The following is a 57,671-nucleotide window of genomic DNA, read 5'->3' as shown; positions in this document are numbered from 1 at the left end:
GGTAGCCTCACCGCAATTGATCATGGAAAACGCCACCGAAACCGAAGTCGCAGACGCCGCCAAACACCTCCGCAGCCTGACCAGCGGCCTCAACGAAGTCCTCTTCGGTCAGTCAGAATTGATCGATTTGGTCATCACCGGCATCCTAGCGCGCGGTCACATTTTGCTCGAAGGCCTGCCGGGCTTGGGCAAGACCGAATTGGTCAAAGGCCTGTCGAAATTGCTCCATCTCGACACCAAACGGGTTCAGTTCACCCCGGATCTTCTTCCAGGTGACATTACCGGGAACCCGGTGCTGCAGGAAGTCGATGGCCGCCGTGAGTTCGTATTCCAACCCGGTCCGCTTTTCACCAACATCGTCCTCGCTGACGAAATCAACCGCGCATCGCCGAAAACCCAGTCGGCTTTGCTGGAAGCGATGCAGGAACGCCGGGTCACGGTCCTTGGTAAAACTCACGAGCTTCCCAATCCGTTTTTCGTCCTCGCTACCCAGAACCCGATTGAGCTGGAAGGCACCTATCCGCTCCCGGAAGCCCAGCTTGACCGGTTTCTTTTCAAACTGGAGGTAACCCGCAACAGCGTCGATACACTGGAGCGGATCGTTTCCCACCGGGAACTCGGCACGGAACCGCAGGTCGACCCCGTGATGTCGGCGGAAACCTTGGGATCCCTGCTGGCATTGGTGCGGCGCATCTATTTGCCCCAGGTCGTAGCCAATTACATCGCCCGACTGGTGGACGCAACCCACCCCGGTCAATCGGCCGCCTCCGCGGGCATTCGATTTGGCGCCAGTCCGCGCGCCGCGCTTGCGCTCGCTTCCGCAGCCAAGGCCCGTGCGGTGATCGCCGGCAGGGTGAATACCAGTTTCGAAGACGTCAAATCCGTCGCGCTAGCGGTCCTGCGACATCGGATTGTGCTCGATTACAATGCTCGGGTCGAAGGTCACACTCCCAACGATCTGGTTCTGAAGCTATTGGAAGAGATTCCTTTTCAAGCCAACGCGACTCCCAAAACCCTGACAACCGCCTGAAGCGCCCATTCCCCGCGTTGCATGATTCTACACACTACTATGCGCCAGATTCTTCTCCTCCTGCTCTTTGCCATCACCGCATCTGCTCAGGAAACCTTGATTCGCGAGACGATGGCGTCGAAAACCGACACCTACGTTGAGGTCGAAGCGCTGTTTTCCGGAGCCTCTCCCGGTGGCTATGCTCCGATTCGTGTCACGATCGTTAACAATCAAAAGAGCAGCAAATCCATTGAGCTGAGCTTCGAGACCCATTCCAATTACATCAGAGGCAATTCAGCCTCCTCAGATTTTTCCATCACGGCCCCGGAAAATAAAACGGTGGTGAAGGAGCTTCTCGTTCCCTTAGTCCCACCTTCTTCGGAGCGTTCTAGATATTCTTATTCAGGGGGCTATCTTTTTATCAACCTTGAGACACATCTCACTGGAGATTTTGGAAATGCGAATAATTCGCTGAACTTGCAATTAGCCACCAATCAACCGGCCGTTTTGCTGAGCGAAGCACTCTACACTCCAAACGGCTCCAGTCTGGATAATGCCACGAGATCCAGCGCCTCCTCGGGAGGATACACATCAGGGGCTGCCTCATTTGCCACCCGATTCGATCCCAAGCAGGTTTCCGACAACTGGCTCGCTTATTCCGGCTGGGATAGCATCCTGATGCTCGCCAGTGAATGGTCGCAAGTCTCGGCAGGAGGCCAAACTGCAATTCTTGCATGGGTCCGGATGGGGGGACAGCTCGTCATTTACCAGGACCATTCCGGAAGCGCCGATGCTCTAGGACTCCCGGTCGATGATCCAGGCATGGGATTCATTTCCCTCCAGCCGAATCCGCCAGGGCTCCACCTTCCGGCGGAAGAAACCATTGATTTGGTCGGTGTGAAATCGGGGGCGCAACCCGGACACTCGGTTATTCAGGATGCTTACCGGAGCAGTTGGCCACTGCAGAATCGGTTTGGCATCAAACTGTTCCGATATGGGCTTTTCATCGTTGTTTTGCTTATCTTCGGGATTCTCGTCGGCCCGGTAAACCTTTTCGTTTTTGCAAAATCCGGCAAACGGCATCGGCTTTTCATCACCACTCCCATCATTTCGCTTGGGGCGAGTGCGGTGATGATTTTTCTGATCATCCTGCAAGATGGATTCGGCGGAAATGGAAGTCGCATCGTGTTGATGGAAGTCCGTCCCGATGATGGCCAGAATGCCGCCTACATTCACCAGGAGCAATTCTGCCGCACAGGGGTGCTCGTAAGCTCCGGATTCACCATGGACACACCGGCTTTCATCAGCCCCGTGCCGATCAAAAGCTCCCGGTGGGCACGGTATACCGAGGATTCCAGTGGTGATTTCAGCATTCAACCGAACGGCTCCAAGATGGAGCTGAGTGGTGACTGGTTCCAAAGCCGCTCCGAGCACGGGCATGTCCTTGCTGCGGTGGTCTCAACCCGCGGCCGCATCGAAGCAACCGGCAGCCCGGATTCGATGATCTCAACCTTCGATTTCCCCATTCAGAAATTCTACTATCAGGACGAAAATGGCGCTTGGTTCCGGAGCGCAAACATCAGCACCGGAAAAAAATTCCAGCTCACACCGGTCGATTTCAGCATGGTCGATCCCGAAATTCAAAAAATTGCCGCCAGCTTTGAGGGCAACCTACCGAGCACTTTCATCCGTTTGACCAAACGCCGTCAGCATTATTTCGCCGTTACTGCGGATGCCCCGGGAATTGCCACCCATTCAAGTATTCGATGGAAACAAACCACGACCATCATCACCGGACCGATTGCCACTCCTTGATCTCATTTCGAAATGTCCGCACTACGCGTTAACAATCTCTACCGCTATTTCGGCCAGCTCAAAGCGGTCAATGGCGTGACCTTTGAAGTCCCCCACGGCTCCGTGTGCGGATTTGTCGGTGCCAATGGCGCAGGCAAAACCACCACCATGCGGATACTCGCAACGCTGGATCACCCCACTGTCGGCACCGCCGAAGTCTGTGGAATCAATGTCTTGCACCATCCAGCAGAAGTCCGCCGCCTGATTGGCTGGATGCCCGATCATTTCGGAAATTATGATCACATGACCGTGATCGAGTACCTCGATTTCTATGCGCGTGCGCTCGGCTACAAAGGCAAGGAAAGACGGGAACGCGTCCAGGAAGTCATCGACTTCACCGATCTCGGGCCGCTTACGGAACGATTTTCGAACAAACTGTCGAAGGGGAACACCCAGCGTCTCGGTTTAGGCCGCGCCCTGCTACACGATCCACAGGTGCTCATCATGGACGAGCCAGCAGCCGGACTGGATCCAAAAGCCCGGGTCGAGCTGAAACACCTCATTCGGGTGCTCGCCAAGGAAGGCAAGACGATCTTCATTTCCTCGCACATCCTCTCCGAGCTTGGCGAAATGTGCGACTCGCTGCTTTTCATCAACAATGGTCGTATTGTTCACCACGGTGATGCGGAATCGCTTAAAAATGGTTCCGAAACCCAAGGCGGATTCCTCTACGATGTGCAGGTCGATGGCGACCCTCAGGCACTCTCCGACTGGTGTGTGCTGCAACCGACAGTTGAATTCCTTGAGTCCCGAAAATTCGGTGGGCGCATCCGCATCAACGCCGAGTCACCTACCCAAGTCGCTGATACCCTTGCCAGGATGATCAAGGACCAGGTCCGGGTTACCGAATTCCATCGCGAACAGAGAAACCTCGAAGATGCCTTCATCGACATCCTGGGACGCCTCGAACAGGGCCAACCCGCAGTCACCCCTCCTCCCCTCCCATCTTCAACCACAAACGCCTCGATCTCATGACCTCAAACGATTTCCCAGATCGGCTGCCACCGATGCTGGTTAAAGAGCTGCGCCAAGGGATGCGCACCATTTCTTTCCTTGGCGTTTTCATGGCGTTGCAGATTATTTTGTGCCTGATCCTTCTCTCCGCCACACTCGGATCGACGACCGGGGATTCGATTGGGAATGTCATCTCCATCACCATCTTTACCATCCTCTCGATCGCGGTTCTGATCTTGCAGCCACTGCGGGGCATCAATGCGATCTCCTCGGAAGTGAAAAGTAACACCTTGGAGATCATGTCATTGACCCGATTGAGTGCCACTCGGATCGTGTATGGCAAATGGGTTGCCATCGTCAGTCAAACCGCGCTGTTGATGAGCACCATAATTCCATACCTCATCCTGCGCTATTTCTTTGGTGGCATGAATTTATTTGGCGAGTTGTCCTTGGTATTAATCATTTTTGCAACCTCTGCCGCACTTACCGCCGCTACCGTTGGCATATCAGCCACATCATCGGTCATCCTGCGTAACATCTTGCCAATTCTTTTCGCAATCATGGCGGTCATTGCATTATTCCAGTTTTTATCTTTCTCCATAGCAGGCCCAGGGATGAGCCTATTTTACGTATTTGATTCCGGCGAATATCTTATTCCTATCATCAGCTATCTGGCAGCCATCACTTATATCGGTTGGTCCTGCCTCAAAGCCGGATCCCTGATAATCGCCCCATCTGCCGACAACCTCAGCACCTCCCATCGGCTGATCGTCATCGGTCTATCTGTCGTAGCTTTGGGCTTGTCGACCTTGGACCAGTTTAACGTCGAAATGATTCCCATCATGTTTGCCGTGATCATGGGACCAGCCATTGCGATCGCACTTTCTGAATCATCCATCGTGATCGCCCCAGTTCGAGAAGCCCTTCAAAAGAAACGCTACGTAGGCAGACTTGGAAGCAGCTTCCTATTGCCTGGCTGGCAGTCAGGAATTGTTTTTACCATCGTAATCTCCGCAATCGCCCTTGCTGCCATCTTTATTCGACCAAGTCCACTTTACCTATTGGATCGCGAATTGAATGCCACCCTGATGATCATCGTGAGCGCTCTATTTCCTGCCGTGATCTGCAATCTACCACGCAATACCGAAACCAACCGATTCGACAAATATCTATTATATTCACTAGCTACGACCATTCTTGGCATTGTCATACTGGCTCTAGCAGCGGCATCAGGTGATAACATTAAATGGGTATTCATCTGGAATCCCGTGGTTTTGATGAGCGAAATGGATAAAAGTTCCGAAGCAGGTATTATTGTAGCATGGATCGGTATTTATCTCTTCATTTTATTTTTGTTAGCAATTCGAAATGCGAAGCAACATCGGCTTATCACGGAGCAAGTGAACACAACCCCTGAAGTTTGATGGAGCCTTCCATGTCCTTGTCAGCTGCCCACTCCCGCGCCCTCGCCGCATCCGGTCGAGTCCGATTGCCACTCCGCTCACGCGTTTGGCGTGGACAAGCGGGTGAGTTTGCCGGCGGTGGAACCGGATCCTCAATGGACTTCCAGGATCACCGGGCTTACTCACCGGGCGATGATCCGCGCCACATCAACTGGCAGGCATACGCCCGCACTGGCAGCTACACCATGAAACTCTTCCGGGAAGAGGTTCGCCCGGTCGTCGACTTGATTTTGGATGCTTCGGAGTCGATGTTTTTCACTCCAGAAAAACTGAATCGCACCGCTGAGTTGTTATATTTCTTCGCCGAATCCAGTTTATCAGCTGGGGCCTCGATTCACATTCACGCAGTTCGCGGGGATGCGAGCCTAACACTTGATCCCGCAACCCTTCGAAATCACTCTTGGCTCGATAAAATCCGCGCCCTGACGCCCACCCAAGGCGATCACAGCAATCCCGCGGCCCCTGAGATGCAGCGCCTGCCGCTTCGTGCGAATGCCATCCGCGTTTTTCTATCAGATCTCCTCTTCCCGGCTGATCCCGAACCCATCCTGCGGCATCTCGGGCAGCGCCAAGGCTCGCTGATGATATTCGCGCCATTTCTTCAATCCGAAGCCACACCCGACTGGTCGGGGAATTACGAATTCATTGATGCGGAAAGCCAGGGTCGACATCCGCACCGGATCGAACCCGCCATTCTCAAGCGCTATCGAGAATCCTACAGCAATCACTTCGCCATCTGGAAACAACAGTCCAATCGCCATCAAACACCCTTCGCACGAATTCCGTGTGAACTCGACCTGATCACCGCACTGTATCAGGCAGCCCTCCCCATCAACGCCCTGGAGTCCGTCTGATCGCAGACTCACGATCCACCATGCTCACCAATCCTCTCGGTCTACTTGCGTTGCTCGGAATCCCAGCAGTACTGGCGATTCATTTTCTCCAGCGCAAATCCATCGAGCTACCCGTATCCACCTTATTTTTGTTAGAGCGCACCCAGCGGGATGCTATCAGCGGCAGACGCTTTGATCGGTTGATCCCGTCCGTTCCACTTTGGATGCAGTTGTTAGGCGTCTTGCTGCTCACATGGCTGCTGGTTGAGCCACGCTATAAGAAAGAAAACTCGGTCCAAAGAGTAGCAATCGTCGTCGATTCATCCGCGTCCATGTCAGTCTTTCGCGATGATGGGATCAAACGATTAACCGATGAGCTGCCTGCAATCCAAGGATTGGCATCCGCAATGGAAATCACCGTTCTGGAATCCGCGCCGGATCGACCGAGAATTTACACCGGCACCTCACTGGATGACATGGCGAAAGCGCTCAAGAAGTGGTCACCCAAAGAAGGAATGATCGACCCCACACGGTCGATCCGCCTGGCGCGATCACTCGTCTCCAGTGAAGGTAGTGTCATTTATTTGACCGACACCCCTGCCGAGGAGCTGCCATTCGAAGCCCGGCTGCTTTCAGTCGGCAGGCCAGTGGAAAATGTCGGTTTCACAGGCATCACTTTTGCCAACGAACAAGGTGCCCTTGTGTGGCGGGCAGTGGTCAAAAACTATGGCAAATCTCCGGCAACCCGGACATGGAAAATCGTCACAGCCGATGGGTCCACCGAGCCTGCTTCACTGAAGTTAGCTCCCGGCGGAATTACCACGATTCAGGCAGCCTTTCCAACCGATGCAAAAGAAGTCCGGCTTGAGCTATCGCCTGACGATTTCCCGCTGGATGATTGTTTGCCAATCGTAAAACCCGCGCCAAAACCACTCACCCTTTTCGCTGCGACATCACCTGCTTTTGCGGACCTCGGTGAGAAATTGGTGAACTCGTTGGAAGCCACCTCCTCCAGCAATGATGCGACCTCAGCCGACATCATGCTGGCAACCTATGATCCACTCGATCCCACTTTGCCTGTGGGAAATGCGATTGTATTTGTCGAGGACAGCACTGCCACCGGCACCTATCTGCGTGGAGGAATCCTTGCGGAAGCCTCACCTCTCATGGACGGCTTGAACTGGCAATCCCTGCTGGTCCGCGAGACGATTCAGTTAGATCGTCAACCCACCGATCAGGTTTTGCTGTGGCAGGAAAAACGGCCACTGATTTTCCTCCGTCATCTTCCCGCCACGGAGAGCCGACCAGCAGCCAGCCAATTGTTCTTCAACTTTGATCTCCGGCTTTCGAACGTCGAGCGGCAACCAGCCTTCATCGTCCTCCTGCATCGTTTTGCAGGTGCGGTGCGCGACGCCAAGGTCGCACCGGCATCTCTCAATCTGGAAACCAACCAACCGGTAAAACTCACCCTTGATCCGAAGCAACTGGCCACCATCACCCAAACTTCACCTGATGGGAAGGTGCTTTCAAAAACATCTTCGGAAACGCTGCCAGCATCGTTCACCACCCCACCCGCTCCAGGTTTTCTGACCCTATCCCAGGCCGATGAAACCCTGCTCTCCGCTTCATTGCACTTCGCCGATACCCGCGAAGCTGACTTCACCGCTTGCTCCGCTACCGATACTCTAACCGAATCTAACCAGGCGGCGATTGATAGGCACACCAAGGAGGATCCATACTGGCGAGTCTGGTTCATTCTCCTCATCGCAGCCGTGCTTGTAGCCTGGAAATTTGTTCAAACGAAATCTACGGAACCTACCGTAGCAAGTCCTGTCGGCGGACGGTGAAATCATCCACTTTTGCTCCATGTTCAAATCACCCGAATTTCTGCTACTGATCCCTGCCCTGGCCTTGCTGGGGTGGTTTTGGCGCGGGCTGCGACTCTACTCACCCCTGCGTGCCCTGATTCTGCTGGTGGCGGTCATTGCCTTGGCGGATCCGGTCATCAACAAGCAGCAAAACTCGCTCGATTTATATGTCCTGCTCGACCGATCCGACTCGACAGAAGACCTCATCGACAAAGGGTTGCCCGAATGGCAGCGACTGCTGGAAAGTTCCAAGCCGAGCCGCCGGGACAATCTGCATTTCATCAATTACGGGGCTGAAGTGGTTGAAGCCGGAGCGGACGGTTCATCATTCACCGGCTCGCGAAAATTGACACGCACCGGCCTCGCTCTCTCATCGATTGCAGCGCAGGCTGATGAAAACAAACCATCGCGCGTCTTGCTTTTCACCGATGGTTATTCCACGGAACCGATTACCGAGGCGGCCTTGCTGCTGAAAAAGCGCGGGATTCCTCTCGACTACCGATTGATTCGTGAAGAGGTGGAAAATGACTACCGGCTGGCACGTCTGAATTTGCCGGAACGTGTTCAGGTCGGCGAGCCGTTTTTGATCTCGATCACCGTGCGCGGCAAAAATGACGCAACCTTTCCGCTTACGCTAAGTCGAAACGGCCAGGTGCTGAGTGATGGAACCGTCAGCCTGAAAAATGGCTCCGCTACGGTCGAGTTCACCGATCGCATCTCCAGCTCGGGTGCCTACGAATATCAGGCAGAGATCATGCCGGAAGGTGACAAGTATTCAGGGAATAACAAAGCCAGCCGCTATATCGAAATCACCGGCGGCCCAAGACTCCTGTTAGTCACCCGCTATCAGGATGATCCCATCGCCAAGGCACTCTCTGCTTTGGACTTCTCCGTTCTAACTGTTAGCGATCTAACAAAACTGAAACCCGGGATGCTCACTGGCATGCGGGCAGTGATCCTCAACAACGTTCTGGCCAATGAAATTCCTGCAGATTTCATGAAATCACTCAATTTCTTTGTGCGTGAACAAGGCGGTGGCTTGCTCATGGCAGGAGGCAAACATTCGTTCGGCTCAGGGGGCTACTTCCATTCTCCTATCGACGAACTGTTGCCAGTCTCGATGGAGTTGAAAAATGAACATCGCAAACTTTCAGTTGCTCTTGCGATTGTCATGGATCGGTCCGGTTCGATGGCCGTGAATGTGGATTCCAGAAATACCAAAATGGATCTTGCGAACGCCGGCGCGGCCAATGCCATTGAACTGTTAGGCCCGATGGACCAGGTAACCGTCTTCGCGGTCGATTCAGAACCAACTGCAGTGGTCCGGCTCACAACGATTGGAAACAAGCAGGATTCTATTGGAGCCCGGGTTCGCAAGGTTCGCTCTGCGGGAGGTGGGATCTTCGTTTACACCGGTCTCAAAGCCGCATGGGAGGAATTGCGAAAATCCGATTCCGGAACTCGTCACATCATTTTGTTCTCCGATGCGAATGACTCAGAGGAACCGGGCAGTTACAAGGAACTCATCGCAGAAATTGTCAAAGATGGCGGCACGGTTTCCGTCATCGGACTTGGAACTCCAACTGACCAGGATTCGGCTTTTCTCGAAGACATTGCGAAACTCGGCGGCGGTCGGATCTACTTTTCCGATCGACCGATGGATATTCCCACAATCTTCTCGCAGGAAACGGTCACCATCGCCCGTTCCGCCTTTTTGGACAGCCCGGTCGGCACCCAGGCCACCGGTCGCTGGGCAGAAATCTCGCCCAAGCCATTTCAATGGTCGCCACAAGTCGATGGATACAACCTTTCCTACGCCCGTCCGGATGCCACGGTGTCTTTGGTCTCCAAGGACGAATACAATGCACCATTGGTCGCCCATGCTCGCCGCGGTCTCGGTAGAACCGCAGCGGTTTCATTTCCTCTGGGTGGGGATTTTTCCCAAACGGTTAGAGAATGGCCCGGATATGGCGATTTCCTCCAAACCATGGCCCGGTTCTTGATGGGTCAGGAAATTCCCCCCGGCGTGGCACTTCGCCAGCAATTGGACGGAACGAGGCTCACCCTGGATTTGCTATACGACACCGACGAATGGACGCAGAAGCTCGCCATCGCTCCACCCAAAGTGCGTTTGCAGGATGATACCGGAAATACTCCGTTCGACCTTCCATGGCGGCGAATTTCTCCCGGGCACTTTTCCCTCTCCCGGGATCTCGATGAAGGAAGCGTCGTGCGGGGCGCGGTCCAAATCGGAGAGTATGCAATCCCGTTTGGCCCCCTAAGCGTCGGTTCATCCGTCGAGTGGGCGTTTGACAAAGATCGGCTCGGAGAGCTGCGAACGACTTCCAGGCAAACTGGTGGCCGGGAATTGTTAGATCTCTCAAAAGCCTGGGAACGCCCCCCATTCATCGCCGAAACCAATCTGCGGCTTCCTTTCAGCATTGCTTTGTTGCTGCTGCTGGTAGGAGAAGCACTGGTCACTCGCACTGGCTGGCACCTCCCCGAGTTCGCTCTCCCGAAACGGGTCCCGAAAGTTAAAACGCCAAAACCAGCGAAAGCCCCGAAACCCGCCAAGCCGAAGTTCGCTGCTCCCGTGCAAAAACCGAAGGATGACGTGACGACTTCCGAATCACCACCCGATTCCGAACGGCGATCGCGCTTCCAGCGTGCGAAAGACCGGAAATAACCAGCTCGGCACCGGGCAAAATCAGAATCGTTCGTCGTTGGAAAAATCCTGGAATCAGGCCATGGTCAGCCATGCGCCTGATTTTTGCCCTCCTTGTGCTGCCGTTCCTCCTCCTCGGATGCAAACGTGAAGCTGACAATACACTGCGTGTTGGCATGGAGCTGACCTATCCTCCGTTCGAGACTCAGGATTCGGCTGGCAACCCCGCAGGAGTTTCAGTCGATATTGCCAAAGCCCTTGCTGCGGATCTTGGCCGACCTTTGAAGATTGTTCCAATGGAATTCCAGGGACTAATCCCAGCCCTGAAAACAGGAACCATCGACATGGTGATTTCATCGATGACCGCGACCGACTCCCGCCGTCAGTCGATCGATTTTTCCGAGCCATACGCCTTCACCTGCCTGGCACTTCTGGTCGCTAAAGATTCAAATATTCAATCGGTAGAGGATCTGAAAGCGCCAGGACGTCGGATCGCCGTGAAATCATCGACCACCGGCGAATCCTGGGCCACAGAGCACCTGCCCAATGCCAAACGGACAGCTTTCAGCGATGATGCTGCCTGCGTGCTGGAAGTTGCCCAAGGTCGTGCGGATGCTTTCATCTACGATCAACTTAGTATTCTACGCTATCACAAGAAAAACCCGGACACCACCCGTGCCATTCTGCAGCCATTCACCGAAGAAGGCTGGGCGGTGGGGATCGCCAAAAACCATCCGGAGCTTTTATCCCAAACCAATGCGTTCCTCACCAAGTTTCGCGCTGATGGCGGATTGGAAAAGCTTGTTGAAAAGTATTTGGCCCAAGAAAAAGCAGAAATGGAATCACTGAACCTTCAGTTCCCGCTGCGATAACCGGCAAGATCCTTCGACCTTGCATCCTTTCTGTAAAGTCTTCAGAATTCGTTGATCATGAAACCCAATCCTGTCGGCTGGTTCGAAATCTACGTGGAAGACATGCCCCGTGCGAAAGCGTTTTACGAGGCCGTCTTCGACACCCAACTTGAGAAGCTCGATACACCTGGTATCGAGTTGTTAGCCTTCCCCATGGAAAAGGAAACCTCCGGCGCACCTGGTGCCTTGGTGAAAATGGAAGGGTTTTCGTCAGGGAGAAACAGTGTGCTGATTTATTTCACCTGCCAGGATTGCGCGGTCGAAGCCGCCCGTGCCGCCGCCAATGGAGGCAGCATTCACATGGAAAAGTTTTCGATCGGACCGTACGGATTCATCTCGCTGGTGTTTGATAGCGAGGGAAATATGATTGGCCTTCATTCTCTCACCTGAGCGAACTTTCAACACTGTGTCATCAGGATTGGACGGACCCGGCAGGATCGTCTAAAGATCCGGCATGAATCGCCGAAACCTCATCGCAGCCGTCGCGATACTCGGTGCATTTTCCCTGCTGGCCACCTTGCTTTTTCAAAGTCTTGGCCAGAACTGGGACTGGTCGAAACCGTGGGAATACCGCGGGATTCTGTTTCGTGGCTGGATCGTCACTTTGCTTCTCTCGCTTGGCGCGTTATTGGGAAGTTTGCTGGTGGGACTGATTCTGATGCTTGGCCAACGCAGCCCGTTGCCTGCAATCAGATGGACATGCAGACTGTTTCTTGAGTTTGTTCGCGATACGCCGCTGCTGGTTCAGCTTTTGGTGGGTTACTTCGTGATCTTTGCCCCGCTGATGTCGCGCTCACTTGGAAGTATGGGATGGGATGACAAATTGGTCATCGGCATCATTCTTCTATCACTTTTTGAGGGAGCTTACCTCGGTGAGATCTTTCGTGGTGGCGTCGCAAGCATCCACCGCACCCAATGGGAAGCCGCTCGTGCGGTTGGGTTCAATCGAACTCAAACGTATCGCTATGTCATTTTCCCTCAGGCGATGCGTCGTGTTCTACCGGCGACCGCCGGGCAGTTCGTTTCCCTGATCAAGGACTCATCGCTTCTTTCAGTCATAGGAGTGCAGGAATTCGCCTATCAGGCGAAAGTTTATACCTCTCAAACCTACGGCGGACTGGAAGCATACGTTCCGCTCGCACTTGGCTACCTGATTCTAACAGCTCCAGTGGCAATCCTTTCTCACCGACTCGAACTCAGCTACCGCGATGAAACTTGAAATCACCGCGCTGACCAAACGCTTCGATCGCCACGTCGCGCTCGATTCACTCCATCTCGATTCCGAAGTTCATGTGCTATGCCTGATCGGACCATCAGGCGGAGGGAAAAGCACCTTGCTCCGCATCCTAGGAGGACTCGAGACTCCGGATTCAGGATCGATCCAAATTGATGGAACGCCCATTCCAAGCAGTCGTGAAGAGCTACTGCGATATCGCCGGCAAAATGGATTTCTTTTCCAGTCCTTCAACCTGTTTCCCCACCTATCAGCGCTTCAGAACCTGACCCTTCCATTGCAAAAAGTGCACGGACTGGAAGCCGCTGAATCAAACGCCATTGCGGAAAAATCGCTGCAGCGATTCGGTTTGTTAGATCATGCACACAAACTTCCGACCCAACTTTCCGGCGGTCAGCAGCAACGGGTCGGCATTGCGCGAGCAGTCAGCATGAAACCGAAAATCTTATTCCTGGATGAGCCGACTTCGGCACTCGATCCGGAAATGACGGGTGAAGTGTTAGATTTGATTCGTGAACTCGCTGAGGAAGGACAGAATATCATTCTGAGCACTCATGAAATGGGATTCGCCCGTGCCGTGGCCGATCGCATTGCTTTCCTTGCAGCTGGAAACATTCAGGAATGCTCAACTCCCTCAGCGTTCTTTTCCTCACCTGAATCGCCGCTTGCACAGCGATTTCTCTCACGGGTGATGAAGTATTGAAGGTGACTGGCTCAATGTTGAGGCAATGGCCGCTTCAGGTGTTGCACTGCGAGAATATCGTCACGCAACTTATACAATTGGCTGTGCCGAATATCGAACGGCATGAGCTTCCCGCCGTCTGAAAAAAGTGCTTCTCCACAGCCGAAGCAAATCAGGATATGCTTTGGCACCTCACCTTCTTTCCAGAATACCGCGTAGTCAGGGTGAAATCCGCCACAGGTTTTCGGGCCGGTGTATTTTTTGTAAGTCCGTGGATCGCCGAGGATTTTCTTTAACTCCGCTTGCTTCTTCGCGGCGACCGGAGGGAGATAAAATGGATAGCCGTGAATCCGGATCGTCTTGGATTTTGCCAACTCCGATTCCATCAATTCCTTTTCTTTGGTCTGATGCGGCAGGCCCTCGTAAACCATGAGTTCATCGGCAGCACGCAGGCCCTTGCGCATTTCGTCGCCATCGCGCACCGCCACGACTTTCCCGATCGGCACCGTGTGAGCACAAGAAGCAAAGAGATAGCCGACCAGTAAAACCCCAGCCAAGCGCAGGAGACGTGTCCAATTTTTCATGCGCACAGACTAGAACCATTCTGCTGCGAGCTCAATCGAAGTCTTTTGAACTCTCGTGATAAATTTTCCCGCTTGGTGCGCTGTCATTAGCAAAGACCGCTTTTGCATGTCCGCTCACCCGACAGAAACCGAATGGAAATCCTGGCTCGCCGATCACACGGCCAGGTTCCTTTTGTTTGCGCGGCAACAAACACGCTGCAGTCATGATGCGGAAGACGTTCTCCAGGATGCCTTGGTCGAATCCTGGAAACGAGCTGGTGGACAGCCCGAGCCCGCGTTGGTCTTCGCCACGATTCGGCGTCGGGCCATCGACTTGTCCCGCCGGATCGACAAACGGACTGAACGTGAGATTGCCGCCGATGCGGAGCGTCCGCGCTTGATCAGTCCACATGCGGATCGCGAAGAAGCCGCATTTTTGGAAAATGCCATCCTTCACCTTCCAGAAAATCAGCAGGAAGTGGTCACCCTCAAAATCTGGGGTGGCCTGACATTCGCAGAAATTTCCGAAACGCTGGAAATACCCGCCGGAACGGCTGCTTCCCGCTACCGCCTTGCCCTAGATGCCCTCCGCCAAAACTTAAGCTCTTCCCTGATATGAAGACTCCGGAATTCCCAGATGACGACGAATTGGAAAAATTGCTCCACGGCTTGAAGCCCGCGCCTGCTAGCCCGGAACTGCTCAGTCGCTTGCAAGCTGCCCGCCCGCTGCCGAGAACGCGGAGTCTCCGACTTTGGATTGCCGCCCCACTGGCTGCAGCCGCTGCCTTGGCTTTCGCCTGGCTGAGCCTTCAAGGCAGCCCAACGTCGCCATCCAAAACGACCGCCAAGCATGACTCCGTTTCTCCGGAGGTCGCAAAATCCGCCGAGATGCTCCAGGCCGTAAAGAGCGAACAAACCCTGCTCGGCATGGAAGACCTGGGGGTCACGAACGATCCCAAGCAAGGTCCGGTGCGACTGATCCGGACGACTTGGGTCGATGAAATTACTTATGCCAAACCCGGCGAGGCCCCCGAATTCAGTAAATCCTGGATACGCTCCGAAATCGTGCCGGTTTCCCTACCCATTTTCTAACAACCCAACCTAACAACCAAATACCATGAAACGCATCGCCATACAGTTATCACCTCTACTGGCCACCATCCTGCCATTGATGGCTCAGGAGCCAGCAAAGCACCAGCCGGAACCGGATGACCTTTTGAAGGATGTCATTTTTAAACAAATCCATGAGAAGCTCGATACTGCTGTAAAAAATGGCGATCTCCCGGACGACGTGGAATTGAACCAGCAAATCCGGGAAAAAATCATAGCCGCGCTGCAAGGAATCGATATGAAGGGTGATGCGGTGGATGTGAAAACCTTCCAGATCACAGGGACTCCTGAAGGTGTTGCGAAGCCGATTCAATACCGGCTTGGTTTCGACATCGGCAACGCACCAACTTCCGGCCCACAAGCCCAACTTGGAATTTCGGTCAGTCCCGTGACACCGACGTTGTCCCATCAGCTTCCCATTCAACCGAACACAGGACTGGTGGTGGATGCGGTCTCCGAAAACAGTGCCGCTGCGAACGCCGGAATTACGACAGGTGACGTAGTTGCAAAACTGGATGATCAGATTCTCATCCATCCGGACCAGCTTCGGGTCTTGATCCAGAATCACAAATCCGGAGACGAAGTAAAACTCACCTGTTACCGCGCGGGCAAAGAGCTGGAATTATCAGCGACACTCACCGAGCAAGCTGCGGCAGATATGTCGATGGGTTGGGGGCCTGCCCGTGCCATTCAGACTCTCCAGCTGGATCCTCAAAATCGTGCATTCATCAAATTGCTCGACCAACAAAAAGAGCAAATGAAAGCGCTTCGGCAAGGGATTGATATTTCGTCGAGCGATCACACCGAGGAGCAGTTGATGGATTTAAGCAAACAAGTTGCCGCACTCCGCGAAGCGCTCGATAAACTGACCCAGGCTCAAAAAGAAAACTAATTCGGCTCAAATCACGAACCGCAAAACCGGCGACAGAAAGTCTCCGGTTTTTGCATTGTACGCTGGAGTCGTTACCAACAGAGCTTTAGCGTCGCTCAATGATCAGCGCCAACGTCATCCCGGACCGCATCGCGGAAACTCTCCGACGGTTTCCGCCTTTTTCGATGTTGCCTGCGGAGCAAGTCGTCGCATTAGCGAGCCGGGCGAAGGTGCGGATGGCTGCTGCTGGCGATTGTATCTGGGAACAAGGTGAATCTCCCGGTGACGAGGCACTTTTTGTGGTGCGGGGGCGCGTGGAATATCTGTGGAAAGTGGAAGATCGTTCCGAGCGGGTCGATGTCCGGGACGTAGGCGATGTGCTTGGATTTACCGCTTTGATGCGATCCGAGCCGTATCGGGTCACGGCGAAGGCGGTGGAGGATTGCCTACTTTACAGTCTGCCGTGGGTGGAGTTGTTAGAACGACTGAATCAAAATGACGAAGCTCGCGACTACGTGCGCCGTCACTTGTTCTGGATTTCCCGGCTTGGTTCACCAGTGACTCTGGAAGAACCTGCGGATTCCTCAGTCGCCGGGCGGACGAAAAATATTCTGCAAGGTCATTTGGCGGGTGCTCAAATCATCCGCCCACGGCCGATCGAACGACTCCTAACGTGCTCACCTGGCGACTCGATTTTCCAGGCAGCCTCTCTGATGTCGGCCAAGAAAGTGCCGTCGATTCTGGTCACCGATGAACAGCGCCATCCGGTTGGCATCGTCACCAGCACGCGGTTGGTTCGCGCCTCAATCATCGATGGCCTCCCGGTGGAAACTCCGGTTTCCAAAGTGATGGCAAGTCCGGTGGTGACCGTGTCCAAAAACTCATCCGGCATCGCCTCTTTATTGCTCATGCTGCGGCGCAGGATTGGGCAGGTTTGCGTGACCGAAGATGGGACGCCAAACTCCCCCGCCCTCGATGTTTGCAGCCACAAGGATCTGTTAGCCCAAAGTGGTCACCATCCGACAGGCTTACTGCGTGAACTGCAGCAGGCACGCAGCCCGAAACGATTCCGGGAATTGTGTGACGACATCCAGTCGATCGTGCAGAACTATCTGGAAGCAGGTGTTTCCGCCATCTATGTGGGTCACATTTGTGCCGAACTTTATGATGAGCTGAACCAGCGGTTGATGGTTCTGGTGAATGAGGAAATGACCGCAGAAGGAAAGCCACTGCCTGAAATTCCGTGGGCATGGATGTCGGTAGGAAGCGACGGACGGCGCGAACAAATTCTCCGCACCGATATGGACAATGCGCTGGTGTTCGCGAGCACGGGCTCATCAGCTAGTGATAAAGTCGCCAGGGCTCAGTTTCTCGATTTTTCAACGCGGGTGATCGACCTCATGACCGAGGCCGGTTTCGCCCGATGCCAAGGCGGTGTCATGGCAATGAACCCGCGCTGGTGCCGGACTTCCGAAGAATGGTTGGATGAGCTCCGCTCAGCAGAGAGCTTCCGCCAAAAGGACGGTCTGCTGCGTGCAACGATCCTGTACGATCTCCGCCACGTCGCCGGTGATGCGTCCCTTTGCGATGAATTGAGATCCGCGGCGTTCACCACGGTGTCGGGAAATCCATTTGCCCAGCGACGGCTCGCGGAATCGATCGTGAATACCGCACCACCCTTGAACTTCATCGGTCGTTTGGTGGTGGAGAAATTCGGGGGCGGCCGCAGTGAACCATTCGACCTGAAGAATCGTGGCATGGCACCGCTCCGGGATGCGGCCCGCCTGCTGACACTCAAGAATCACATGCACCGCCGCTATTCAACTGGTGGCCGATGGGATGAATTGCGACGGTCTGTGCCCAAACTGAGTGAAATCGCAGGCCTCGCCCGCGATGCCTATGATTTCCTGATGAAGATGCGGACGCTCAACGGACTGCGCCGTGGTGATTCCGGACGTTTTATCGACCCCGGCGAACTGACCAAACTCGAACGCGCCCAACTGGCGAATGTGTTCGATGTCGTGCGCATGGTCCAGACAACGATCCGCAACGATTTCAACCTCGACCAAAGACTCTGATGTTTGGCTTCGGGAAAAAATCACTGCCGGATTTTGCGGAAGCATATCTGGCGAAAACATCATCCAAACGGCCCGCCAAGGCGATTCCGTTAGAGCAACTGCGGTTCGCTGTGATCGACACGGAAACGACCGGATTTGAAATCGGCCGCGATCGACTTCTGTCCATTGGATTGGTCATCGTGGCAGAAGACCGGATTGAGGTAGAACAAAGTGGTGGATGGCTGATCCAGCAATCCGATGTTCCCTTGAATGATGCTGTCCGGATTCATGGAATCATGCCGGACGAATCTGCCGAGGGAGAACCCGAAGCAGAAGTTCTGAAGGATTTGCTACCGAGAATTGCCGATACCATCTTCGTGGCACACCATACCGGCTTCGATTTGGGAATGATCAACTCAGCGCTGTTCCGGCATTATGCCCTGAAGTTGCGCAACCCATGGCTGGACACGGCAGAAATGGCGATCAAAACTCTGGATGCGTTCGCTCGCACCAATTACGTGGCGCAGAGGCCACCTGGTCTCGATGAAGTTTGCCAGCAATGCGATATCCGCCCGATGGCGCGGCACACAGCAACCGGTGACGCGTTTACCACGGCAGAGGTATTGCTTTCGCTCTGCGCGCGGTTAAGGCGCCACTTGGGACGTCCTCTCACAGCCGGAGATTTGCCCATTCATCGTGGCTGAAGCGGAACGACTCACGCCGATTCATCTGTTAGACTACATCGATGGATTGGTAAAAATGGTCAGACCTTTCTTATTTCCGACCACAATATCTGGTTGATGGTCACCATTGATATCTGTTGCGACCACTTGGCAACCGACGCCTGTATCAGGGTCGATGATTACTGGTTTCCACTGGACTCCATCATCCGATTTCTGGTTCAGAAACACAACAGTTAGAGCAGGATCCGCGGTTCCCGGATCATGACCGTTATGGGCTAAAAAGCGTTTTCCTGTTACGAAATCCATCCGGCCATCGCCATTGAAATCTGCCATTTCCAGACTGTGGAGCTGGCTGAATTGCAAACCACCTACTCCCGTTTTGTTTGGGTCTTCAGGCAGGATCTCATGCTTCACCCACTCGATCGCATCTTGCTTCGGGGTATTCTCAAACCATGCCAAACCATATCCGTGAGCGTTCCAGCTGGTGACGATATCATTGTCACCATCGCCATCGGCATCGAACACCAGCATTTGCGAACCACCCGGTCCGGAAAATTCCACGGGGTGCCAAATCCATTTTCCATCATGATCTGACGGCTGCTCAAACCAGCCATCCTTTGCCAAAATGTCCGGCTTCTTGTCGCCATTCAAATCGCCAACTCCCAAGCCATGGATGTATGGGGTGTCTGTTCGTTTCTCAGAAATGGCAATGAATTTCCAAGGCTTGGTCACATTATTCCAATCCACCTCCGCATACCCAAACTTTCCGCCCTGCATGCAGATAAGCTCTTTTTTGCCATCACCATCCAAATCCATCCACAATGGCGATTCAGTGGCAGCCTCGGTCATTACCACATGAGCCGACCACATGCCGGGTTTCCCTGAATTAAGATAAAGTGTCAGATTTTTCCCCGGGTGGCTTGCCATCAAAATATCATTCTTTCCGTCACCATTCAGATCATCGACCCAACTGAGGAACGAGTCTTCCTGATAAGTCTTCACATCGGCCACTCCCCCCTCACGGAATTGCTGCCTTTGCTTGAAATCCGGGCCTTTGAACCAAAACGCACCTGCAACCAGATCGATTTTCCCGTCCCCATCGATATCGCCCGCTGATGCTCCTTCCGTTAAAAAATCCGAGGTCGCAACCTGCTTCTTCCAACTGGATTCACCCTTCTCGGCAGCAACCAAGACGAACGCCCCCGCCATCAAGCCTACTGGAATCATCAAAGCCTGGAATTTCATGGAACCTCTAACGTTGGCCGTTCTTCGCATCTTTCTATTTTCTGCAGCAAGGTCGTTCCGACTTCAATTATTCCTGCGTTTCCACAGGATGGTCGTCAGCCAAAACGCAAAGCCAACTATCTGGAAATCGGGAAGATCTCCAGTAATCGTTGCCCGCCTGGTAAACGGATGTTGAGGGCGAATCACCGCACACTTCCCTCCACCTCTCAGGTACATGGATCTTCCAAGGGTCTCGGCTCCGAGAAAATAAAGCGACTCGCCCCATTCTATTCGGAAAAAACGCGAGAGACCTCTCTTTTTGGCTGTAGCAATGACTTCCTGATGATTCCTGAGCTCCCAGTAGGATGAAAAGAAGCGCGGTTTTTTAATAAGGAAGTGTTCGTTGTTGATGACTAACGCCCCACTTTGACCGGGCCAGTCAATGACTGTTCGGGCAGATTCTCCTTGCCCATTCAATCTGTAATTCCATGAACAGATCCCTTCGGGAAGACACTCTATCATGTCGATACTCAAAACGATAAGCTCATTCCAATCCAGTGCTTAGTTCGGAATCAACGAAGTGACCCTCGATGATTCAATTCCTCCCAGTTGATGAGACCTATCCTGCGCGACTTGATTTTTTCGCTATAGCTCAATCCCTTTCCTCAACTGTCAGCGGCACAAAATGATATCCTTCTTGCCTTTCCAGCCTGCTAGCAATGGGATGGTTCTGTTAGTTCAACTTCCATTGTTCTAGAAATTTCATGAGCTCGCGACTTACAGCCCTAGAATTGATGCCAAGTTGGATCATCTGGTTCTCCATGCTAGCCGGAAACGTCATTCTGCAATTGAACATCTGGGACGGCTTACCACATGAGCCGAATCAAGGCCACCCCCCCATCCTTTTCCTGATGATGAGTTTCGCTGGCATTGTCATTTCGACAGTCATTCGTTGGCTCATTCTTCCTAAAGCGAAGTCTTTTCAGTCGATGCAGGTCATGATGGTGATCGGTCTTGCGTTCGCTGAATCTGCCGGAATGTTTGAGATGTTTCTGATAGGTTCAAAGTTTCCGGAAACCCAGCGCTTGCTGTTCTGCCTCAGTGTCGCGGCCATTCTTCAGTTCATTCCGCTTTACGCATCCTCACTGAATCTGGATGGCCGTGATGAGAACTCAATCTGAGCCGAATCACTCGCAAGATTACCGATCGCCCAAGCCCTAGATGGTTCGGGATTGCACCTGTGCCGTCCCCCGCTCCATGCTCTGCGTGTGCTGCCAGTTTTTGAAATCGCCGAGCCGCTGACAAGCGCTCTCGCCTCGCCAAAATCCCGCGTTTTACTCAAAGCGCCAACGGGTTCCGGGAAATCCACATCCGTTCCCGGCATGCTGTTGGACGCGGAAATTCCCGGCAAAATCCTGGTCATCGAACCACGGCGCATGGCCGCACGCCTGCTCGCTGGCTGGGTCGCAAAGCAACGCCAATCCCCGATCGGCCGTGAAGTTGGTTACGCAGTGCGCTTCGACACGAAATACAGCGACGACAGCCGCATCATTTACATGACCGATGGGGTGTTTCAGCGCTGGATTCAGGACGAGCCAGAGCTGCCGGGCGTCGGCGCGGTGATTTTCGATGAATTCCACGAGCGTCGGCTGGCGGTCGATATCACCCTGGCGCGTTGCCTGGACTTGCAGGAAAAATCACGACCGGATCTCAGAATCGTGGTCATGTCGGCAACGTTGGAGACAGGAAACCTGGCACCCTATCTGGAACCGGTCACCTCACTCGAAGCCGGAGGCAGAACGTTCCCGGTCGAAATCAAATACCGCCCGGAACGCCCGCCGACCAACGATCGCCGGGGCGGACCGCCTCGAGAAGTTCCAATCTGGGAGCGGATGGTCAAAGTCTGCGCGGAAGCCATGACGATGGACGACGCCGGTAACATCCTGATGTTTCTTCCCGGAACGCATGAAATCCGCAAAACGATCGAACTCCTCAGCAGCGGCTCTCTGTGCCGTGATTGGGACGTTTTTCCGCTCTACTCGGGACTTCCACCCGCCGCGCAGGAAACAGCAATCGCGCCCGGGCCACGACCCAAAATCATCGTCGCCACCAACGTTGCTGAAACCTCTCTGACCATTGATGGAGTTCGCACTGTCATTGATTCCGGCCTTGCCCGCATCGCCGCGTTTGAGCCGCGCCGCGCGATCAATACGCTTTTGATCAAAAAAATCTCCCGAGCCGCCGCCGAGCAACGGGCAGGCCGAGCCGGGCGCACGGCTCCGGGCCGATGCTTCCGTTTGTGGTCGGAGCCGGATCACGCCAGACGCGCTGAATTTGAAGCACCGGAAATTCACCGGGTCGATCTCGCCGAAGCAACCTTGCTTTTAAAAGCTTCCGGCGTCGCCGATCTCCGGCATTTCCGCTGGCTTGATGCACCGGCGGAAGATGCGCTCAGTCGTGCGGAACGGCTGCTGCACGATCTATCAGCTCTGGATGCCGATGGCGTTCTAACCGATGAAGGCAAGCACATGGCGGAACTTCCGCTTGAGCCTCGCTTCGCGCGCCTGATGCTTGCCGGGCATGAAAACGATTGCATGGCGGAAGCCGCTTTCATCGCCGCTGCCGTTCAGGGCGAAGGGATTTTCGTGACCAAACGCGGCGGTGTCAGCCGCAAGGATTTCATTTTCCCGGATGACGACACCGATTTCGCGGGCGAATACCGGGCCTTCGATTCTGCTGTAGCCATGGGCTTCAACCCGCAGCGCTGCAGTCAGATCGGCGTGCTGGCCCGTGGCGCCAAAGAAACCGCGCAGAGTCTAGAGCGCTTGCAACGGCTCGCCAAGCGGTTCGGCTGGTCATGGAAGCCAATCGATTTCCAACAAAACCGCGCTGCGATCGGCAAATCGATGCTCGCCGCCTTCAGCGATCAACTCGCGATCCGTTTTTCCCAGGGCACTCTGGCTTGCAAACTCACAGGAAATCGCCGAGGAAAACTGGACGACGAATCCTGCGTCAAAAATGCACCAGCATTTGTGGCAGCGGAGATCACCGAGGTCGAGGCCCGCGAAATCATCACCCATTTGCGCAGGGCCACAGCGATCGACCCCAGCTGGTTGGCAGAAATTTTCCCGGATGATCTCAAATCCGTTCAAGGTGCTTCCTACGATGAATCCCGTAGGCGTGTCGTCTCCCGCACCCAGACGATTTTCCGCGATCTCGTCATCGAGTCAAAAGAGAGTGATTTGAACGTCAATCTCGATCAAGCCGCCGAAATTCTCGCCGCGCGCGTGCTTTCCGGCGAGCTTGCGTTGAAAAACTGGGACCATTCGGTCGAGCAATGGACCACCCGGCTGCATGTGCTTGGCAAAGCCATGCCGGAGCTGGAAATGCCAACCTGGAGTGATGAGGACAAAGCGGATGCGATCGCCCAGATCTGCCACGGCTCCATTTCCTACAAGGACATCAAGGACGCCAATCCATGGCCGGTTTTGCGTGAATGGCTCAACTCCAGCCAACGCTCGGCGCTCGATTCCTATTGCCCGGAACGCATCAATCTGCCGAACGGCCAATCCGCGAAAATCACCTATCAGCCGGATAAAGATCCATTCATCTCGGTGCGCGTTTCCCATCTGTTCGGCGTTTGGGAAACGCCCATGATCGCCAACGGGCGGATCCCGCTTCTGGTGCACATTCTCACTCCGGGCCAAAAGCCGTGGCAAATGACAAAAGACTTAAAAGGCTTCTGGCAATCCGGTTATTTTCAGATGAAAAAAGAGGTCGCAGGGCGCTACCCACGCCACCCCTGGCCGGATGATCCGAAAACCTACGTGCCGCAGAAAAAGTAATTTCGACCTTACCTAACAGCCTTTCCCGACCTCTTGCTCATGTTGTGGCGCATTCTGTTTTTCTTCTCCATCGTCCCGATCATCGCCTCGACACTGGCGCGTTGGTGGTTCGCGAAACGCGTGCTGATTTCCGAAGGAATCCGCGCTTGCACCTGTGATCCACGACGCTGGGAAAGCCATCTCGGGCTGGCTCCGATCGGTAACCGTGCTTCCGCGCTGGAATTCGCGGTGGAGCTACGCAAGGCCGCGTTGCTGCAGTGGAAGGAACGCGACCCAAAAGCCGCGTCTAACCGGGAAAACGCCCGCCGTTTCGGCAAGGCAGTTCCACCATTCAGCTTACTGGTTGCGGTATTTGCGCTGATCATCGCGAAAATTCCGGTGATGGGAGCGGTGGCCATTCTGCTTGCATCGACCGCAATCTCCGCCGCGCTCGGACTGCTCACGCTCGGCCCGGAACTGCGGGCCATCGCCATCACTTCCCGGAGACTGCGGGATGCTCACTTATTCCCAAGACGCGAGGATGAAGAAGCAGTCGTCAAAACCGCGGTGGCGAAAGCATGGGAAGAATCGATTCCTCCCATCCTGCGCTGGCTTTAACCGGCTCATTGAATCGTCTTGCTCCAAGGCATGATTTCTGTAGTTTCGCTGATGATCGCTTGGCGACCAGACAACCAAACCCATCATGAAATCCATCCTCTCACTTTCCGGGATCGCAGCCTGTGCCGTGATCACCTCCTGCGCTTCACCGAAGGGCATCAGTTCCTTCAACCAACGATCCGAGGTCGCGCTACCGCATCATGGATCCTTTGAACTGAGCACGGGACTGCACGAACCCTGGCACCGGACCAAGTCGCTGGATGCAAAGACTTTCAAAGTTGGCGAAAACATCGAAATCGATACCCGGAGGGAATTCGTGTATCCGCAAGACTACGAGTTAGCCAAAATGTCAGCTCAGGGCGTGATGCCCGCCACACCGACTGACTTCGCGACAAAAATGGTTGGACTTCACACCGATCTGAAAACCGAAGATCGAAACGGTTTGGTTGTCCTTAAAGGCACTGTCACCATCACAGATTTTCAAGGTTTCTCCAAAATGGGTGGCGATGCAGGACAGCCCATTTTGGATGCAAAAGGAAGGCTGCTCACTGAAAACAAAATGGAGTTCCCGAAGTTTGCGACTTATTCCACTCCCATTTTCACGGTGATCCAACCTGGAAAACCATGCGCCATAGAAATCAGCCATCCAAAGAATGGCACGAAATTGGTGTTCGATTTGAAAGCCAAGTAGAGTGATACCGCTTCAGCCCACGGCGTGGATCCCGATGCCGTGTTTTGCACAGAGCGCTTGGACCTTGTCTTTTTCTAACAACAGAGTCTTGCCCGCCTCGATCGCGATACCAGCAACTCCAGAGGCAGCGCAGGTTTCCACCGTGTGAGGGCCAACCACAGGCACGTCGAAACGCATGTCCTGATTTGGCTTGGAGACTTTGACCAGCATCACGTCCTTGCCGCGCCCAAGTGCCCCACCCCGCTTGATGCATTCGTTGGTTCCCTCGAAAGCCTCGACGGCGAGGACCGTTCCGTGCCGAACGACCACCGTTTGTCCGATGTCGAGACGGCTGGTGTCCTTGGCAATGCGAAACCCAAAATCCGCGTCAATCAGCTGGCGCTTTTTAAAAACCGGACCGCAGACATGTCCCGCACCCGGCAAATGATCTTCGAGGAACGTCGTGGCGGGTAGCAGCGTGATCCCATCCTTCGCGAGTTCATCAGCAATACCGCCGAAAAGCGTCTCCGCATTGCGCTCTTTCAACCGGGCCATCATCATCAGAACCCGCAAATCCGGACGTAGATTAAACAAATTTTTTGGAGAGATCTGCCCGACCATCACGGATTCCGTCGCGCCTTCGCTTTTGAAATAACGAATCAACTTCGACAACTGACCAATCCGAAACCAGGCGAGGCCATCGACATTTTGTTCCAGCGACGGCTGGGTTTCTCCCTCAAATGCAGCAACCACCAGCCGAGTCTGCGGCGAATGCCTGCGTGCCGCGGCGACAAAAGTTTCAGGATAAACTCCGTTGCCCGCGATGATTCCGATGGTTCGATTTTCTGCCATGTGTGATCCGCCCGGATTCTTCCCGCTGAAGAATTAGCCGTCAATCCTCGGAAATCCGTGCTCCCACTCTGTCAGTTATCAATGAGCTGGCGGAGCGGCTCCGCCACGGGTCCGTCGACACACCCAGATCATGACCGCTGCTGCAAACAAGCTGATCGCAACGAAGTAAAACGCGTCGTTGAAGGCCATGATGTTCGCCTCCCGCGAAACAATGTTTTTCAGTGAAGCCATCGCCTGGGACATCGCGGTGACAGGATCACTCCCCTTGCTGATAAATGCCTGCTGGCTGTCGGCAAGCCGTTGCCGGGTTGCTGGATCAAACAAGGAGATGCTTTCCCCGATGCGTTCGTCGTGAAATTGCTCACGCCGGGTGACAATGGTCGAAAGGATGGCGATCCCCACGGATCCGCCGAGATTTCGCATGATATTGAAAATCGCCGACCCATCCCCAGCATCTTTTTTGGCCAAGGAAGCTACCGCAATCGCGGTCACTGGAACAATGGTGAATGGCTGTCCCAAGGCGCGGACGACGTTACTGAAGATAAATTGATCCTCCGCATAGTTATAACTCATGAAGGCATTCATGAGACAGCTGGAGGCAAATAGAATGCAGCCGAAGCATACCAGCAATCGCAGGTCGAAGCGCTTCATCAACTTCGGCAGGATCGGAAAAACCAATAACTGAGGCAGGCCCACCCATATCAAGGTTTCACCGATTTGAAGCGGACTGTATTGCTGCACACTTCCGAGATATAATGGAATAAGATAAATACTTCCATAGAGCCCCAAGCCTAACAGAAATCCAACCGCTGAACCCATTCCCACGTTGCGGTCCCCTAACAATCGCAAATTCACGAAAGGCTCTTTGCGGATCAGTTCGATCAGAATGAAGAGCGGGACAAAAATGCCCGCGATAATGCCGCAAGTAACGATAAATTCGCTCCCGAACCAATCCTCGCGCTGCCCCTCTTCTAACATCGCAACAAGCGCGCCTAGACCAATCGCCATGCAAAGAATCCCCCACCAATCGCCGCCGATGAGACCTTTTAAATTCATCGGTTTCGATTCGATCGCAAACCAAACCGTGGCGAACATGATGATGCCTGGAACGAAATTGATATAAAAGTTCCATTCCCAGCCGAACTTGCCTGTCAACCAACCACCCAAGGCTGGCCCAATGGCCGGGGCCAGGGTCGCGGTAAGGCCAAAGATCGCCTGACCGACCGGGTGCAATCGCCGTGGTAAAATCGACAGCATCACCGTCAGCGACATCGGTATGAAAACACCTCCGGTGAATCCTTGCCCCGCCCGGAAAATGATCATTTCCGAAAGGCTCGTCGAAATTCCGCACAATGCGGAAAAGGTTAGAAACAAGACGATGTTCACTAACAGATAAATCCGCACCGAGAAGATCCTCGACAGCCATGCGGTTAGAGGAATTGTCACAATCTCGCCGATCAGATAGGCGGTCGAAATCCAGGATGCTTCCGAAGTCGTCGCTGAGATGCCTCCTGCAATATCACGCAACGAAGAGTTCGTGATCTGAATGTCGAGAATCGCCATGAAGGCTCCCAACATGGTGCCGACCACGGCAAGCCATTTCCGGAATTCTACCTTCTCGTCTTCGAGCATCGTGGTGGAGGCGGTGCGGAATTTCGTTACTGTTCACCAATGGGTTGATCCGAACCCGTCCGCAGATCAATCGATGGCTCAACGGACAATCCGGGCACGAGACGGTCTTCGTATCCACGGATGCTATCGGGATCGAACACAATCTTCACAGGGACGCGTTGCACAATCTTGGTAAAGTTCCCGGTGGCATTATCGGTAGGGAGCAGCGAGAAAGTTGAGCCGCTGCCTGCTTGCACACTATCCACTTTGCCACGGAACGTTTTGCCGTCGATGGCATCGATTTCGATTTCGACTTCCTGGCCAATCTTGAGATCCTGCAACTGAGTTTCTTTGAGGTTCGCAATGACCCAGATGTCTGATGGAACCACCGCCATCAAACTCTGTCCGGGTGAAAGTTGCTGCCCTTCCTCTACCGTTTTCTTGGAAATTCGGCCATCGGTTGGCGCGACGACGTTGCAAAACTCCAACTGAAGCTTGGCGTTGGCAACTTCAGCCTCATTGGTTTTCAGGGTTGCCTTTGCACGCTGGACATCCGCCATCGCCACTGTGATGTCTGACTTCGCTGCGGCGACCAGTGATTCCACCGATGAAACATTTGCCTTGGCCGAAGTCACTGCCGCCTGCGCATCTGCGAGCGCAGCAGTCGCTTGGTCTACCGAGGTTTTCGAAACGGCTCCATTGTCGAGTTTCATGAGCTGATCCACACGGTCAAAATCAGCCTGGGCCTTGACGCGCTGAGCTTCCGCTTGGGCAACCTGCGCCTGGGCCTGCTCAACATTTGCCGTGGCGGAAACTTTGCGTGCGTTTGCTTGTTCGACGGCGGCTTCGGATTCAGCGATCTGTGCCCGTGCCTGCTCTGAGTTCGATTCGGCCAGTTGCAGCGCGATCTCATATTCCCGTGGATCGAGTTGAACCAGAACATCACCCGCCTTTACGACTTGGTTATCGCTAACCAAAACCTTCACGACCAAGCCTTCAACCCTGGCACTGATGGGGTGAATGTGCCCCGTGGTATAGGCATCGTCCGTTTTTACAAAATGACGTCCGTGCAGCCAATACATGACTCCAGCGGCTGCCAAAACCATGACAATAAGAAGCCCGATGATGAGGGCGGTTTTTGATACAGGCTTCTTCGCCGTGCTATCTTGATCTTTATCTGACGGAGAAGTTCCTGAAACACCTTCTCTAGAACCTTGGCCACGATCTTCCATTGCGCGGCAGGTTCGTATGAGGATGATATTACCGCCAGCGGATTTTTTTGAAATGTTGCAATTTATCAGTTCAAACTGGCCAATTTCATCAATTCAAACATTTAAATCGCAACTCATCCATAGCGGTGAGCTAAAACCCAAACCATTACCAGTTGTATCAAACTACCCGACTCAGCGGATTTGGAAATGGAATTGGCATGTGATCGATTTCATTCTCAAACGACTCCAGGTATCGACGGATGGATTGCGTGAGATCGAAGTTTTCACAAATTTCCGATGCCGTCTTAGCGATCGCACTCAGCCCACGGGCCACTGCCGTAACCTCATCTGACATGGCAATCCCAAGTGGCGCACATGCATGAAACGCTTTTAACATTTTCATACCGACGGAAACATGACTTAATGCCAAGCCGTGCTCTGCTTCGATCAGCTGAGTCATATCTTGTATCAAGCTATCATGATCCTCCTCCTTACTCGAAGCGAACTCCGAGCATCGCAAAACTGCTTCGGCAATTTCCTCGGGCTGGTTCTTATCAATTCCCGTCAAAAGTTGAACCAAAGGCTCTCGAAAATGATGACCTGTCCGCATCAATGAAGGAACTTCGCAAAATGAAATGAACCGGTCCTGAGTGATCCACAGATTTTCACTGTTCGGCTCGGCATGAAACACTCCCGCAACCAGAACTTGGTCGAGATAACTTTGAACCAAGTCATCCGCCAACGATTCGCGCTCCAGTTCAGCTTCGCCTAATTGGGCAGCAGACGATACCGTCGAACCGTCGAGCAAATCCGTGGTGAGCACGCGCGACGTGGTTAACTCCTCCAGCACCACAGGGATTTCGATATTTGGAGATCCGATCGAATGCTTTCCAAGCTCGGCGAAATTTTTGGCTTCGCGTCGATAATCCAATTCGCGAATCGTTTGCAGACGGAATTGCTCAACCAATTTCCCAAATTTTCCTTTCGGGCTGCCAAATTGCTGACCATCGAGAAAAGAGGCGATGTCCGCCAGATTTTTAAGATCATCGACGATCGCGTGACGAATCGCAGGCCGCTGGACCTTTACCGACACATCGCGTCCGGTATGCAAAGTCGCCCTATGAATCTGGCCCGCGGAGGCAAATGCATACGGCTCTGGACTGAAATACGAAAAGACTTGGGAGATTTTTTTGCCGAGTTCCTCTTCAACGATGGCTTCGATGATGTCAGGCGACTCGATCAACTGTTGCCCCTCCTGCTGACCAGCATCCAAGCGTAGGAGTGCTTCCTGATACCGTCTAGGCAGGCAATTTCCACGGCAGGAAATATATTGAGAAAATTTGATAAAGGTGCTCCCCAGTGCGCGTATATCCTTTACCAGTTCATCCAAACCACACGCGCCACCCGCCTGCGGAGCGTGTTTGAGGAATAAAATCGTGATATCCTTATGGTGTTGGTGTGGGCTGGCAAGGGAACTCATCGAATCAAACGGTTGGGATTTGTCAGGACGCGGCATTGAATCGCAAATGCCGTGCCATTTGTCGCACCGGGGCACCAACCGACTTCCTTTCAACCTTTTGTAAGATTTTTCACTTTTTTCACGTGCGCCATGTGATCATGCAAGATCGCGTATCGCCGCAATATCGGTGCATTCTGCAATTCATGGAGGAATAGCGTGCAACCCAGCCGTTCCCTCACTTCAGAGGCGTATCCAAGTTTGCCTTCAACTCGAACAAGTCACGTCGACGGTCCATCAACGGCGTTACCGAGCCGGCTTCTCGACTGCGATACAAGTCACTAATGTCCAGGTCCGTAACGAGCATCGTCTCCACATTGGGATCGGACTCCGCCTGAATGCCGTCACGCGCAAATTCGAAATCCGAGGGCGTGAAAACGACTGCCCGGCCATAGTGAATGTCCATCGCTGGAACATCCGGCAAGTTGCCAACCACCCCTGAGCAAACCACGTAGATCTGATTCTCGATCGCGCGGGCAGCAGCACATTTCGTCACGCGTAGATAGCCCTGACGATTGTCGGTGCAATACGGGACGAAAAGAATCTCCACTCCCTGCTCTGCCAGGTATCGCGCCGCCTCGGGGAATTCGACGTCGTAGCAGATTAAAATTCCAATTTTCGCCTTCGGAGTCTGGATCACGAGCAATTGATTACCTCCACTGATTCCCCACCAGGTTTTCTCTGATGGCGTGATGTGCAATTTCGGCTGAGAAACAAACGAGCCATCGGGGCGGAAAAGCATCGCCTCGTTGTGCAGTGTTCCGTCTTCCTGCACCACCGGATGCGAACCCGCAATCAGGTGCAACCCTTGCTCACGGGCCAAGGTCGACATGAGATCGCAGAACTTCGGGGTAAACTCCGCAAGATGGCGAATCCCTTCGCGAGATCCCATTTGCCCCAACGCCGAAAGCAATTGGACCGAGAAGAATTCCGGGAATAGCACGTAGTCGACGCCGTAATCCTCCCCTGCTGTTTCCACGAAATATCGAACTTGAGCAGCAAAATCCTCAAACCCGGAAACTTTGCGCATCTGATATTGGACACAGGCCACGCGAACTTTCCGATCGACACCCTCCGCCTGCTGATAGACCGGGTTCAACCATTCGATGAGAGTTGCGTAATTCTTGCTGCGGGGATCGCGGATGTAATTCGCCATGACATCCCGAACGACAAATCCCTCACGCAATTGAAAACCCATCACAGGGTCTTTGATTTTGCCATCTTGCACCGCATGGACATATTCCTCCGGTGTGAATTGATCCGCAAAGTGCTCGTAATTCCACAGACGACCACCTGCCAAAATCCTTCGCAGATTCCATCGCTTACAAAGATCCCGCCGGATTTTGTACAGCACTGCACCTGCACCTTCTCCCCTGCACGCAGGGTCCACATAAACCTCCGCCCCATAGAGCGTATCGCCCTGTGGATCGTGGTTGTAAAAATAGCCGTCATCCGTGATGCCATAATAAGTATGATGCCGCAATGGATCTCTTCCCATGGTGACGATCAGGCTTGATGAAACCCCAATAATTTTCCCTTCGCGCTCCAGGACCACTTGCCCTTCCTCAAAAATCTGGAGGTGAGATAAGAGCTGATCCTCACGCCAAGCTTCATCCGTCCCCATCGTCGCAGGGAAGCAGCTGTGGTGGAGATTGATCATTGCCGGGATGTCTTCCTCTTTAGGCGTCCTTGCGATCACTGTTCCGCTTTTGATCTGAAATTCCCGTGGTTCCATATTCTTCAGCATGGCCTTGAAACTGATCGCGGTAAACCTACAAAATTCAGATTCTTGAAGGACAGGCTCACGCAATTGAATCACCGAGCATAGCAAACTCAACAGACTAACAACCAGCAATTAGCGCGAATACAACCGCTAGGAACGAATTTTCAAAAAAGAGAATTATCAGCCATCCGCACTTGTAATCACTGATCATTGAATGCATCATCATTTGCCATTCTTATTACTGGATATGTCGTATCTTCAGAAAATACTCGCTCTCACGGCTGGAGTAATATTTGCAAGCGGATGGCTAGCCATTTCAGGAGTCAATTTACCAACCTCAGAGTATATCATCATTGCGGTTGCATACGCAGCGGCCATAACAGCAACCCTGATTCAAAAACCTGAGCGCATTTCATGGGTATGCATTCTCGTAATTGCATCACTTCTGGTGGTGCTGACACTATGGATCGCCGTCCACAACCCTGAGAAATTAATATCCACAGCTGCATGGAGCTTATCATTCATCGCATCACTTGTGGCATTTTTGCGTTGCACCACAAAATTCCCCCAATCAAAAAATCGAAATCATCACGTTGAATAGCAATTTTATCACTTCACAATCCATCACCTAACAGCACCAATACCGTAACAAATTTAAATTTCAGACAACATGAATCGAATCCCAACTCGCAGCGAGTTCAGAACAAAACTCCTATCAGAAGATCCAGCAAATCGATTTTTGAGCAAATCGGAAATCGAAAATCAATACCTATCACATTTATCAACTCATTACTCAATGAGCGAAGATGAATTCAATGCAATTCAGGAGGATGACCACTCGGATACGGTGTTAAAAACCTTAATCACCGAGGTTACCAAACTCAAATTTTCATTTTACACTCTAAACGTTATAATCGCGATAATCGCAGTAATATTACTCATCCAATTACTTCTTGTGGTCGAACATTATTAACAAATCATAATTTAACCCAAAAAAACACACATTACACGACGAACAAGATTACCATTAACTTTACACCATCATCCATCCGCCTAATATCGAGAAATCCAATCCGTATTTACGATTGAAAATTTAAGACGTTGATGAGGCCTATTTTCTAAAATAATCATGCATCACAGCCAGTCTTGTGGATCGACACCGTAAAAGTCTTTGAGTTCGCGATAGAGATCCGGGTAGCGCTTATGCAGTTGCTTCGGTTTTTCGAAGAATGTTTCGGTTGCCACAGCGTAGAACTCGGCAGGATTGGTGGCACCATAGGGATCAATGAGTGTGTGCTTGCCTCTTCTGACCAGCTCAAGAAATTCAGCATAGTTCTCGCTGAAGATTCTGGCCCATGAGCGGTAGGCTTCGCGACTTTCAAGTGGCGGAGCCCCGTCTGTACTGCCGTTTTCGTGATCCAACTGATGTGCAAATTCGTGGAATGTGACGTTATGTGCATCTGCTGGATTCCTTGCACCTTGAGCCACTGAATCCCACGCTAGGACGACGCTGCCCGTTCGCCATGATTCTCCCAATCGATGCACGACACCTTCTGTAACAATGCCATTCGCGTCCTGTGTGCGTTGAACCGAACTAAAAGTGGTTGGATAAAGATATACCGTTGTTAGATCCGGATAGGGATCACCATAGCGATTTAATACCAGCATGCAGGCTTGAGCGGCGATTGTTAGAATCATCGCTTCGGTTAATTCCAAGCCATTGCAACCTTCAAATCGGGTGGTATGAATGAATCGACCGATTTTTTCGTGCAATTTCAGTTTCAGATCCGCAGGCAATTTCGAGTATAAAGGAACATTCGCGACCAAGATCGCAATCCATTCCTGATGGAACAAATCTTCCACCACCTCTGTCTCCTCGAACATCGCTTTGATTTTCTCCCAGATCATTCGCGATGATATTGAAGGCTTTTGAACATGCGGCAATTCCAATGATCTCGGGATAGTTTACGACTTTGGTTCATGCCATGATCGCCTGAGAGACTTCTGAGGTCACCTCTGTCCCAACCAACAGGTCGACCAACTTGAAGCCAAAATCCAATGCTGTCCCAGCACCTCGTGAAGTGATAATAAGACCATCAACCACCACGCGATCCGGCAGAATCTTGGCAAGTTCGCCTGCAGTGCTGAAGTGCGCGGTGTATTCCTTTCCATCTAACAAGCCAGCATCCAGCAGAACCAAAGGTGCTGCGCAAATGGCTGCCACCCATTTGCCGTTTTGAAAAAATTGCCGGGCTAGTTCTACAACAGATCCATCACGCCTCAGTTCGCCGACTGCTGGACCGCCAGGGACAAATAAAAGATCAAACTGGCTTGAATCGATCTCAGAAAGTTTGAGATCGGCTTGCAAAACGATCCCGTTGCGACCCTTCACCAGCTTTTCGTGAAGACTCACAATCACCACCTCAACACCCGCACGGCGAAGGAGATCGACTGGAGTTACCAATTCGATTTCCTCAAATCCATCCGCCGCCACGCATAAGACACGTTTGTTCATGTCATCAGCGTGTCACGAATTTTTGTTCCGATCAACCTGGGATCAAACCAGACCCACCGCTTTGCGGACACGGCCCAGCACACGGGACGCTTCCTCACGCGCACGTTCTGCACCCGATTTCAACACGGCATCCACATAACCTGGATCTGCCAGGATTTCCGCCCGGCGTTCGCGCATGGGTGCGAAGTAATCCCAATACGCTTCAGCCAACCGTTTTTTGAAATCACCATAGCCAAATCCACCACTCTGATGATCTGCAACCATGGTGGCATAATCCGATTCGCTGGCGAACAATTGATAGAGCGCGAGGATGGTTGAGCCTTCCACTTGTTTCGGCTCTTCGACAGGCGTCGAGTCGGTCACAATCTTCATCACCAACTTCTTCAGTGGCTTTTCATCACCAAAAATCGGCAAGGTATTATGATAACTCTTACTCATCTTGCGGCCATCCAAACCAATCACCAAAGCAGTATTCTCGCGAATGATCGGCTCCGGCAAAACAACGGTGCCTTCGCCATAAGTCTCATTCAGCTTCACCACCAAATCACGAGTGACTTCCAGATGTTGCTTCTGATCCTTCCCGACCGGCACCCGGTTCGAATCATATAACAAAATATCCGCCGCCATCAGTGCTGGATAAGCAAACAGGGCGTGGTTTGGCGTGATGCCATTCGCGATCTTATCTTTGTAGGAGTGGCATTTTTCCAAAAGACTCATCGGGCAAACGGTGGAAAGTATCCATGCCAGTTCGTTCACTTCAGGCACGGCACTTTGACAGAAAAACACGGCACGCTCCGGATCCAGGCCACACGCCAGGAAATCCACGGCAATGCCACGCACATTGTTTCTCAATTCGTCCGCATTGTGATTCGATGTCATCGCATGGTAATCCGCGATGAAGTAAAACGCCTCACCTTCCTCCTGCAGACGCACCGCAGGCTCCATCGCGCCAAAATAATTGCCGATGTGGAGTACGCCGCTTGGCTGCAAGCCCGTCAAAGTTCTCATGCCGGAGAACATGTCCTGCGTCAGGAGTTCCGGTCAAGAACTGTAGCCAATACTCGGTGAAGCTGCCGGGTTTGACAAAGATCGATAGAACGCCCCAATTTCGCTGTGTGCCCAAGATGATTCCACCCGAGATTTTGCTGGAAGCTTATGCACGCGGCGTCTTTCCGATGGCAGATGACGGAGAGATTCATTGGTTTTCGCCAGAAATGCGTGGGCTTATTCCGCTGGACGACCGATTTCACATTCCACGTGGATTGCGCAAAGCACTGACAAAGCACCCCTTTGAGGTGCGTTGGAACACCTCATTCCGTGAAGTCATGCTGGGCTGTGCTGAACGGGAGGAAACCTGGATTGATGACATCATTCTGGAGTCGTATTGCGAGCTGCATCGACTCGGGTGCGCCCATTCGGTGGAGTGCTGGGACGAAGACGGTTTGCAAGGCGGTCTTTACGGAGTGGCACTGCCTGGCGTGTTTTTTGGTGAAAGCATGTTCTCCCGTAAAACCGATGCATCAAAAATCGCACTCGTCGCTTTGGTAAACCAGTTGCGCGAGTGGGGCTACTCGCTGTTAGACACGCAATGGATGACCACTCACCTCCGGCAATTCGGTGGCTATGAGTTAGCCCGCACCGACTACCACCGGGCGCTGTCGCAAGCTTTGAAGCAATACCAGCGCAACCGGAATGAACCCTGAACCAATCACCACCGACCAATCCCGGCGGCTACGGTGATCACGGTCAGGTCCTCTTTTCCCAATCTTGATTTGCCAATTCCAGCTTCCGGAAAATCCGCTTCGAGACTCGGTGAGATTTGCGGATCCGGATTGGCGTTGCCTGGTTGGAGAAACGCAACCTGAGGGATTTTAATCACGCCTTCACAGCGCTTGCCCCCCCAGGGGTCGAGATAGGTCACAGCAAAAGAATCTGCACCGCGTGGCAATTTTTTCGAAATGCCAATGACCGTCACGAAATGGCCATCGACGATCTCCCATTTGCCTTGCTCCTTTCCGCTTCGATTTGCAAATCGGCGTAGACTGATCATGGGCGGTAAACCCTTGGCGAGAGATTTGGACAATCTTGAATGGACACGCTTCAACAACTCGGACTGATCTTCCCGGTTCTTGAGGATAAAAATTTCATATTCGATGCGTGGCAGGTATCGCCCCAGCGTCATTTCATTCGCCATGTCGCAGAGATCGACCACGTTCACGCCCTTGCGCGACCAGCGAATGTGATGGTCCAGATGCGTGGAGAGACGCGAACCTTCCTTACGAATGATGGAGAGAATGCGTTCGCGCTCGGTATCGCCGGGCACATCGTCTGCGACTTTGCGCCACGGATCATCGCCAAACCGGAATGATGCCAGCAAGGCGGCAGGTCCACAGGCATTGCCCGCGACTGTCAGTTGGTCGACGGGTTTCGCGTCAAAATTTGGTGCTTTCCGCAGCTCCTCACCGCTTGCGCTGCAGAGCAAAACTGCGGCGATCAGCAGAAGTTTAATTGGATTGGACGCTGAGAGTTTCAAGACGACGATCATTACCCCGGTTTACATCGGTAACGCCACCGGAAAGATTGACCGTTGAATCGACACGCAAAGTCCCCGTTGAGCCGTAGATCGGCAGATTGAAGGTCTGGATTGCGCCAGGAGCCAGCGTCGTCACCGTGTAATTTGTCGGCGCTCCAACACTGGTGACACTCAACCCGGTATTGATCAAAGTTTCGGTGCCGCGATTTTGAATGGTGACCTGCAGCTGGGGCGTTCCGTTTGCGCTGCTGCTGATCCAATTTGAAGCGACAGCTGCATCGTAAATCCCCGGTGTTCCTGCGTTCAGCACGCGACCCATATTCGGAATGCCAGCGCCGATTTGCGCATCATAGCCAGGCGCACCTGCCTCGTTCACATTTGCAATCAGGGTTTGGTAAGCCTGAGTCGCGGTCATCGCCGTAGTCCCGGATGTCATGGTCGCGGCGATGAGCCCCGTAACAATCGGCGAGCTGAAAGACGTTCCGCTGACAGACATCGCTTTTCCATCGGTCCATGCAGCGTTGATCCCGTAGCCGGGAGCCGAAAGTGCCAGAGTGTCTCCGCTATTGGAAAATGCCAGGTGGGATTCATTGGCGTCCACCGCGCCGACGGAGATCACTCCGTCGTTAGCGCTCGGATAGGAAAGAGAATCGCTGCCGTTATTTCCCGCAGCCGCAACGATGAGCACACCCATTTGTTCCGCATAAGCGACCGCATTTCGCACGACGCCACTATCCCCGGTGCTGCCCATGGAAATGTTGATCAGATTCACGCCTGCATCTACTGCCGCAATGATTCCTTGCGCCAATGTGTAGCTATCCGAGCTGCCATTCGCATCGGCAATCGCCACCGATAGGATGGTTGCCGCCGGGGCGACACCCGGAATTCGTGAATCCGTCCCCGCAATCATCGAAGCCACTGCGGTCCCGTGGCCATTGACATCGCCAGCAATCGCAGGTTGGTCCCCAAATGCCGTCGGGATGACTTGAGTCGCAAATGATGGATGCTGGCTGACCCCGGTGTCGAGGATGGCAATTTTCACCCCAGCTCCCCAATTGGAATTGTCGGTGTTAATGCCCAGCCAACTAAGCAATTGAGCGCCAAATGGAACCGCACCCGCCTGGGCGGCAACCGCGCCATCTTCCGGATAAGTCACCGGGAAAATCATCGATAACTCTTCGCTCCCATCCAGAGCGTCCTGCAGGTTTTGATAGTTCAAAAAGCCAATTCGCAGGGTGAAAAGCGCGTCAATTCGACCCATCACCAGCAATCCATGGCCGGAAGCGCGCTTGAGAAACTCTTCCATCGATTCCTTGTCCTTGAAGGTCAGCGCACGCTGGCCGACCAAGGCTCCCTGCTCCATCGCTTCATCATCGGACCGGAATGCCTCTGTTCGCTCTTCGGTTTTGTAGTTTGCAGCCGGATCGACCCAATTCGTTGCCTTTCTGACCCTTACGTTTTGATCCGCCACATCACGTTTCTTCTTCGGAAGCTTGGTATCCGCACTTTTGGCAACGAAATATCCACCCAGCAACGCCAAGGCGAGACCGGAAAAAATCAGGGAGTTACGCAGGCGCATCGTGGGAATTAAAACCCTCATTTGACGAAAGAGTAGCGAAAAGATCCGCCGGGTTCGCAGAATTTTTTTGCTTCCGGTCGGACCCGTAAAAGGGTTGAAAGGCCGCGCGGCCCCCTGTCGCTACGATGAGCAGCTCGATGAATCACAACGCCGCCAACCCGAAGGTTGCGGCCGCGGCACTCGCCGCATTGGGAATCGTGTTCGGTGACATTGGCACCAGCCCCCTCTACGCCTTCCGTGAATGTTTCGCTTCCGAAGACTCCGCGCCGCTCAGCCCGGACAACCTGATCGGGGCCGCCTCATTGATCGTTTGGTCGCTTCTCCTTGTGGTCACGGCCAAATATCTCTTCATCATCCTACGTTTGGACAACCGTGGTGAAGGAGGAATTCTAGCGCTATCCGCACTGATTCGATCCGCTGCACGCCGGCTGGGAGGGACCGACCCCCGGCCGGTTTTGATTTTCGGCCTGGTCGGTGCCGCGCTCATCTATGCGGACGGCATGCTGACACCAGCTATTTCCGTTCTGAGTGCCGTGGAAGGTCTAACCGTGAACGCACCCGGACTGCAGGAATGCGTGGTTCCGATCGCCGTTGGCATTCTCATCGGAGTTTTTGCCATCCAAAAACACGGCACCGGAAAAGTCGGTAAGTTTCTGGGGCCGATCGTGCTGCTTTGGTTTGCCGTTTTGGCCATTCTTGGGATCAAGACACTTTTCATTCACCCACAGGTGCTGCTGGCTTTGAGCCCGATGCAGGGTGTCTATTTCCTGTTTCGCGAGTGGCAGCATGCGATGCCTTTGCTGGCCGCAGTGTTTCTCGCCGTGACCGGTGGCGAGGCGCTCTACGCCGATCTCGGCCACTTTGGAGCCAAGCCGATTCGTGTTGCTTGGTTCAGCGTGGTCCTTCCCGCACTTGCCTTGAACTATCTAGGACAAGCGGCCCTTCTCACTGCAGACCCCACCGCCATCAGCAATCCGTTTATCCTGATGGCACCGGAAATCCTACAGTTGCCGCTGACACTTTTGGCGACTGCTGCGGCAGTGATTGCAAGCCAGGCCCTGATTTCCGGGGCCTTTTCATTGACCACCCAAGCGGTGCAACTCGGGTGCCTGCCACGGGTCAGGATCATGTATACCTCGGACGAATCCGCCGGTCAGGTATACGTTCCCGCGGTCAATCGCCTGCTCGCGTTTGCCTGTGTGCTGCTGGTGATTTCCTTCAAAACATCGACTGCACTCGCTGGTGCGTACGGAATCGCGATTGCGCTGACGATGACCATTACCTCCCTACTGTTCTACTCAGCTACGCGCGCGGTCTGGGCATGGTCAAAGGCCAAGGCGGTCGGACTAACCGCCCTATTCTTGGTTTTGGACGTTGCCTTCCTCGTCGCCAACTCCGTGAAAATCATCCATGGCGGTTGGCTGCCGCTCATTATAGCTGGGGCGATTCTCAGCCTGATGCTGACCTGGCTTTGGGGTCGGCGATTGCTTTATGAGCGCATGCGCCGTGATTCATTGCCTGTCGATGCCCTGCTTCAGGATCTGGCAAATGGAAAAATCCACCGCGTATCCGGCACTGCCATTTACATGACCGGAGGCGGCGATGTTGTCCCGAACGCGTTGCTGCACAACCTGAAGCACAATCAGGTCATCCATGAGCGGGTCATCCTGCTGCACGTTCAGACCCTGGATCAACCCACTGCGTGCCTGGACGAACGCATCTCACGCGAAGAACTGGGCGAAGGATTTTTCCGCCTCAGTCTGCGCTTCGGCTTTGCCGAAACACCGGATGTTCCGACGGCATTGAAAGAACTTCTGCCCAAGGCCATCCGTTATCAGCCCGGCCGAACCACGTTTTTCCTCGGTCGGGAGACCTACGGCATTCGCAAGGACGCCGGAACTTTGGATCGTCTTCGCCTTCTGTTCTTTGCCGCCATGGCGCGAAATGCATCTCCCGCGACCGCCTATTTCCAACTTCCTCCGGGACGGGTGGTGGAATTGGGTGCTCATTTAACGCTTTGATTCAAGGCAGGCCGGATGGTTTCGCTTGATTCCAAGCCTCATCGGGAGGACAGATCCTCTTGATGGCAGTCACAAAAACTCTCGGGGCAATCGAATTGGGCGGCACGAAAACCGTGGTGGCAATCGGAACCAGCGATGGAGAAGTCAGGAAGGAAGAACGCTTTCCAACCACACAACCGGAGGAGACCTTGCAGCGTGCGGTCGATTGGCTGAAAAACGAAGGCGAGTTCGACCACCTTGGGGTCGCCAGTTTTGGCCCCATTCGCGTGGACCCAAAAGCGGACGACTTCGGCACCATGCTCGCCACCCCGAAAGCCGGCTGGAAGGGATTTCCTGTGGCTAAATTTTTATCCGACGCCTTCAGCGGCATCGACGTCATGCTGGATACGGACGTGAACGCGGCAGCGCTTTCGGAGTCAAAACTCGGAGCAGCCAAAGGCTTCGATGATGTCGTCTACATCACGGTCGGCACCGGTATTGGAGGCGGAGTTCTGAGCGGCGGACGTCTGATCCACGGTGTGATCCATCCAGAATTCGGCCATTTAAAAGTCCCCCGTTCTCCCGGGGATGATTTCGTCGGCTGCTGCCCGTTTCACAAAGACTGCCTCGAAGGCATGGCAAGCGGCCCCGCGATCCAACAACGCTGGGGAATTGCCGGAAGCGACTTGCCCGAAGATCATCCCGCCTGGGAAACGGAAGCGTGGTATCTGGCTCACGGCATTCTTTCCCTTTTGGCAATTCTCTCGCCATCCATCGTGGTGCTCGGCGGAGGAGTCCCGCAAGCACGTGGTCTGCATGACCGCGTGAACCGGATTTTGAAGGACATCGCCGGTGGCTATTTCCCGATTTTGGAAGCAGATCACCCCTTCGTCGTTCCACCCGCACTCGGCCAGGAAGCAGGCATCAAAGGCGCACTTTTACTTTAACATTCCGTGACCGATTCATCTGCTCACCGTTCTACCGCTGGTCGTTGGTTTCTTTCCGTCCTCGGATTGTTTCTGGCTTTCATCGGAGGCATTTTCTTCTGGTTGATGCTGCGCAGCTACGAACGAGCAAGCGCGATGGATCATTGGCCTGAAACCGCATGTGTGGTGCTCGACTCGAACATCCAACAGCGCCAGATCGATCCCAATTCTCCGCCTGAATATCAACTCAGTGTCTTGTTCGGATATTCGTGGAAAGGCGTTTCCAGAACCAGTGAGCACCTCACCTTGCGCGACAACCCATGGAGAGCGAGCCGGGAAACACTCGAAGAAGATCTAACCAAATATGAGCCTGGCACCAAGCTCATCTGCCATGTGAACCCTGAAAACCCGGATCAGGCCATTATCAAACCTGACTCAAAAGCAGCGGGTTACTCACTTTGGTTCCCCTCGTTGTTCATCATCGCCGGCCTGGGAATCACGATTATGGCGATCCTGCCAAAACGGCCAATTGTCCAGCCCGTTTGAGGTCGATCCCGTGATCACGTATCAAACCAAGGTTTTGGTTGAAAGAATCTGGAATCGGGGGATAAGCTCTTCGCCCCGACCCTTGCAGGTGACGGCATTGCCGGCTTGGAGGGTTGGAGACATTTTCACCTAACACGCGATGAATCCAGACAGAGCCACCCTTAACTTCCTGAACAGCTTTCCTGAGGAGGCCCGCAAACGCGGGGAGATGTTGCAAAAAGACGGTGCGGTCACACAGATCTTCGGCAACCACCTCTTCATTCAAGGCCGGGTGGAAGACGAAACCGGAACCTTCCGTACGAGCCTCCGCCTGCAGGGAAATCGATGGTTTGGCTCTTGCACTGCAGAAGACGAAGTCGTCTCGGGTGCCTGTCAGTATGCCACCATGATGGAGCGCATGCACCGTGGAGAAGATCTCCCGGAATCGCCGAATGAATTCGATGACACGCCGATTCTCGACATCATCGAAGAAAAGCTCGGTCGCGAGCTCGATGACAAGGAAGCGGATTTCGTTACCAAAATCGAAAAGCGCTATCGCCGCTACGTGATCGAAGGCGAGCTGCATGACCACGACATGGTCCGCATTACCCCACGCTGGGAAATCAATACCTATGAGCCACTCGAACTCTGGCCGATGCCTCCTGGGGACATCATCGAGTTCTGGAACTACATCGCTTATGCCTTCTACAAAAAGAAGCTGAGCTATCCGGAGTTCATGAGCGTCATCACCGACCTCAGCCACGTTCAGAAAAAAATGGCGGACTGGGAGCAGGAGCGTGAAGTCGCCGCCTGGTATGACCGGATCGAACAGGTCAACGAACGCCCGCCGCAAGATGCTCCTCTGAAAGTTGAGTTTCGTTTGGTCGCCACCATCAACGAAGCACGCCTCGAAGTTCGTGAGGCCAAGGCCAACGTCTGGGTCCAACTGCGCGAGAAAAACGAGATCGAGCACTACGTCAATCTCCACCATGAAGCCGCATTGCTCATGGATTCTTCGAGCCAGACGCTCTGGGAGCACTTCCTGGCGTTTGTTAGAAAGCACGGCGACACCACGCTTGATTTCGATCAGGAAGAAGCATGTCGCTTCATGAACCGGGTGTTCCGCCAACCAGCTCTCAAAGGTTACATCGTCAACCTCGATGACCGTGAGTTCAAGGTCGTCGAAGAAGCCCTGACCTGGGTCTGTGAAGACGATCCATACGATCCTAACAGCTTCGCGCTGCAGCTCGTCACCTCGAACAACGAGAACGTTTCCCATTCGGTCCGCCTCCTTCCTGGCCGCCGCGAGTATTATCAATCCGACGAAACCGTGTTCCCTGGCCCACCACGTTGGCTTGAGGAAACCGAAGTCATGCCGCGCTATCTGATTCCGAAGCGCGTGATCGACTCGCTCGAAGGCGTGGAATTTCTCCGCAAGATCGGTGCCTCCCTGCCCGAGTCGCTGAAGAAACGCGTCGTTGACCTTGAACTCAAGCCACGCTTCGAAATGAAGCTGGTCGCCGGCCTCACCGCCGCCGAAACCGAGCACTTGGTGATCGACGTCCAAGCGATCGAATCAAAAGGCCGCCGCACCGAGCGACTGACCAAGGAAGGCTGGGAGCTCGTCGAGCAACAACCGGTCAAAGGCAAGCAACTGCTGCGCTTCGCCCGCGAAGATCTCTACCCAGTCCCATCGATTCTCGACGAAATGGGACTGTCCTACGACGAGAAGCTGCTGTCGTTCAAATCCCGGATTACCAAGCAATTCCCGGAGAAATTCGCCGACTGGATCAAGGCCATGCCGGAGAACATCGAGCTGGATATCGATACCCGGCTTAAATCGATTCTCGCCGATCCTGTCACCGCCGCCGTCCGCTTCGAGGTCGTCGGCCAGGACATCGACTGGTTCGACCTCCGCATCGTCATCGATGTTCAAGGCGTCAACCTTTCCAAAGCACAGATCCGCCAGCTGGTCGCCGCTCGTGGTGGCTACGTCCGGATGGAAGACGGCTCATGGATGCGTCTTGAGATCAAACTCGACGCCGATCAGCGCGAAGCTGTTACCCGCCTCGGACTCGATCCATTCGACCTTTCCGGCGAGACCCATCGCATGCACGCCCTGCAGCTTGCCGATCCGAAAGCGGCTGAGGTGTTCGATCCAAAAGCCTGGGAACGCATCAAGAATCGCGCTGGCGACATTCAAATCGAGGTCAATCCAGACGTTCCAAAATCGCTCAACGCAACCCTTCGCCCTTACCAGATCGACGGTTTCCAGTTCCTTGCCTACCTCTCCGTCAACAACTTCGGCGGCATTCTGGCAGACGACATGGGTCTTGGAAAAACCATCCAGTCCCTCACCTACCTGCTCTGGCTGTTCGAAGAAAACGTTCGCCAAAAGGGCATGAAAAAGCCGGCGCTCGTGGTCTGTCCGAAATCGGTTCTCGATGTGTGGGCAAGTGAGGCTGAGAAGTTCGCACCGAACCTCACCGTCAAAATTCTTCGCAACCGCGACGACATCGATGTCGAACACATCCAGAACAAGATCGACATCCTGGTGCTCAACTACGCCCAGCTCCGCGTTTGCGGCGACATGCTGAACCAGGTCAAATGGCTCACCACCATTCTCGACGAAGGCCAGCAGATCAAAAACCCGGATTCAAAAGCCGCGAAGTCCGCGCGTGAACTGGATTCTCAAAACCGCTTGGTGCTGACCGGAACGCCGATCGAAAACCGACTGCTCGATATGTGGTCGCTGATGGCTTTCGCCATGCCCGGCGTTCTTGGTTCACGTGCTTACTTCAAGAAGCGCTTCGACAAACGGAAAGATCCACTTTCGCAAACCCGCCTCGCCTCGCGTCTGCGCCCGTTCCTTCTGCGCCGGACGAAACTCCAGGTGGCACAGGATCTCCCACCGCGGACCGAAGAGGAAGTTTACGCGAAGATGGAAGGCATCCAGCTGGAACTCTACAAGAACGAGCTCAAGCGCATCCAGAAAGCACTCCTCGGCTTGGATTCCGACGAAGCGGTGAAGAAAAATTCCTTCGCCATTTTGCAAGGCCTGATGCGCCTGCGCCAGATCTGCTGTCACCCGGGATTGATCGATCCGAAGTACCTGAAGGAAGAATCCGCCAAAATGGAATCGCTCTTCTATCTCCTCGATCAGCTTCACGAAGAAGGTCACAAGGTGCTCGTGTTCTCGCAGTTCGTCTCGATGCTTGATCTGATCAAAGCGCGTCTCGAACTCGAAGCCCGCCCGTTCCATTACCTCACCGGTCAAACCAAGGACCGGAAGGGCGAAATCGAACGATTCCAAACCACCAAGGACCCATCGGTCTTCATGCTTTCCCTGAAAGCGGGTGGCGCCGGTCTGAACCTGACCTCCGCGTCCTACGTCATCCTTTACGATCCATGGTGGAACCCCGCCGTGGAAAACCAGGCGATCGACCGTACTCACCGGATCGGCCAGAAGAACAAGGTGATCGCGTATCGCTTGCTCACCCGCGACACCGTGGAGGAAAAAATACGGATTCTTCAACACCAGAAGACCCAGCTCGTCACCAACGTGCTTGGCGACGAAGGGTTCGCTTCGAACCTCGGCTTGGACGATCTCCAGTTCATCCTCAATCACACGATCGACGAGGAAGACGAAAAGAAATAATCGTCCGAACCCATCCATCATCTCCAAAAAGCCCGGCCTCATCCGCCGGGCTTTTTTGTTCCAGATTCAGAAGGTCATGCGTGTGGTTCGAGATTGGGCATGATGATCAGAAATCTTTGATTTCCTGTTATTTTCTTGCTTATCGTTGGATCGGACATTATCCGGGTGGTAGCGACATGGAAGCAAATCTCCAGACACCAACTTTCAACCACGTTCATTATAAGTGGGATGACACCCATGCTGAAACACTCGATCCGTTAGGCCGCCTCGTTTATCGTTCCAACATCCTTGGTTCGGATCAACGCATCACCAACACTGGCGGCGGAAATACTTCATCGAAAGTATTTGAGACCGATCCTCTAACCGGACGCCAAGTTGAAGTTCTCTGGGTCAAGGGCTCCGGCGGGGATCTCCGCACCTCGAAACGCGAAAATTTTTCCTCACTCTATCAGGATAAGCTCATCGAGCTCCAGGACCTCTACGCGTCCAAGCCTGATACGGGACTCAAATCGCCAGCCGAAGATCAAATGGTCGGCATGTATGCCCATACCACGTTCAATCTGAATCCGCGGCCATCATCGATCGACACCCCGCTCCATAGCTTTCTGTCCGGTCGCCATGTGGATCACATGCATCCGAACTCGATCATCGCGATTGCGGCTTCCAAGAATTGCGAAAAGCTCACCAAGGAAATCTTCGGCGATGAGATGGCCTATGTTCCCTGGATGCGCCCTGGCTTCGAGCTGGGCCTTGCGATGAAGCACATTGAGGCAAAACACCCTGCCGCCCGCGCCATCATGATGGGTCAGCACGGTTTCATCTCCTGGGATGATGATGACAAAACCTGCTACGAGCTTACTCTCCGACTGATCGAAAAAGCATCCGAGTTCATCGAACAAAAATATCAGGCCAATGGTGGCGACGCCTCCGTTTTCGGCGGTCCAAAATACCAATCACTGCCTGAAACAGAAAGACGCCAGATCCTGGCTTCGATCCTGCCCTATCTTCGTGGCCAGGTATCGGAACAAAAGCGCTTCATCGGCACCATTCAAGACGACGAGAAAATCCTCCGCTTCGTCAATTCATCGGATGCGCCACGCCTTGCCGATCTTGGCACCAGCTGCCCGGATCATTTCCTCCGCACCAAGATCAAGCCGCTCTACGTTCCGTGGAATCCGCAGAAGGAAGACCTCGAAACCCTGCGCAAGAAACTCGCAAAGGGCATCGCCGAATATCGGAAGGATTACGAAAAGTATTACTCGAAGTGCAAACACGCCAATTCTCCGGCGATGCGCGATCCGAATCCGACAGTCGTTCTGATTCCAGGTCTGGGCATGATCGCCTGGGGCAAGGATAAGTCCGAGTCACGCGTGACGGCGGAGTTCTACAACTGCGCCGTGGAAGTGATGCGCGGAGCCGAAGCGATCGACACCTACATTTCCCTGCCCCAGCAAGAAGCGTTCGACATCGAATACTGGCTGTTAGAGGAAGCAAAACTGCAGCGCATGCCCGCTGAAAAAGAACTCGCCCGGCAAGTTGTCATTGTCGTCGGTGCGGGTTCCGGGATCGGCAAGCAGACCGCACATCGCCTCGTCAAGGAAGGTGCCCACATCGTGTGCGTGGACATGAACCTCGGAGCGGCTCAAGCAACCGCCAAGGAAATCACCGATCAATACGGTCTTGGCATTGGTGTAGGCGGCAGCGGCATTTCCAACTGCGGTCCCGCCATCGCCCTGCAAGGCGACATCACCAACCGTGCTGGCATTCGCGCGATGCTTGATGAAGTTGCACTCGCTTATGGCGGCTTCGATCATATCTGCATCACCGCCGGAATTTTCGTCCCATCGGATACCACGGGTCACATCCCGGACGATAAATGGGCGCTCACTTTCAACATCAATGTCGCAGGCTCCTATTTCGTTGCGGACGAAGCTGCGAAAACTTGGAGAGATCAAGGACTGCAAGGCAACCTCGTTCTAACCACCTCGGCCAATGCCGCGGTCGCCAAGAAAGGTTCCCTCGCCTATGACACCTCGAAGGCGGCCGCCAATCACTTGGTGCGCGAACTCGCCATTGAGCTATCACCCTTGGTCCGCGTCAATGGTGTCGCTCCTGCCACCGTGGTTTCCGGTTCCGCGATGTTCCCGCGAGATCGGGTGATTGGCTCACTCGCGAAATACAACATCCCGTTCAAGGAGTCTGAGGATACCGCATCTTTGGTCGAAAAACTCGCTCAATTCTACGCAGACCGGACTCTAACAAAATCGCCGATCACTCCCGCTGACCAAGCCGAAGCATACTTCTTGCTGGTCACGCAACGCTTGTCGAAAACGACCGGCCAAATCATCACGGTCGATGGCGGGCTGCATGAAGCATTCCTCCGCTAGATGCTAGCGGAGGCCCCGGCGGGGTGAGTATCGGATAGAGAGAAATCATTCTTACTCCGATCTCATCCACAGCGGTGCGCTGATGAACCAGATGATCGTCCCGAGAATCATCAACTGGCACATGACAGCCTGGGAAATTCCGCCGCTGTAAAAGAGTATCGGCGGAATGACGATCAATGAAAGTGAGGACCAGCTCACGGGTTTGGCAAAAGTTTTGAGGGTTTTCATCAGAGCTTAGCGTGAGGATTTGGGAAACATGAATCGCGCCAGAATCAAGTAAAGCAGACCGGAAGCAAGCCAGGCGGGAATCACCAGATAGGATGCAAATACACCTTTGAAGAAGATCAGGTAGAGACCGGAAAATGCCGGCAATAGCCACGCGATCAGCACCGCGAAATTGAAGGTCGAGCCAGTGACCGCCGCACCATCCTCAAGAAACCCGGCCTTTTTCGCCAGATAGTGATTCACAAAAAGAATCGCTCCTACGGGTCCTAAAATCATTCCGTAAGTTCCCACAAAGTCGAGCAATCGGGCGGAAAGCTGCGGAAATGCCCCAGCAATCGTCGCCACCAGCCCCGCAATCAGCACACCAGCCATGCGCGAGGAATGCTTCGGCAGCAGCGATTGGAATGCCAGGCCAGCGCGGTAAATGGTTGGATTTGCCGTGGTCCAACCGGCGATCACGACACAAATAATACCAGTCCAGCCGAGTGCATTCCAGGCCAGGAATCCAGGATCCACCTGGACTTTCCCAAGGTCATTCAAGGTCGCCGCCGGATTCGTCGAAATCAGTGCCGCCAACATCAAAGCCGCACAAATCCATGCCATGTAATGGCCAAGGAACATGCCTACCGATGGTGCCCAACCACTGGATTTGGAATTCGCAAAACGGAAGATCGAGAGATCGGCCATTCCCAGATGCATGGCGGCATTGCAGAGCCAACTGAAGATCACGATTTTCCAAAATCCAAATTCCTGCTGACCGTTGTTAGACTGCACAAACGCCACACCTTCATTCCAGATCGCATGCAAGCGATCCACGGAATGAGCGTCCATCTGCCCGAGCGAAACCAAACCGCACGCGGCAAAAACCAGGATCATCCACGGCGCGGCGATGTTGGCGAATCGAGAAACCGCATCGTATCCCGCAGCCGCTACGGCGGCGATCACCAGGCCGATCACTGCGACAATCACGGTGAAGCTTACACCGCCTAGCCCGAAAAGTTCCGCTGGAACCTGGAACCGCACATTGAACGGAACACCCACCGCCGAAGCGGAAACCGTGATCATCGCTCCCGCGAGGAAACAGAATAGAACTCCGTTCACCACGTTGTAAATTTTCACTGTGGAACTGCCCGCGACTTTCTCCAGCTGATAATAAAGGGTCAGCCTGCGTTTCATCGCAATCGGCAACACCAGATAGCGCCAGGTCAATACCGCCAGGACATTGCCCAGGAATAAGCCAAACATCAGATCCTTCAAACTCGCACCAGCGGCCAAAAACAAAGGTCCGATCGTAAACTCGGTTCCGGCTGCGTGTTCGCCGGCATACATCCCCCAAAAGGCCAGCGGGCCTTTGCGGGCATTTTCCGGGACCGGCTCGCGTTCGAATTCGTTCGAGGAAACAGCTTCCTCAGCGTCTTGGGTTTTTGCCATGTGGACTAGGGTTTTGGGTTTTAAGAAAGAAAATCGCAAGCGTTAGCGATTGACGAGAACAGCGTTCTCATAGCTGCGCACATCCTGCATCCAGTCCATGCCGATGGGAACATTCTGCGTCTCGCAATAGCGATCCCACACTGCGGACCAAGGCATGGATTTCAATTCCTCCATCCACGCCAAGCGACTTGTTAGATCTCCGGCAAGTTCCGCTTCGCGAAGCATCGGTGGCTCTAACAAACCAATCAGAAGCGCCTTCAGCGTATTACGGGTTCCGATCGTCCAGGCAGCGATGCGATTGATGCTGGCGTCAAAGAAATCGAGGCCGATGTGGGTTCTTTCCAGCAATTGATTCCGCACCAACTCGGATGCGATCGATTGCAGGGCATCGTCCAAGGTCACGACGTGATCGCTGTCCCAACGGACACCACGGCTCACGTGCAGCAAAATTTCCGGCACATACATCAGGACCGTTCCCAACTTATCAGCAATGCCTTCGGTTGGATGAAAGTGCCCCGCGTCCAAGCAAAGCAGCTTTTGATTCTTGATCGCATAGCCAAGGTAAAATTCATGCGAACCAACGACATAACTTTCACTGCCAATGCCGAACAGCTTGCACTCCACTGCATCTAACAAGTGCTTTGGATCATAAGCTTTCGCGAAAACTTCATCGAGCGCGTCCGCAAGACGCTGCCGTGGCGATACCCGGTCCACCGGGGTGTCCTTGTAGCCATCCGGAATCCAAACATTGGTCACCGCTGGCGATCCCAATGCCTTGCCCATTTCCGCAGCGATTTCGCGCGAGGCCATGCAATGCTCGATCCAGAATTTGCGAATCCCAGGATCTTCGCTGGAGAGTGTGAATCCATCCGCAGCCTTGGGATGCGCAAAGCATGTGGGATTGAAATCCATCCCGATTCCCTTGTCCCGCGCCCAATCGATCCAGTTCTGGAAATGCTCTGGACGAATCTCGTTCCGATCGACTTTTTTACCACCAAACTCACCGTAGAACGCGTGGAGGTTCAGTCGATGTCTGCCAGGAATGAGCGAAAACGCCTGGTCCAAATCCGCGCGAAGCTCTTCTGGAGTCCGCGCGCGACCGGGATAATTTCCCGTCACCGCGATCCCGCCACTGAGACCTTCGCCGGTGTTTTCAAAACCGCCAACATCGTCGCCTTGCCAGCAATGCAATGAAATGGGGATTGTCGCGAGTTTGGCCATCGCAGCTTCAGTATCCACGCCGATTTCGGCATATCTTTCTTGGGCGGATGCATAAGAAGCGGCGACGGAGCGGGTAGTTACTGCCATGGATCGGGTTTTCAGATTGATGAATTGGGATGCCGATCATGGACAGGATTTTGCAGAAAAACCTCCACTGTCCGGCCAAAAACCAGCACGATCCCGCCAGTGAAGAGAGTTCTCAAAATTGGTGACTGGTTTCATCCTGACGGTTTCCCTATTAGCGTCGAACGCAGGGAGCCACAGGCGGAATTTGGACTGCACTCGCACGAATTTGCCGAGTTGATCATCGTGACAGGTGGCAGATGCACCCATGTCAGTGGTTCGGAGGTTCGCGAGCTCACCGCAGGCGATGTGATCGTCATCACGGGCAAGCGCGAACATGAATACCGGGACGTGGAAGACCTGCGACTCGTCAATATTCTCTATCAGCCAGACCGCATCGGCATGAGCTTGTTAGATTTGCCATCGGTGGCGGGCTACCACGTTTTATTCACCCAGGACACTTACCCAAATTCGCGTCGACCCAGCAAACGCACGATGCGCCTGGCGGCAGGCGAAATGGCAAGGATTCTAGAATTAGTCGGTCGGCTGGAACGCGAGCTCCAGGAGCGCGACCCGGGTTTCGGCCTCATGGCCACCTCCAACTTCATGCAAATTATCGGAACCCTGTCCCGCATCCATGGCCGCAATCCATCACCCGATGGAAAGGCGCTGCTCCGCATCGGCGAAGTGCTGACGCATCTGGAACAAAACATCACCAGCGAGGTAAATCTGGATGAACTGGCAGCGATCGCCCACATGTCCGGTCGCACCTTTCTGCGAGTATTCAGCTCCGCGACCGGAACGTCTCCCCTCACCTGGTTGATCGGCCGCCGCATCACCCGCGCCTGCAATTTGCTACGGCAAACCGAGCGAAGTATCACCGAAATCGCATTCGAAGTCGGCTTTAACGACAGCAACTACTTCACCCGACAATTTCGCAAGGTCACCGGATTTTCCCCGCGCGAATACCGTCGCCACCAACGCGATGGTTAAACCACCACGATTTCCGGGAAGCGAGAGACAGCCTTGTTCCTGATCAAATCCACAGGCGGCTGGAGATCGATTGCTTGCCATTTTTCCGCGATAACTGACGCCAAAGCCTCAGCTCGACTGGCATTTCCAGGAAGCGCCACTGATCCTTGATGCAACAGGCCGAATTTTGTTCTTCGCTGACCCGCACCCGCCAATTTTCTGCCGTCCGCAGCGACCAGATCGTGGCAAACCGGATTTTCGAAACACAGTGCCGCACCGGTTTCCGTTTCGCCATTGCCAAGCTCCGTTGCGATTCCTTCCGCGCGCAAGGCTTCAGCCAAAGCGGCGTGAATCTGCCGATAACTCTCAGCTCCGCGCAGCGTCGCCATCGGCCATCCGATCGGCACCACCAGGGTGTAAGTCCAATCTCGCCGATGATCCACTACCCCGCCGCCGCTCCGTCGGCGCACCCAGCGGACGCCTGGGATTTGTCGCGAGGCTTCGTAAAAATCGCCAAAATACCCGAGACTCGCCCAATCTCCCGCCCACTCATACACCCGCAAAATCGGTGCTTCGCTGGTTTCCAGCAGCCACTCATCCACGGCCATTGCTTCCGGTCCGGATCGCCGTTCCGGATCCTGCCATAGTTGCAATCGGTCCAAAATCACCTCCGCGTCATATTCCCATCGACGAATTTCGCAACCGGCAATTCACGATCGGAACGACTCCGGAAGTTCCCGTTCTTGCATTCCCCCGCGTCCCCTTCAACGTTTCGCCATGCCTCTCGCGCCGAAACCAAACAGTGCCCTTCTCATCGTCGGGCACGGATCGACCGAAAACCCGGATTCATCCAGCCCCTACTTCGACCACGCTGCGGAAATCCGCAGTCGCCATCTATTCGCAGAGGTCCACTGCTGCTTTTGGAAAGAGGAGCCATCGATGCGTGAGGTGATCTATCAAATCGACGCCGATGAGGTGTACATCGTTCCGGATTTCATCAGCGAAGGCTATTTCACCCAAGAGGTCATCCCGCGCGAATTTCAGCTCAGCGGTCCGACCACAGAAATCGCTGGAAAAACCTACCACTACTGCCTGCCAGTCGGCGTTCACCCATCGATGACGGGCCTGATCATGAAGCGCGCCAAAGAGATCGCCCCGGATGTTGATCCCGCCGATACCACGCTCATCATCACCGGCCACGGCACGGGCTTGAATCAAAACTCCACCAAGGCCATCCGCGATCAAGTCGCGCTCATCGCCGCCTCGGATGCAGGCTACGCCAAGGTATCCGATGCGTTCATGGAAGAGCCACCACTCGTTGCAGAATGGGATCAGCTATCCCCCACCTCAAATGTCGTTGTGGTGCCATTTTTCATCGCCGATGGACTGCACTCTTACCAAGACATTCCTGTGTTGCTTGGCATGGAAAGCGAAGTCGGCGCTGCCGCCAGCCAGCGCGAAGTCTTCCGCCACAATCCGCATCACCTTCGCGGAAAAACGCTCTATTACTCATCCGCCATCGGCACCGAAAAGCTTCTCGCGGATGTCATTCTGGATTTGATCGAAGACTTCGACCAATCCCACAAGCCCCTTGTTTCCTGATCCCCCACCGCATTTCCACGCATCCCACCTAACGATGAACCTGACCCAGCATCTGGCCCAATTTCTCAACTCCGGCGGTCACCGGATCGGCCAAATCGAAATTCGATCCAATCCCGCCAATCAGGAGTGGATGCTTTGCCACGTCGACGATGCCGATAAGCTGACGGATCCGGAAATGACAGCTCTAGAGATCCATCGCGATCCCTTCGCCGCTCGCGACCTTTCCACCTTTGCTGCCGATGGCAGTTATCGCTTTACCAAAGGCCAGACCAATTTGATATCCGGCTGGATCATGATCCTCAGCACCGTCGCGGAGATTCGACAGGCGCTCGACCTGTTTTACCCTGCAGCGGTCGGTCTTTGGGTCGCTCACGCGCAAGGAAGCATCGCCGTTGAAAACCTGCGCGATAAATTGAATCGGCAAACCGGGATGTATCGGAGCGCCCGCTTCATCAGTGATGCTGGAGCGCAGGAACTCGTTACGAAAATCTGCGGCCCTGCCCATCAATGTGCCAAGCGGATCCTCTGGCAAATCGACGAGGACACGCCTTTGAACGATAGCGAGGCCAGCCGCTTCAATGGCATCCCTGGCAAGGTCGCGGAAAACGCAGCGATTCCTTTGCTCTGCCGTGAGGCGTGCAATCATTTCGTCTCGGAATGCAAAAAGGTTTCCAGCGCTGAACGCAAGGCCGCTTCGAACACAGAAGCGTGAGATTTTTCGATACCGTGATGGACGTGAGCCCCATCACGTTGTTAGTTTCGCCCGATTTCACCTAAAAATGCTCACGCTCAAACAACTCCTGGACAACAACCGCAATTGGGCCCGGACCGTTACTGAAACGGACCCGGATTTCTTCAAACAATTGGCAAGCCAGCAAAGTCCGGAATACCTCTGGATCGGTTGCTCAGATAGCCGGGTGCCCGCCAACCAAATCACCGGCCTCGCCCCGGGTGAGGTGTTCGTCCACCGCAACGTTGCCAACGTGGTTGCAGAAACCGACTTCAACGTGCTCGCCGTGCTGCAATACGCCGTCGATGTGCTCAAGGTTCGCCACATCATCGTCTGCGGTCACTACGGCTGCGGCGGCGTCAAGGCAGCGCTTGAAAACGTCCGCCATGGCATGATCGACAACTGGCTCGCCGGCATTCGCTCGTTGCGCCGCAAGCACAACGAGGAGTTACTTTCGCTCGATCCGCGCCTGGCTCTCGATCGCCTTTGCGAACTCAACGTCATGCACCAAGCCAAACACGTGGCCCGCACCAGCATCATCGAAGACGCGTGGACTCGCGGTCAGGACATTTCCATCCACAGCTGGATCTACCGCCTTGATCAAGGTCTCATCACCGTCCTGGCGAACTCAATCAACTCACCGGCTGACGTCGAGTCGATCCACGAAATTAGCGGTTGAACAAATCGCATTTTGGAGCATCTTCTCCGCGTTCAGCAAAGGGGGCGTTCTGGTTTCGACGGGATGTTCAACGCGCTGGTTGCACGTGGAGGTTGATCGGCTGGCCTCCTAAAAAAGCCGCTCAAAACAAATAAATGCAGACTCTAACGAGCTCGCACTGGCCGCTTAATTGACGACCACGTCAAAACCCCGACGCCTGCTAGGGGGGCTGGCGACACTTCAGCAGGCTGGAATCAAGGTCGGGTAGCCGGGCCTCGATTTGAGACTAAACAGGATTCTAGGATGCGTAACGCTGCATGTGGGCCACGCGCATCCGAAATACCAGATCGCATGCTAAACGTGTAGATACCAACGCCGACGATGTTTCGGACAGGGGTTCGACTCCCCTCGCCTCCACTTCTGAACTGTCCGACAAGATGATGAAGACTTTTCGGGTTTGCACCAAAGATTGGGGATGAGGCTGTTTGGTTGAGGTTTTGAGGATGGGCCGGAAGACTCCGTCTTCGACATGTGCGATTTTCCAACAAACCATTTTTGCATCCAGCGTCCCTGTTCTGGATATGGAGCGTGTCACCCGATCCGAATTTCTACTTTCTCATCAGTCACGCTGGGGGCGTCGCAAGAAGTATCTCTAGAGGCGACTTGCCGGAGTGGTCCCTGCGTTAACGAACCATCAACTGTTGCTGATATTTTGGATCGTATGGGATATTTCCAAGCTGCATATCCAACTCGCAAACCCGCCCTGAAATCCTTGCGATCCAAAAATTCAGAGTTTCTGAATGAGATTCACAAAAAACTATTGGTCAGCACCTTACAAATCCCAATCAAACACACCATTGACAATGAATTCGCGACATTCAATATGAGGCAGAACGAATTATACTGTTAGCTCAAGAAAATGACCAGTGTAGATCCACATCATTTGCTCGCTGCACTACAGCTTGGTGTGATCGGTCGGGACGATGTAATCGCTTGGGCAGATCGACGGATCGGCGAGACAGATGATCCCCCGTATTGGCTTATCGAGGTTTCGACAGCGTCACGAGCCAGCAGGATCGATCTGGAATCAATGCTGAGGGAACACACCAGTGAACCTGAGCCAAGCGATCAAGAGTTCTTGGGAGCTATGTCTGTCAGACTTTTGGACCTTTCTCATCCATTGAAGGATATTTTGCCGACGATGTATGAACGCTTTTGCCTCTCAAACCGCAAGGATGCCAGAGATGAAGTGGGAATGATCTATTTGATCGATGACGAGTTCGACTGGGATCCAGGCAGAGGAGTTGCGACTGCTAAGGAGTTCCTAGAGCCTTACCTTGAGAGGGGTCGAAGCCTCGTCGAAGAAACCAAAAGCTAACAAGCCAGCGCTGGCAACCCTGATCCGCTCTGAGTTCGAATGATGACTGGTAACGTAACCACTAACCCGCAGTCGAAAGCGCGCTCCCGATCAGGGGTGCCAGGCCTTTGACGTTCTGCATAAAATGAGTAGCACCCAAAAGTCGATCATAGCTTGCTGGATCTTCCTTTCTCTTGCGATGCTTTCCGTTGCATTAGGGTGGATCAAGTTCGCTCCATATTTCCTTCTGGGTTTCCTATACACACGCGCGAAGTTTGAATCAAAAGAGCAAATCAGGAGATATTTCTCTACACGTCCGTTCCTATACGTTGCCGCCATAATTCTCACAGCGCTGCCTATGTCGTGGTTCCTATACCGCCTTGTTTTGGTATCCGAGACATCAGGCGACTTGGGGCTTTCGGAGTTTATTCCTTTAATTCCAATGGTCGTAATCGGTGCGCTCTATGACAGATGGGTGTTCACCCAAGGTGTGAATTTGCGCCTATCTAAGAGCATCGGCAACCGTTACGAATGAAGAAGCAGAACAAGCCGCAGCACCCAACCGCCTGACCCGCTCCGAGTCGAAGTTTTAACGTGACTAAAACCCTCAACACCTAGTCAACACGCGGCTGCCGTCACGCGGTGTGTGTGCTTTGACGTTCTCCTAAAAATGACATTCCGCCGTCCGATGTCCCAAATCGCAAGCCAAACCATTTGTTTGCTCGTCGGATTGATCGCTGTAATCCCGCTCGGAGGATGCTCTGGAGGATTGCCCGCTCTGTCACCAGGCGGATACGTAGTTCAGCCGGCCCACCTCGGCCAGTTCACTTCTGGAGGGAGTTTGAGCACACTTTGGTATCGTGGCAGTGATGCACACTATCATTACTTCAGCCACTTGGTGAAGGTTTCCACCAACTATCGTGTGAAGAGATCCGAACTAACGCTCGATTCAGATAACGAGTTTCCTCTCGGCTCCAAAGACCCAGTATTCGCAAGTCCTATGGTGGCTCGCGCACTGAAAGAAGGACCGGGAGAACAAGGCGTGGGTGGCAACGGCGAACAAGCTCGTTAGTTCGCTTCACTCTGGATGCTCGACACCGCCGTGCCACCACTCTAACGTTCTGGATAAGAATGAATATGATTGATTCGGTAGTTTAACCTTTGCGGCCGCTGCCGGAATGACGTCCTGGTTGGTGATGGGAGAGTCGGAGTGAATTTGGTAGTTTGAACTACGTTGGTAGTAGATCGGATTGCTGCGAAGGAGTCGCGCCTCACGAGAACTT

Annotated in this window: 50 protein-coding genes and 1 other RNA gene; 34 read left to right on the top strand and 17 right to left on the bottom strand. The window is 53.8% G+C overall.

Annotated features, from left to right (window positions below):
* Window positions 1-22 precede the first annotated feature (22 nt).
* The 11 genes from JIN85_RS14470 to JIN85_RS14420 all read left to right on the top strand — a co-directional run bounded on the left by JIN85_RS14470 (window position 23) and on the right by JIN85_RS14420 (window position 13,494).
* A complete protein-coding gene (locus JIN85_RS14470; RefSeq protein ID WP_200271980.1) occupies window positions 23-1,030 on the top strand; it encodes an AAA family ATPase in 1,008 nt (335 codons plus the stop codon).
* A gap of 21 nt (window positions 1,031-1,051) precedes the next feature.
* A complete protein-coding gene (locus tag JIN85_RS14465) occupies window positions 1,052-2,824 on the top strand; it encodes a hypothetical protein (RefSeq protein ID WP_200271978.1) in 1,773 nt (590 codons plus the stop codon).
* Window positions 2,825-2,836: 12 nt separating this feature from the next.
* The gene (locus JIN85_RS14460; RefSeq protein ID WP_200271976.1) at window positions 2,837-3,838 is read left to right on the top strand and encodes an ABC transporter ATP-binding protein; all 1,002 of its coding nucleotides are present in this window, start codon (window positions 2,837-2,839) and stop codon (window positions 3,836-3,838) included.
* The gene (locus JIN85_RS14455; protein ID WP_200271974.1) at window positions 3,835-5,241 is read left to right on the top strand and encodes a hypothetical protein; all 1,407 of its coding nucleotides are present in this window, start codon (window positions 3,835-3,837) and stop codon (window positions 5,239-5,241) included. The genes JIN85_RS14460 and JIN85_RS14455 overlap by 4 nt, the downstream gene beginning before the upstream one ends.
* Window positions 5,242-5,252: 11 nt before the next feature.
* Window positions 5,253-6,134, top strand: a complete 882-nt coding sequence (locus JIN85_RS14450; RefSeq protein WP_200271972.1) for a DUF58 domain-containing protein — start codon at window positions 5,253-5,255, stop codon at window positions 6,132-6,134.
* Window positions 6,135-6,154: 20 nt separating this feature from the next.
* The gene (locus tag JIN85_RS14445) at window positions 6,155-7,960 is read left to right on the top strand and encodes a vWA domain-containing protein (RefSeq protein WP_200271970.1); all 1,806 of its coding nucleotides are present in this window, start codon (window positions 6,155-6,157) and stop codon (window positions 7,958-7,960) included.
* Between the two features lie 19 nt (window positions 7,961-7,979).
* Entirely contained in the window at window positions 7,980-10,667 is a 2,688-nt protein-coding gene (locus JIN85_RS14440; RefSeq protein WP_200271968.1) for a VWA domain-containing protein, read from the top strand.
* A 71-nt stretch (window positions 10,668-10,738) separates the two neighbouring features.
* Entirely contained in the window at window positions 10,739-11,518 is a 780-nt protein-coding gene (locus JIN85_RS14435; RefSeq protein WP_200271966.1) for a transporter substrate-binding domain-containing protein, read from the top strand.
* A 57-nt stretch (window positions 11,519-11,575) separates the two neighbouring features.
* Window positions 11,576-11,947 carry a VOC family protein gene (locus JIN85_RS14430; RefSeq protein WP_200271964.1) on the top strand — a complete coding sequence of 124 codons (372 nt, stop codon included), beginning with the start codon at window positions 11,576-11,578 and terminating at the stop codon, window positions 11,945-11,947.
* Window positions 11,948-12,011: 64 nt separating this feature from the next.
* Window positions 12,012-12,776, top strand: a complete 765-nt coding sequence (locus tag JIN85_RS14425) for an amino acid ABC transporter permease (RefSeq protein WP_200271962.1) — start codon at window positions 12,012-12,014, stop codon at window positions 12,774-12,776.
* Window positions 12,766-13,494, top strand: coding sequence for an amino acid ABC transporter ATP-binding protein (locus JIN85_RS14420; RefSeq protein WP_200271960.1), 729 nt, complete (start codon window positions 12,766-12,768; stop codon window positions 13,492-13,494). The genes JIN85_RS14425 and JIN85_RS14420 overlap by 11 nt, the downstream gene beginning before the upstream one ends.
* A gap of 11 nt (window positions 13,495-13,505) precedes the next feature.
* Here the strand turns inward: JIN85_RS14420 and JIN85_RS14415 are convergent, their stop codons facing one another.
* On the bottom strand, window positions 13,506-14,057 hold the full coding sequence (locus JIN85_RS14415; protein WP_200271958.1) for a hypothetical protein: 552 nt from the start codon (window positions 14,055-14,057) through the stop codon (window positions 13,506-13,508).
* A 106-nt stretch (window positions 14,058-14,163) separates the two neighbouring features.
* Here JIN85_RS14415 and JIN85_RS14410 point away from each other — a divergent pair, with 106 nt between their 5' ends.
* From JIN85_RS14410 to JIN85_RS14390, 5 genes are all read left to right on the top strand, one after another.
* Window positions 14,164-14,655, top strand: a complete 492-nt coding sequence (locus tag JIN85_RS14410; RefSeq protein ID WP_200271956.1) for an RNA polymerase sigma factor — start codon at window positions 14,164-14,166, stop codon at window positions 14,653-14,655.
* Window positions 14,652-15,128 (top strand): hypothetical protein, encoded by a 477-nt coding sequence (locus tag JIN85_RS14405; RefSeq protein WP_200271954.1) that lies wholly within the window; start codon window positions 14,652-14,654, stop codon window positions 15,126-15,128. Before JIN85_RS14410 ends, JIN85_RS14405 begins: the two co-directional genes overlap by 4 nt.
* 25 nt (window positions 15,129-15,153) lie before the next feature.
* The gene (locus tag JIN85_RS14400) at window positions 15,154-16,038 is read left to right on the top strand and encodes a S1C family serine protease (protein WP_200271952.1); all 885 of its coding nucleotides are present in this window, start codon (window positions 15,154-15,156) and stop codon (window positions 16,036-16,038) included.
* Window positions 16,039-16,136: 98 nt separating this feature from the next.
* Window positions 16,137-18,095 carry a DUF294 nucleotidyltransferase-like domain-containing protein gene (locus JIN85_RS14395; protein WP_200271950.1) on the top strand — a complete coding sequence of 653 codons (1,959 nt, stop codon included), beginning with the start codon at window positions 16,137-16,139 and terminating at the stop codon, window positions 18,093-18,095.
* Window positions 18,095-18,778, top strand: a complete 684-nt coding sequence (locus JIN85_RS14390) for a 3'-5' exonuclease (RefSeq protein ID WP_200271943.1) — start codon at window positions 18,095-18,097, stop codon at window positions 18,776-18,778. The genes JIN85_RS14395 and JIN85_RS14390 overlap by 1 nt, the downstream gene beginning before the upstream one ends.
* Before the next feature lie 33 nt (window positions 18,779-18,811).
* On the opposite strand, the gene JIN85_RS14385 is transcribed toward JIN85_RS14390, so the two are convergent.
* On the bottom strand, window positions 18,812-20,002 hold the full coding sequence (locus JIN85_RS14385; RefSeq protein ID WP_200271941.1) for an FG-GAP repeat domain-containing protein: 1,191 nt from the start codon (window positions 20,000-20,002) through the stop codon (window positions 18,812-18,814).
* 743 nt (window positions 20,003-20,745) lie between these two features.
* On the opposite strand from JIN85_RS14385, the gene JIN85_RS14380 reads away from it, so the two are divergent.
* From JIN85_RS14380 to JIN85_RS14365, 4 genes are all read left to right on the top strand, one after another.
* Entirely contained in the window at window positions 20,746-21,162 is a 417-nt protein-coding gene (locus JIN85_RS14380) for a hypothetical protein (protein WP_200271938.1), read from the top strand.
* A gap of 87 nt (window positions 21,163-21,249) precedes the next feature.
* On the top strand, window positions 21,250-23,826 hold the full coding sequence (gene hrpB, locus JIN85_RS14375) for an ATP-dependent helicase HrpB (RefSeq protein ID WP_200271936.1): 2,577 nt from the start codon (window positions 21,250-21,252) through the stop codon (window positions 23,824-23,826).
* A 39-nt stretch (window positions 23,827-23,865) separates the two neighbouring features.
* Window positions 23,866-24,423: a hypothetical protein gene (locus JIN85_RS14370; protein WP_200271933.1), complete on the top strand. Its 558-nt coding sequence runs from the start codon at window positions 23,866-23,868 to the stop codon at window positions 24,421-24,423.
* An 85-nt stretch (window positions 24,424-24,508) separates the two neighbouring features.
* Complete coding sequence (locus tag JIN85_RS14365) at window positions 24,509-25,114, top strand: hypothetical protein (RefSeq protein WP_200271931.1); 606 nt, start codon at window positions 24,509-24,511, stop codon at window positions 25,112-25,114.
* A 12-nt stretch (window positions 25,115-25,126) separates the two neighbouring features.
* Here the strand turns inward: JIN85_RS14365 and JIN85_RS14360 are convergent, their stop codons facing one another.
* The 5 genes from JIN85_RS14360 to JIN85_RS14340 form a co-directional block, all read right to left on the bottom strand.
* Window positions 25,127-25,945, bottom strand: a complete 819-nt coding sequence (locus tag JIN85_RS14360) for an LpxI family protein (RefSeq protein ID WP_200271929.1) — start codon at window positions 25,943-25,945, stop codon at window positions 25,127-25,129.
* A gap of 78 nt (window positions 25,946-26,023) precedes the next feature.
* Entirely contained in the window at window positions 26,024-27,577 is a 1,554-nt protein-coding gene (locus tag JIN85_RS14355) for a DHA2 family efflux MFS transporter permease subunit (protein WP_200271927.1), read from the bottom strand.
* Between the two features lie 26 nt (window positions 27,578-27,603).
* Window positions 27,604-28,788 (bottom strand): HlyD family secretion protein, encoded by a 1,185-nt coding sequence (locus tag JIN85_RS14350; protein ID WP_200271924.1) that lies wholly within the window; start codon window positions 28,786-28,788, stop codon window positions 27,604-27,606.
* A 157-nt stretch (window positions 28,789-28,945) separates the two neighbouring features.
* Window positions 28,946-30,247 (bottom strand): ABC1 kinase family protein, encoded by a 1,302-nt coding sequence (locus JIN85_RS14345; RefSeq protein WP_200271922.1) that lies wholly within the window; start codon window positions 30,245-30,247, stop codon window positions 28,946-28,948.
* 214 nt (window positions 30,248-30,461) lie between these two features.
* Window positions 30,462-32,030 (bottom strand): carbon-nitrogen hydrolase family protein, encoded by a 1,569-nt coding sequence (locus JIN85_RS14340; RefSeq protein ID WP_200271920.1) that lies wholly within the window; start codon window positions 32,028-32,030, stop codon window positions 30,462-30,464.
* Between the two features lie 190 nt (window positions 32,031-32,220).
* Between JIN85_RS14340 and JIN85_RS14335 the strand changes: the two genes are divergently transcribed.
* On the top strand, window positions 32,221-32,607 hold the full coding sequence (locus JIN85_RS14335) for a hypothetical protein (RefSeq protein ID WP_200271918.1): 387 nt from the start codon (window positions 32,221-32,223) through the stop codon (window positions 32,605-32,607).
* 533 nt (window positions 32,608-33,140) lie between these two features.
* Here the strand turns inward: JIN85_RS14335 and JIN85_RS14330 are convergent.
* The 3 genes from JIN85_RS14330 to trpS all read right to left on the bottom strand — a co-directional run bounded on the left by JIN85_RS14330 (window position 33,141) and on the right by trpS (window position 35,529).
* Window positions 33,141-33,914 (bottom strand): M90 family metallopeptidase, encoded by a 774-nt coding sequence (locus JIN85_RS14330; protein ID WP_200271917.1) that lies wholly within the window; start codon window positions 33,912-33,914, stop codon window positions 33,141-33,143.
* A 70-nt stretch (window positions 33,915-33,984) separates the two neighbouring features.
* Complete coding sequence (locus tag JIN85_RS14325; protein ID WP_200271915.1) at window positions 33,985-34,521, bottom strand: DJ-1 family glyoxalase III; 537 nt, start codon at window positions 34,519-34,521, stop codon at window positions 33,985-33,987.
* A 42-nt stretch (window positions 34,522-34,563) separates the two neighbouring features.
* On the bottom strand, window positions 34,564-35,529 hold the full coding sequence (trpS, locus tag JIN85_RS14320) for a tryptophan--tRNA ligase (protein ID WP_200271913.1): 966 nt from the start codon (window positions 35,527-35,529) through the stop codon (window positions 34,564-34,566).
* Window positions 35,530-35,645: 116 nt separating this feature from the next.
* Here trpS and aat point away from each other — a divergent pair, with 116 nt between their 5' ends.
* Window positions 35,646-36,224, top strand: a complete 579-nt coding sequence (gene aat / locus JIN85_RS14315) for a leucyl/phenylalanyl-tRNA--protein transferase (RefSeq protein WP_234047445.1) — start codon at window positions 35,646-35,648, stop codon at window positions 36,222-36,224.
* Window positions 36,225-36,229: 5 nt separating this feature from the next.
* Here aat and JIN85_RS14310 read toward each other — a convergent pair whose 3' ends face one another.
* Window positions 36,230-37,054: a hypothetical protein gene (locus tag JIN85_RS14310; protein WP_200271909.1), complete on the bottom strand. Its 825-nt coding sequence runs from the start codon at window positions 37,052-37,054 to the stop codon at window positions 36,230-36,232.
* Window positions 37,026-38,633: a S8 family peptidase gene (locus tag JIN85_RS14305; RefSeq protein WP_200271907.1), complete on the bottom strand. Its 1,608-nt coding sequence runs from the start codon at window positions 38,631-38,633 to the stop codon at window positions 37,026-37,028. Before JIN85_RS14305 ends, JIN85_RS14310 begins: the two co-directional genes overlap by 29 nt.
* A gap of 125 nt (window positions 38,634-38,758) precedes the next feature.
* On the opposite strand from JIN85_RS14305, the gene JIN85_RS14300 reads away from it, so the two are divergent.
* The 5 genes from JIN85_RS14300 (at window position 38,759) to JIN85_RS14280 (ending at window position 48,129) form a co-directional block, all read left to right on the top strand.
* Window positions 38,759-40,654 carry a potassium transporter Kup gene (locus tag JIN85_RS14300; protein WP_200271905.1) on the top strand — a complete coding sequence of 632 codons (1,896 nt, stop codon included), beginning with the start codon at window positions 38,759-38,761 and terminating at the stop codon, window positions 40,652-40,654.
* Window positions 40,655-40,716: 62 nt separating this feature from the next.
* A complete protein-coding gene (locus JIN85_RS14295) occupies window positions 40,717-41,580 on the top strand; it encodes an ROK family protein (protein WP_200271903.1) in 864 nt (287 codons plus the stop codon).
* A gap of 6 nt (window positions 41,581-41,586) precedes the next feature.
* The gene (locus JIN85_RS14290; RefSeq protein WP_200271901.1) at window positions 41,587-42,105 is read left to right on the top strand and encodes a DUF3592 domain-containing protein; all 519 of its coding nucleotides are present in this window, start codon (window positions 41,587-41,589) and stop codon (window positions 42,103-42,105) included.
* 139 nt (window positions 42,106-42,244) lie between these two features.
* Window positions 42,245-45,742 (top strand): DEAD/DEAH box helicase, encoded by a 3,498-nt coding sequence (locus tag JIN85_RS14285; RefSeq protein WP_200271899.1) that lies wholly within the window; start codon window positions 42,245-42,247, stop codon window positions 45,740-45,742.
* 176 nt (window positions 45,743-45,918) lie between these two features.
* The gene (locus JIN85_RS14280) at window positions 45,919-48,129 is read left to right on the top strand and encodes a bifunctional rhamnulose-1-phosphate aldolase/short-chain dehydrogenase (protein WP_200271897.1); all 2,211 of its coding nucleotides are present in this window, start codon (window positions 45,919-45,921) and stop codon (window positions 48,127-48,129) included.
* 51 nt (window positions 48,130-48,180) lie between these two features.
* Here JIN85_RS14280 and JIN85_RS14275 read toward each other — a convergent pair whose 3' ends face one another.
* Genes JIN85_RS14275 through JIN85_RS14265 form a run of 3 tightly spaced genes read right to left on the bottom strand, consistent with a single transcriptional unit; the run spans window position 48,181 to window position 51,093 of the window.
* The gene (locus tag JIN85_RS14275; protein ID WP_200271895.1) at window positions 48,181-48,357 is read right to left on the bottom strand and encodes a hypothetical protein; all 177 of its coding nucleotides are present in this window, start codon (window positions 48,355-48,357) and stop codon (window positions 48,181-48,183) included.
* 6 nt (window positions 48,358-48,363) lie between these two features.
* Entirely contained in the window at window positions 48,364-49,785 is a 1,422-nt protein-coding gene (locus JIN85_RS14270) for a purine-cytosine permease family protein (protein WP_200271893.1), read from the bottom strand.
* Window positions 49,786-49,827: 42 nt separating this feature from the next.
* Window positions 49,828-51,093, bottom strand: coding sequence for an L-rhamnose isomerase (locus JIN85_RS14265; protein ID WP_200271891.1), 1,266 nt, complete (start codon window positions 51,091-51,093; stop codon window positions 49,828-49,830).
* 99 nt (window positions 51,094-51,192) lie between these two features.
* On the opposite strand from JIN85_RS14265, the gene JIN85_RS14260 reads away from it, so the two are divergent.
* A complete protein-coding gene (locus JIN85_RS14260; RefSeq protein ID WP_200271889.1) occupies window positions 51,193-52,062 on the top strand; it encodes a helix-turn-helix domain-containing protein in 870 nt (289 codons plus the stop codon).
* Here the strand turns inward: JIN85_RS14260 and JIN85_RS14255 are convergent.
* On the bottom strand, window positions 52,059-52,694 hold the full coding sequence (locus JIN85_RS14255) for a lipoyl protein ligase domain-containing protein (RefSeq protein ID WP_200271887.1): 636 nt from the start codon (window positions 52,692-52,694) through the stop codon (window positions 52,059-52,061). The genes JIN85_RS14260 and JIN85_RS14255 overlap by 4 nt on opposite strands.
* Window positions 52,695-52,818: 124 nt before the next feature.
* Between JIN85_RS14255 and JIN85_RS14250 the strand changes: the two genes are divergently transcribed.
* The 6 genes from JIN85_RS14250 to JIN85_RS14225 all read left to right on the top strand — a co-directional run bounded on the left by JIN85_RS14250 (window position 52,819) and on the right by JIN85_RS14225 (window position 57,460).
* Complete coding sequence (locus JIN85_RS14250) at window positions 52,819-53,643, top strand: CbiX/SirB N-terminal domain-containing protein (RefSeq protein WP_200271885.1); 825 nt, start codon at window positions 52,819-52,821, stop codon at window positions 53,641-53,643.
* Between the two features lie 34 nt (window positions 53,644-53,677).
* Window positions 53,678-54,355: a DR2241 family protein gene (locus JIN85_RS14245; RefSeq protein WP_200271884.1), complete on the top strand. Its 678-nt coding sequence runs from the start codon at window positions 53,678-53,680 to the stop codon at window positions 54,353-54,355.
* Window positions 54,356-54,422: 67 nt separating this feature from the next.
* Entirely contained in the window at window positions 54,423-55,052 is a 630-nt protein-coding gene (can, locus tag JIN85_RS14240; RefSeq protein ID WP_200271882.1) for a carbonate dehydratase, read from the top strand.
* A gap of 40 nt (window positions 55,053-55,092) precedes the next feature.
* Window positions 55,093-55,451: a transfer-messenger RNA gene (ssrA, locus tag JIN85_RS14235) on the top strand.
* Window positions 55,452-56,178: 727 nt separating this feature from the next.
* Window positions 56,179-56,409 carry a hypothetical protein gene (locus tag JIN85_RS14230; RefSeq protein WP_200271880.1) on the top strand — a complete coding sequence of 77 codons (231 nt, stop codon included), beginning with the start codon at window positions 56,179-56,181 and terminating at the stop codon, window positions 56,407-56,409.
* A gap of 667 nt (window positions 56,410-57,076) precedes the next feature.
* Entirely contained in the window at window positions 57,077-57,460 is a 384-nt protein-coding gene (locus JIN85_RS14225) for a hypothetical protein (RefSeq protein ID WP_200271878.1), read from the top strand.
* A gap of 6 nt (window positions 57,461-57,466) precedes the next feature.
* Here the strand turns inward: JIN85_RS14225 and JIN85_RS21415 are convergent.
* Window positions 57,467-57,671: hypothetical protein (locus JIN85_RS21415; protein WP_234047444.1), on the bottom strand; the 205-nt coding region annotated here is incomplete at its 5' end.

The sequence above is a fragment of the Luteolibacter pohnpeiensis genome (assembly GCF_016595435.1).
Lineage (GTDB): Bacteria > Verrucomicrobiota > Verrucomicrobiia > Verrucomicrobiales > Akkermansiaceae > Luteolibacter > Luteolibacter pohnpeiensis.
This window is presented reverse-complemented; position numbering and strand designations above follow the sequence as displayed.

Coding starts and splice junctions, on each gene's coding strand:
- JIN85_RS14470 (WP_200271980.1), top strand. CDS start 23: ATGGAAAACGCCACCGAAACCGAAGTCGCAGACGCCGCCAAACACCTC.
- JIN85_RS14465 (WP_200271978.1), top strand. CDS start 1,052: ATGATTCTACACACTACTATGCGCCAGATTCTTCTCCTCCTGCTCTTT.
- JIN85_RS14460 (WP_200271976.1), top strand. CDS start 2,837: ATGTCCGCACTACGCGTTAACAATCTCTACCGCTATTTCGGCCAGCTC.
- JIN85_RS14455 (WP_200271974.1), top strand. CDS start 3,835: ATGACCTCAAACGATTTCCCAGATCGGCTGCCACCGATGCTGGTTAAA.
- JIN85_RS14450 (WP_200271972.1), top strand. CDS start 5,253: ATGTCCTTGTCAGCTGCCCACTCCCGCGCCCTCGCCGCATCCGGTCGA.
- JIN85_RS14445 (WP_200271970.1), top strand. CDS start 6,155: ATGCTCACCAATCCTCTCGGTCTACTTGCGTTGCTCGGAATCCCAGCA.
- JIN85_RS14440 (WP_200271968.1), top strand. CDS start 7,980: ATGTTCAAATCACCCGAATTTCTGCTACTGATCCCTGCCCTGGCCTTG.
- JIN85_RS14435 (WP_200271966.1), top strand. CDS start 10,739: ATGCGCCTGATTTTTGCCCTCCTTGTGCTGCCGTTCCTCCTCCTCGGA.
- JIN85_RS14430 (WP_200271964.1), top strand. CDS start 11,576: ATGAAACCCAATCCTGTCGGCTGGTTCGAAATCTACGTGGAAGACATG.
- JIN85_RS14425 (WP_200271962.1), top strand. CDS start 12,012: ATGAATCGCCGAAACCTCATCGCAGCCGTCGCGATACTCGGTGCATTT.
- JIN85_RS14420 (WP_200271960.1), top strand. CDS start 12,766: ATGAAACTTGAAATCACCGCGCTGACCAAACGCTTCGATCGCCACGTC.
- JIN85_RS14415 (WP_200271958.1), bottom strand. CDS start 14,057: ATGAAAAATTGGACACGTCTCCTGCGCTTGGCTGGGGTTTTACTGGTC.
- JIN85_RS14410 (WP_200271956.1), top strand. CDS start 14,164: ATGTCCGCTCACCCGACAGAAACCGAATGGAAATCCTGGCTCGCCGAT.
- JIN85_RS14405 (WP_200271954.1), top strand. CDS start 14,652: ATGAAGACTCCGGAATTCCCAGATGACGACGAATTGGAAAAATTGCTC.
- JIN85_RS14400 (WP_200271952.1), top strand. CDS start 15,154: ATGAAACGCATCGCCATACAGTTATCACCTCTACTGGCCACCATCCTG.
- JIN85_RS14395 (WP_200271950.1), top strand. CDS start 16,137: ATGATCAGCGCCAACGTCATCCCGGACCGCATCGCGGAAACTCTCCGA.
- JIN85_RS14390 (WP_200271943.1), top strand. CDS start 18,095: ATGTTTGGCTTCGGGAAAAAATCACTGCCGGATTTTGCGGAAGCATAT.
- JIN85_RS14385 (WP_200271941.1), bottom strand. CDS start 20,002: ATGAAATTCCAGGCTTTGATGATTCCAGTAGGCTTGATGGCGGGGGCG.
- JIN85_RS14380 (WP_200271938.1), top strand. CDS start 20,746: ATGAGCTCGCGACTTACAGCCCTAGAATTGATGCCAAGTTGGATCATC.
- JIN85_RS14370 (WP_200271933.1), top strand. CDS start 23,866: ATGTTGTGGCGCATTCTGTTTTTCTTCTCCATCGTCCCGATCATCGCC.
- JIN85_RS14365 (WP_200271931.1), top strand. CDS start 24,509: ATGAAATCCATCCTCTCACTTTCCGGGATCGCAGCCTGTGCCGTGATC.
- JIN85_RS14360 (WP_200271929.1), bottom strand. CDS start 25,945: ATGGCAGAAAATCGAACCATCGGAATCATCGCGGGCAACGGAGTTTAT.
- JIN85_RS14355 (WP_200271927.1), bottom strand. CDS start 27,577: ATGCTCGAAGACGAGAAGGTAGAATTCCGGAAATGGCTTGCCGTGGTC.
- JIN85_RS14350 (WP_200271924.1), bottom strand. CDS start 28,788: ATGGAAGATCGTGGCCAAGGTTCTAGAGAAGGTGTTTCAGGAACTTCT.
- JIN85_RS14345 (WP_200271922.1), bottom strand. CDS start 30,247: ATGAGTTCCCTTGCCAGCCCACACCAACACCATAAGGATATCACGATT.
- JIN85_RS14340 (WP_200271920.1), bottom strand. CDS start 32,030: ATGCTGAAGAATATGGAACCACGGGAATTTCAGATCAAAAGCGGAACA.
- JIN85_RS14335 (WP_200271918.1), top strand. CDS start 32,221: ATGCATCATCATTTGCCATTCTTATTACTGGATATGTCGTATCTTCAG.
- JIN85_RS14330 (WP_200271917.1), bottom strand. CDS start 33,914: ATGATCTGGGAGAAAATCAAAGCGATGTTCGAGGAGACAGAGGTGGTG.
- JIN85_RS14325 (WP_200271915.1), bottom strand. CDS start 34,521: ATGAACAAACGTGTCTTATGCGTGGCGGCGGATGGATTTGAGGAAATC.
- trpS (WP_200271913.1), bottom strand. CDS start 35,529: ATGAGAACTTTGACGGGCTTGCAGCCAAGCGGCGTACTCCACATCGGC.
- aat (WP_234047445.1), top strand. CDS start 35,646: ATGATTCCACCCGAGATTTTGCTGGAAGCTTATGCACGCGGCGTCTTT.
- JIN85_RS14305 (WP_200271907.1), bottom strand. CDS start 38,633: ATGCGCCTGCGTAACTCCCTGATTTTTTCCGGTCTCGCCTTGGCGTTG.
- JIN85_RS14300 (WP_200271905.1), top strand. CDS start 38,759: ATGAGCAGCTCGATGAATCACAACGCCGCCAACCCGAAGGTTGCGGCC.
- JIN85_RS14295 (WP_200271903.1), top strand. CDS start 40,717: ATGGCAGTCACAAAAACTCTCGGGGCAATCGAATTGGGCGGCACGAAA.
- JIN85_RS14285 (WP_200271899.1), top strand. CDS start 42,245: ATGAATCCAGACAGAGCCACCCTTAACTTCCTGAACAGCTTTCCTGAG.
- JIN85_RS14280 (WP_200271897.1), top strand. CDS start 45,919: ATGGAAGCAAATCTCCAGACACCAACTTTCAACCACGTTCATTATAAG.
- JIN85_RS14275 (WP_200271895.1), bottom strand. CDS start 48,357: ATGAAAACCCTCAAAACTTTTGCCAAACCCGTGAGCTGGTCCTCACTT.
- JIN85_RS14270 (WP_200271893.1), bottom strand. CDS start 49,785: ATGGCAAAAACCCAAGACGCTGAGGAAGCTGTTTCCTCGAACGAATTC.
- JIN85_RS14265 (WP_200271891.1), bottom strand. CDS start 51,093: ATGGCAGTAACTACCCGCTCCGTCGCCGCTTCTTATGCATCCGCCCAA.
- JIN85_RS14250 (WP_200271885.1), top strand. CDS start 52,819: ATGCCTCTCGCGCCGAAACCAAACAGTGCCCTTCTCATCGTCGGGCAC.
- JIN85_RS14245 (WP_200271884.1), top strand. CDS start 53,678: ATGAACCTGACCCAGCATCTGGCCCAATTTCTCAACTCCGGCGGTCAC.
- can (WP_200271882.1), top strand. CDS start 54,423: ATGCTCACGCTCAAACAACTCCTGGACAACAACCGCAATTGGGCCCGG.
- JIN85_RS14230 (WP_200271880.1), top strand. CDS start 56,179: ATGTCTGTCAGACTTTTGGACCTTTCTCATCCATTGAAGGATATTTTG.
- JIN85_RS14225 (WP_200271878.1), top strand. CDS start 57,077: ATGTCCCAAATCGCAAGCCAAACCATTTGTTTGCTCGTCGGATTGATC.